Raw genomic sequence first — 57,671 nt, 5'->3', positions numbered from 1 at the left:
CTGCGCGTCCCGTGCAAGACTCGCCGCGCCTCCCGCTGCCCGGCCTGTGCCGAGACCTACCGCGCCGACACCTACCACCTCATCCGCGCGGGCCTCGTCGGCGGCAAAGGCGTCCCGGAGACCGTCACCAGCCACCCGACGTTGTTCGTTACCCTCACCGCCCCGTCCTTCGGCGCCGTCCACACCCGCCGCGAACACAACGGGAAGGTCCAGCCCTGCCACGCCCGCCGCAACGCCACCACCTGCCCGCACGGCCGCGTCATGTCCTGCACCGCCCGCCACGGCAAAGACGACCCACGCCTCGGCGAACCACTCTGCCCGGACTGCTACGACTACACCGGCTCCGTCCTGTTCAACGCCCTGGCCCCACTCCTCTGGAAGCGCTTCGCCGACGCCGTACGCCGCCACCTGGCAAAGGCCGGCGGCCTACTCCTCAAAGAACTCCGCCACCACCTCACCCTCTCCTTCGCCAAGGTCGCCGAATACCAACGGCGTGGCGTCGTCCATTTCCACGCCGTCATCCGCCTCGACGGCCCCGGCGGCCCCGACGCACCACCACCGCCCTGGGCCACCGCCGACATCCTGACGCAAGCCATCCAGCACGCCGCCAAGGCCGTCTCCGCCAAAGCCCCCGCCTACGCCAACCAGCCCGAACAGGCCCTGCACTGGGGCGACCAACTCGACATCCGCCCCATCACCCTGAACGGCGACCTCACCGAACAAGCCGTCGCCGGCTACATCGCCAAGTACGCCACCAAAGCCGCCGAATGCGTCGGCACCCTCGACCACCGCCTCAACCCCCTCGACAACCTCGACGCCTACAACCTGCGCGACCACGCCCGCCGCCTCATCACCACCTGCATGCGCCTCGGCACCGAACCCGGCCTGGCCGAACTCCGCCTCACCGACTGGGCCCACATGCTCGGCTTCCGCGGCCACTTCTCCACCCGCTCCCGCCACTACTCCACCACCCTCGGCGAACTCCGAGCAGCCAGAGAACACCACGCCCGCGACAACGACATCACCACCGGCCGCCTGTCCCTCTTCGACGAAGACACCGTCCTCGTAATCAGCGAATGGCAGTACGCAGGCAAGGGCCACTCCCTCGGAGACCAACTCCTCGCCGCCGCCATCACCGGCACCCAATTCGGAGGTCCACATGACCTCTGAACTGCTCACAATCCCGCAGGCCATGGCCGCGCTGAAGGTCAGCCGCTGGACCGTCTACAACCTCATCCGCTCTGGCGAACTCGGCTCGATCGTCGTCGGCACCCGCTGCCGCCGCATCCCCGTGGCCGCCCTCAACGACTACGTCACCCGGCTCTGCGAGGAGGTCGCCTGATGCCCGTCAAGACCGCACAGGCCACGCCCGAAGAGCCCAATCGTCCTCGTAAGAGCCGCCGTAGTCGTGCCAACAACGAGGGCTCGATCTTCCCGTACAAGAACGGCTGGGCAGGCTACGTCTGGGTCACCACCCCAGAGGGCAATAGGACCCGCAAGTGGGCCTACGGCAAGACCCGCGAGGAGACCCACGAGAAGTGGCTCAAGCTCCACGAGCAAGCCCGCAAGGGGCCTGTGGCCACCAAGCACGAGACATTGGCCGTGTTCCTGACCCGCTGGCTCGCCGACGTGGTGCAGCCCAACCGCGAGCCCACAACTTACGCCGGATATGAGGCGCTGGTACGCCTCTACCTGATCCCTGGCCTGGGCAGGAAACGCCTCGACAAACTGACCGTCCGCGACGTCCAAGACTGGCTCAACAGGCTGCCCAAGCTCTGCACCTGCTGTGATCAGAAGAAGAAGCGCAAGCAGCCATGCTGCTCCATCGGCATGTGCTGCGAGGACTTCCCGTCACGAGGCACCATCGAGAGCATCCGGCGCGTGTTTCGCTCCGCCCTCACCCACGCCATACGAGAGGAACTGATCTCCAAGAACGTCGTCTCCTTGACCACGCTGCCCAAGATGGCCGCCAGGAAGCGGAAGCACACAGTGTGGAGCGTCGATGACGCTCGGGCCTTCTTCGAGAATCTGAGGGCCGTGAACGAGCCGCTGTACGCGGCCTTCGTCCTCATGCTCGTCCTGGGCCTGCGCCGTGGGGAAGTCCTCGGGCTGACCTGGGACAGCATCGATCTCGATAACCAAGAGCTGTGGATCTCGCACCAGCTCAACCGCGTCCACGGCAAGCTCCTCCACCGCGACACGACCAAGACCATCGACTCCGACGCCTCTCTCCCTCTTCCCGCGCTGTGCGTCACCGCGCTGAGGCACCGCCAGAGAGTCCAGAAGGACGCCTGCAAGACGGCTGGCGACAAGTGGAGGAGCTCCAACCTCGTCTTCACCACCAAGTGGGGCACGCCCATCGAGCCCCGAAACTTCAACCGCTCCTTCGAACTGCACCGCAAGAACGCCGGACTCACCCGCATCCGTGTCCACGACACCCGCCACACCTGCGCCTCGATGCTCGCGGCCCTCGGCGTCCACCCACGCGTGGCCATGCGTATCCTGCGGCACTCGCAGATCTCGGTGACCATGAACGTCTACACACAGATCGCCAGCCCCGAGACGCGCAAGGCACTCGACCAACTCAACGAGACCCTCAATACCGGTCCCAGTAGCCCTCCTTGACGCGGGACCTCTCCAGCGGCCCTCTCGCATCGTCGCGGGAGGGCCTTCGACATGAGAAGGATCAAATCAAGATCCAACTCTGATAGCCAGTAGACAACTTCTGCTGCTCTACTCTAGAGTACAGAAATCAGAGAACGATCTACCTAGGGGAGGAGCCCCATGCCCACCATCACGCTCCACATTGCGCCGGAGGTGGTTTCCCGTCTCCTGGAGGCCGACGCCGGCCCCGTTAACCTCACCGTCAACCTCGCCGAAGGGGGCTCGGCGGGGACGCTCAGTGAGCCGCCCGTCGTGCCCACTGGCCCTCTCGCGCCGCTGCTCACTAGCGGCCTTCTCAAACCCGGCACGCAGCTGCGTCTCGAGCAGAAGAGGGCCAGCCGTACCGCCAACGCCACCGTTCTCGCCAACGGCTCGATCATGGTGGAAGGGAAGAGCCGGGCGTACAGCTCCCCTTCTAAGGCCGCGAGCGCGGTGACCGGCAGCCAGGCCAACGGATGGGTTATGTGGCAGCTCCCCGACGGACGGACCCTGGACAAGCTTCGGGACGAGCTGGAGGACCGCGACGAGTAAGCCGGGTCCGTCGGTGGAAGCGCGACACCGACTGACGGCGTAGCTGTACTTCGCTGCTGTACGCCCACGCAAAAGGCCCCCCTGGATCATCCGGGAGGGCCTCTGAGCTGGGAGCCGCCTTGGGGATTCGAACCCCAGACCCCTTCATTACGAGTGAAGTGCTCTGGCCGACTGAGCTAAGGCGGCATCTGCCGTGCAGCGTGAACGAGTCTACAGGAGACCGAGGGGTTCTCGCTCCTCCCGATCACCCGATGCCCGGACAGAACGCCCCCACCCGAGGACCCGGCGCGACCCCCCTCGCTTCCCGTGCCCCTGTGGACGGAAAGGTGGCCGGAAGGCAGCAGCTAGACCTCGTCCCCGCCGCCAGACGCACCCCCCTCGTACGCCGAGTCGTACGCCTTCCTCGGCCCGCACACGCTCGCCCTGGAACAGGCGCACCGGCGCCCCCCATCGTTGAGCCGCACCACCACCGAGTCGGACGGAACGTTGTGCCCCACCACCGTCCCGGCCCCCTGGGGAGTCTCCACTGGGGCCCCGACCCGGGGTGCGGAGGCGCGGAACTCCTGGTACAGCGGATGCTCGTACTTCAGGCAGCACATCAGCCGCCCGCACGCCCCCGCGATCCGCAGCGGGTTGACCGGCAGGTCCTGGTCCTTGGCCATGCGTACGGAGACCGGTTCGAAGTCCTTCAGGAACGTGGCGCAGCACAGGTCGCGGCCGCAGGGGCCGATGCCGCCCTGGAGCCGCGCCTCGTCCCTGGGCCCGATCTGCCGCAACTCGACCCTGGCCCGGAGGTTACGGGCCAGGTCGCGCACCAGGGCGCGGAAGTCCACCCGGTGCGGCGCCGAGAAGTAGACGGTGTACACGTTGTCGTCATCGAGGTAGTCGATGCCGACGACCTTCATCGGCAGCGTGTGCCGCTTGATCAACCGTTTGGACACGCTGCGGGCCTCGGCCCGGCGACGTTTGTTCGACTCGTCGCGGGCCAGGTGCTCCTCCTCGGCCGGCCCCGCGCACACCGGCAGCCCGTCGATGTCCTCGCTCGTGTACTGCGGCGCCCACACGCACTCCGCCACCTCGGGACCCGAGTCCGTCGGTACGAGCACCTTGTCGCCGACCTTGGGGCTGTGCCCGCCGGGATCGAGGTAGTAGAGCCTCCCGTAGCGGGTGAAGCTCACGGCCATGATCATTCCCATGAGCTCGAGCTCGCCTCCTGACGCGGCCTAGGGGGATTACTTGCGGCCTCCGTTCACACATTACGTGTGTCCATGCGCCAGGAGTCAGGGGTGACCGGGCGGATGTTCGCCGGATCAGTCGCCGACGGAGCAGATCTTGCTTTCCGGCAGGACCACCCCGAACTTGGCCATCAGCGCCGCCTTGTCGGCCGAGCACGAGTGGTCAACAACCTGGGCCACCCCTGGCTGCTTCCGCAGCTTCTTGGTGATGTCCTGCGACGAGGACTGCTGCTTCAGTCTGATCCTGAAGGATTCCGGCATGTCCTCCACCTTGGTCGCGTTCAAAAGCTTCTGGTTGCTCTTGAACGCCTCACGGAAGTTCTGGTACGCCTCCGCCTCGCTCTCGAAGATGGACTGGACGACCTCGGGCGTCTTCCTGATCAGCACTTCGACGGCCTTCTTCTCGGCAGCCGTCGCCCCTTTCCCCTCCTTCGTGGCCTTGGCGTCGAGGCCCTTCCCGCCCATGCGCCCACCGCAGGCAGGCGTGGCCGATCCCTTTTTACACAGGAAGACACTGATCTCCCAATTGAGCGCGGCCGCGGTCTGTACCGGTCCCATCATGGCGTGATCCATGACTTCCCAGACCCCGGCCACCGGCACCAGGGCTCGCGACACCCCGTTCCTGTCAGCGCCCTTCTCGAACGTCACCCTGAACGACTGCGGCAGATCGGTGACCTCCACCGTGTCCAGCATCGCCTGATTGTGCGCGAAGGTCTTCTTGAAGTCTTCGTAGGCGTTCGCCTGATCCACCAGGTAAACGCCCCTGACCTGAGGGAACGCCTTCAGCTTGCGCTCGATCACTTCGACCTCATCAGGAGTGACGCTCCCCTTGCACCTCTGGGGAGGCGCTTCCTTCGGGTCCACTCCCTCCGTCGCCACGTCCTCCGGGTCCGCCTTCGAACAGAGGAAGACGGTCATTTCGGCGTCCTCGTCCTGCACCGAGGGCGGGCTCATCGCCACCGCGCCATCCACGTCACCGCCCTCGGCAGCCACCACGGCGAAGGTGGTGGCGCCCGCGAGCACCACCGCCGTCGCCGCGGTCACCAGCCGCAGGTTCATCCGGACCCACCGCCGGTCCTGCGCCCGCAGCGGACGCAGCGTGCCGGAGTCCACCGTCGCCCCCGCGCCTCCGAGGGCCTCTCTGAGCCTGTCTTCCACAGGGCTGTTCATGAATCCTCCCCAAGCATCCGGCCGAGGGCCGCCAGCCCTCGGGTGATCGTGGACCTGACCGTGCTCGCGCCGACCCGCATCGCCTCGGCGATCTCCTGGTCGCTGAGGTCGAAGTAGTAGCGCAGCGTCAGCGCCTCCCGCTGTCTGCGCGGCAGCCGGTGCAGCGCGAGCAGGACCTCCCGCCGCTCCTCGCCCAGCAGCGCGGCGCTCTCCGCCGACCAGACAGGCGGCTCGTACGGCACCGCCCGCCGGAACACCATGGCCCGCCTGCGCAGCACCGACCGGCACCCGTTGAGCACCGCGGAACGCACATAGGCGAGGGCCTTGTCGGCATCGCGGATCTTGCCCCAACCGGCATGCGCACGCGCGAACGCCTCCTGGACGACATCCTCGGCACTCGCCTGATCGCCGACCATGATGAGGGCCAGCCTGACGAGCCCCACATGATGCTCGGCGAAGATCGACGCCACGTCGACACGCTGGCGCGCGAGACCTTCCCGCTGGGTGAGTAGTTCGACTTCCACGTAACAGAGACGCCCGACAGTCTCGTCTGCTGCTCGGATCACCCGATTACTTGCGCCGCCCGCGCAGGGCCCCTGCCCAACGCCCCTATCGAGGGCCGCGCCGTCTCAGGGCCGCAGCGCCAGCATCATCGCCTCGACGGCGATCTGCGGATTGACGCTCGCCGCCAGCCGCTCCCTGCACAGCATGATCGCGTCGATCCTGCGCAACGTCTCCTCGGGCGTGGACGACTTGGCCAACTGGTCCAGATCGAAGCGGAGGTCGTCGTTGGCCAACTCGACCCCGGCCGCCCCGAACTGCATCGCCAGCACGTCCCGATAGAACGACACCAGCTCCAGCAACGCCGCGTCCAGCGAGTCGCGCTTGATCCGGGTGGCCCGCGACTTCTGCCGGTCCTCCAGCTCCTTCAGCGCCCCGGCCCCGCCGCGTACCAGCCCGCGGTTGAGCCCCTTGCCGGTGGACCCCTCGCCGTACAGCTTGCGCAGCTCCGACGTCTCGCTCTCGTTGAGCGTGGCCGTGGCGGCGGCGGCCTCCTCCTCGGCCGTCTTCACCAGCCGTTCGGCCGCCGAGACGCACTCCCCGACCCCGGTCAGCGAACGCGGGATGCTCAGCACCGCCTCCCGCCGCTGCCTGACTCCCTCGTCGAGAGCCAGGGCGCGGGCCCGGCTGATGTGCCCCTGGGCGGCTCGGGCCGCGAACCTGGCGGTCTCCACCGGGACGCTGTCACGCGTGGCCAGCACGTGGGCGACGGCGTCGGTGGCGGGCGTGGTCAGGTTGACCAGGCGGCAGCGGGACCTGATGGTGATCATCAGGTCGTCGGGGGCGGGCGCGCACAACAGCCACACCGTACGCGGCGGCGGCTCCTCGATGGCCTTGAGCAGGGCGTTGGCGGCGGATTCCGTGGCCCGGTCGGCGTCCTCGAACAGGATGACCCGCCACCGCCCCTGCGTCGGCGCCCCGGCCGCGCGCAGGATCAGCTCACGCGTCTGCTTGACGCTGTAGGACAGCCCCTGGGGGCGTACGGCCTCCAGGTCGGGGTGCGAGCCGATGAGCACCTGGTGGCACTGGTCGCAGTGGCCGCAGCCACCGTCGGGGCACAGCAGCGCGGCGGCGAAGGCGCGGGCGGCTTCTTCCCGCCCGGAGCCGGGCGGGCCGGTGAACAGCCAGGCGTGCGTCATGCCGGCGCCGCGCCCGCCCGCGACGACCTCCCCGGCCGCCGCCGCGGCCCGCGACAGCACGGCTGTCGCCTGGTCCTGCCCCACGAGGTCATCGAAAACCGTCACGGTGCAAGGCTAGCCGCGTTTCACCGCGTTCCGGCGGGGACTCTGAGACAGGAGGCGCCGGTGGTGCGGCTAGTCGCGGATCGCGGGCATCGTACCCGTGATGTCTTCTGACTCGCGCGGCACCGGGTCGGGCAGGATCTCCCGGATCCGGTCCTGGATCTGCCGGGTGATCACGTCTTGCGGCTGCGTGCCGTCGACCACCAGGTAGCGCTCGGGGGCCGCCGCCGCCAGCGCGCGGAACTCCTTGCGTACCCGCTCGTGGAACTCCAGCGGCTCCGACTCGATCCGGTCGGCCGCCCCGCCCAGCCGGGCCAGGCCCACCTCGGGCGGCGTGTCGATGAGCACGGTCAGATGCGGCACCAGCCCGCCGGTGGCCCAGGCGTTGATCTTGGACACGTCTCCCGGGTCGAGCGCCCGCCCCGCCCCCTGGTAGGCCAGCGAGGAGTCGACGTAGCGGTCGGTGACCACGATCGAGCCCCGGTAGAGGGCCGGCCTGATCACTTTCTCCACGTGCTCGGCCCGGTCGGCGGCGTACAGCAGCGCCTCAGAACGCGCCGACAGCCCGCGCTCGGCCGCGTCGAGCAGAATGGCCCGCAGCCGCATGCCGACCTTGGTCGAGCCCGGCTCGCGCGTCTGCACCACGTCGTAGCCCTGGTCGCGCAGCCAGATGGAGGCCATGCGCGACTGGGTGGTCTTGCCCGACCCTTCGCCGCCCTCGAACGCCACGAACAGCCCCGGCACGTGCTCGGCCGCCGCGGCGGGGAACCGCTCGCCGCGCACCGCCGCGATCAGGTCGGCCGCCAGGGAGACGCCCGTCCTGTCATCCATGTGCCGCAGCGCCAGCCCGCCGACGGCTGTCGCGAGCACCCCGCCGATGATCAGCACCAGGTTGGTGCCGTCGAAGCGGTAGCTGAACTCGCCCCACTGCAGCACGTGGACGCCGAACAGCGCGGCCAGCGGGTTGGCCACCGCGACCACGAGCAGCAACGTCACCCGCGCGGTGGACTGCAGGAACGAGAACGTACGGCCCCGCAGCCCGTCTTCGACCTCCAGCCCGATCAGCGTGTAGCCGATGATCCAGGCGATGCCCGCGCAGGCTCCCAGCGCCACGGTCAGCATGACCACGATCACCAGGTTGTGCACCAGCGCGATGGCGATCAGCACCAGGCCCGCGACCGTGATGGCCAGCCCGAACAGCCGCCGCCGCGACAGCTCGCGCAGCAGCCTGAGCCCGAAGAACATGCCCAGCGCCATGCCGACGAAGACGGCGCCGAACACCACGCCGTACGCCGCGTCGCCGCCGCCCAGCGCCTCCACGTAGATCCTGGCCACGCCCACCACGGCCCCGCCCGCCGCGAACGCCCCGAGCATGCCGATGATCAGCCCGCGCACCAGCCGGTTGCCGCCCACGAACCGCCAGCCCTCGACGACCTGCTTGAGCACGGACGGCGTGGAGATGTGCCCGTTGCGCTTGGGGATGTCACGCAGGGTGAAGATGAGGACGGCCGACACCAGGTAGGCGCAGGCGTTGACGATCAGCGCCAGGCCCGTCACGTCACGGCCCGACAGGAACGGCACCAGGCCGGTGACCAGGTCGCCCGCCACGGACAGCGCGGCGAACAGCATGGCGGCGACGGGCGCGGTGCCGTACGTGACCAGCAGGTTGAGCTGGTTGGCCGACTCGAGCTGCGCCTTGGGCACCAGGTTGGGCACCGTGGCGTCCTTGGCCGGGACCCAGAACAGGTTGACACACTCGACCAGGACGGTCGCGATGATCACCCACTGGTAGCTGTTGACGAACGGGATCGACAGCACCACCGCGAACCTGGCCAGATCGGCCGAGAACATGGTCAGGCGCCGGTCGAACCGGTCGGCGAACACGCCCGCGAGCGGCCCGAGCAGCACGGCCGGCAACATCTTGGCGATGAACACACCGCCGACGGCCAGCGACTGCACCCGGTAGTCGCCCTGGGTGAGGTTGCCCGCGAGGGCGGTCAGCGCCAGCAGGTTGAGCCAGTCGCCGAGACTACAGACCGACATGGCCATCCAAAGCCGTCGGAACGGCGCATTGGCCAGCACGTGGGCCGGGCGGCTTCGGCCAAGGACAGTCATGATTTCAGCGTATCCAGGTGTTGACCAGAAGTGGGTGGACATCAGACGAGCCGGATATTCCCGGCTGCCCGTGGCTGAGGGTATTACGGGAACGGGCCCGGGCGCAGGTTACACCCCTGGAATAGGCCCACAAAAACATCATCAATTCATAACTCCGGCCTCTTGTCGCGCCTCTTCCACCAATGGCCGCCACTGGGCGCGGATCTCGTCGGGCAGCACGAGCTCGTCCCACAGGTCGATCAGCAACACCCCGTCGACGTGATCGAGCAGCTCATCGGGGTCGCCCTCGCACAGCAGCGCGGTGTAGGCGGCCCGCCGCCCGTCGCGGTCGGCCAGGTCGTGGACCCGGTCGCCGACCCGCACGAGGCCCAGCGCGCCGGCCACCGGCAGCCGTGGCAGCCTGCTGGGCACGTGGAACGCGCGCCCGTCGCGGGCCACGTGCGCCACGCACTCGATCTTGGCCTCCAGCACCAACCGGAACCCGGCCGCGTCGAGGATGCGCCCCGCGGTCTCGAGCGTCGGCGACTTCCTGCCGTGCTCGTAGGCCGACAAGGTCGTGCGCGACGTGCCGCTCACGCTGGCCAGTGCCTTCTGGTTGAGGCTGGCGGCATGCCTGGCCTGCCGGAACAGCAGCCCGCCACGCCTGGCCCAAACGGCGACCTCTTGCCCGAGCATGTCCTCCATCGGCGAGGAGACCAATGCCCACCTCCGTAATGTATCCGGTCGGATACTCTACGCCAAGATGGCATGCCGTGACTATCGCATTACGAAAAGTCAGCTACCCAATTCAAGCATCGTTATCTCGGGTGGCGCACCCACGCGTACCGGCGGGCCCCAGAAGCCCGCGCCCCTGGTCACGTAAACCTGCACGCCGTTCACCCGCGCCAGCCCCGCCACCACCGGCTGCTGCAGCCCCACCACCAGGTTGAACGGCGCGATCTGGCCACCGTGCGTGTGCCCGGAGAGCTGCAGGTCGACGCCGTGCCGCGCGGCCTCGTCGATCTGGATCGGCTGGTGGGCGAGCAGCACCGTCGAGCGGCCGGCCGCGACTTCGGCGGAGCGCCCGCCGAGCGCCTTGCCGAAGTCGGGGCCGTCGCCGGTGGGGGCGCCGCCGACGTCGTTCACGCCGGCCAGGTCGAGCACGGCGCCCTGGTGCCGGATCTCCACGCGCTCGTTTCGCAGCGAGCGTACGCCCAGCTCGCCCAGCTCCTCGATCCACTCTCCGGGGCCCTCGGGCGCGAAGTACTCGTGGTTGCCGGTCACGAAATAGGCCCCGTAGCGGGACTCGAGGTGCCGCAGCGGGCGGGCCAGCGCCCCGAGCTGGGCCACCGACCCGTCCACCAGGTCACCCACGATCGCCACCACGTCGGCCTGGAGCCCGTTGATCATCCGGACGATGCGCTCGGTGTGCCCGATGCCCGTGAGCGGCCCCAGGTGGATGTCGCTCACCACGGCGAACCGCAGGCCGCCGAGGCGCGGGTCGAGCTTCGGCAGCGTGACCTTGACCGGCTCGATCACGGGGTCGCCCAGCGCGCTCCTCATGCCGTAGCCGACCGTTCCCAGAGCGCCCACCCCCGCGACGGCCGCGGTGGTACGCCCGAGGAACAGCCGCCTGCTCATGGGCGCGGCCCGCTCGACGGCCCCGGGCTCAGGCGCGGCCGGACCACCGTCAGGCCCCACCGCCCCCGCCGACACCCCGACCGGCTCGGGGACCAGTACCGGCTCGGAACCGCGCTCACCCCTGCGCAGGAACGCCGCCACCACGGCCCTTGGGATCTCCAGCACCGCCAGAATGATCACGAGGTAGAACATCAGCGCCAGCCAGACGTAACCCGGCCAGGCCAGCCAGCTCTCCAGCCCCATCCTCGTGCCCACGAACGTCGTCACGAGCACCAGGAGCAACACGAGCAGACCCCAGGTCATGGCCCTGCGCGCGCGTCCGGGCGCCGTCGTGTGACGCACCAGCCGGCTCCACAGGTACCAGTGCGCCAGCAGGACCCCGGCCACGAAGATCAAGACGAACACACAACCGATGGTACGTCCGGCGACCGCACCGCGGCGGCCGCCGGACTGTGACCTGAAACGCCCCCGTGGAGCGACCAGAAACGCCCCCGCGGAGCGCTACGACTTCGCGGCCGGCTTCTTCGCCGCGGCCTTCTTCGCGGGCGCCTTCCTGGTGGTGGTGGCGGTCTTCTTGGGCGCCGGCGCCCGCTCGCGCCGCTCGGCCAGCAGCTCGGCGGCCCGCTCGATCGTGATCTCCTCGACCGTGTCGCCCTTGCGCAGCGAGGCGTTCGTCTCCCCGTCGGTCACGTACGGCCCGAACCGCCCCTCCTTCACCACCACCGGCTTCTTGGAGTTGGGGTCGTTGCCCAGCTCACGCAGCGGCGCCGCGGCCGCGGCCCGCCCCCGCCCGCGCTGCTTCGGCTGCGCGAACAGCTCCTTGGCCTTCTCGATCGTGACCGTCAGCAGGTCGCCCTCGGAGGCGAGGGAGCGCGAGTCGGTGCCCTTCTTCAGGTATGGCCCGAACTTCCCGTTGTGCGCCACGACCTCCTCGCCCTCCAGGTCGCCCACGACCCGCGGGATCGACAGCAGCTTGAGCGCGTCGTCCAGCGTGATCGTGTCCAGCGACATGGACTTGAACAGCGAGCTCGTACGCGGCTTCGGCGCATCGGCCTTCTTCGTACGCCGCTTCGGCGCCTCCTCCTCGGCGGCCGGCTCGGGCAGGACCTCCGTCACGTAGGGCCCGTAGCGCCCGTCCTTGGCCACGATCATGTGCCCGGTCGCCGGGTCCTTCCCGAGCTGCCGGTCGCCCGTCGGCCGCGAGAGCAGCTCCTCGGCCTTCTCGGCCGTCAGCTCGTCGGGCGTCATGTCCTCGGGCACGTTGACGCGGATGCCCTCCCTGTCCAGGTACGGGCCGTAGCGCCCGACCCGCAGCACGATGTCGGAGTCCTTCACCGGGAACGAGCTGATCTCCTTGGCGTCGATGTCGCCCAGGTCGGTGACCATCTCTTTCAGGCCCTCGTCGCCGTCGGCCCCGTAGTAGAAGCGCTGCAGCTCGGGCACGCGTTCGGCCCGGTCGTTGGCGATGTCGTCGAGCACCTTCTCCATCTCGGCCGTGAAGTCGTAGTCGACCAGGTTCCCGAAATGCTGCTCAAGCAGGTTGACCACAGCGAAGGCCAGGAACGACGGCACCAGCGCCGTGCCCTTCTTGAACACGTAGCCGCGGTCGAGGATGGTCCCGATGATCGAGGCGTACGTCGAAGGCCGCCCGATCTCCCGATCTTCCAGCTCCTTGACCAGCGACGCCTCGGTGTAACGCGCGGGCGGCTTGGTCGAGTGACCGGCCACCTCGAGCCGCGTCGCGGTGAGCGGGTCGCCCTCCGCCAGGTTCGGCAGCCGCTTCTCGGCGTCGTCGCGGTCGCTCGACGGGTCGTCGGCCCCCTCCACGTACGCCTTCAGGAACCCGTGGAACGTGATCGTCCGCCCGGACGCGCTGAACTCGACGTCTTCGCCGGTCGACGACCTGCCCGCCACCTTCACGGTGATCGATTCGCCGACCGCGTCCTTCATCTGGGACGACACCGTACGCTGCCAGATCAGCTCGTACAGCCGGAACATGTCGCCCGACAGCCCGGTCTCGCCCGGCGTGCGGAACTCCTCGCCCGACGGCCGGATGGCCTCGTGCGCCTCCTGGGCGCTCTTGACCTTGCTGGAGTAGACGCGGGGCTTGTCGGGGACGTACGCGGCGCCGTACAGCTTGATCGCCTGCGACCGGGCGGCCGCCACCGCCGTCTCCGACAGCGTGATGCTGTCGGTACGCATGTAGGTGATGAAGCCGTTCTCGTAGAGCCGCTGCGCCACCTGCATCGTGTACTTCGCCGAGAACCCCAGCTTCCTGCTGGCCTCCTGCTGCAGGGTCGTCGTACGGAACGGCGCGTACGGCTTACGCGTGTACGGCTTACGCTCGACGGACCTGACCGCGAACGACACCCCTCGCAGCCGCCCGGCCAGCTCCCCGGCATCGGCCTCGGACAGGTGCAGCACGTTGGCGTTCTTGAGCCGCCCCGTGCTGGCGAAGTCGCGCCCCTGCGCCACCCGCTTGCCGTCGACCCCGGTGAGCGTGGCGGTGAAGTCGCGCGGCCGCTCCTCGGGCTTGTCGGTGTCGAACAGCGCCTGCAGGTCCCAGTAGTGGGCGGGCGTGAACGCCATGCGCTCCCGCTCGCGCTCCACCACCAGCCGCGTGGCCACGGACTGCACCCGGCCGGCCGACAGCCGCGGCTTGACCTTCTTCCACAGCACGGGGCTGACCTCGTAGCCGTAGAGGCGGTCGAGGATGCGCCGGGTCTCCTGGGCGTCCACGAGGCGCAGGTTGAGGTCGCGGGGGTTGGCCACGGCGTCGCGGATCGCCTGCGGGGTGATCTCGTGGAACACCATCCGGTGCACGGGCACCTTCGGCTTGAGCACCTCGCGCAGGTGCCAGGCGATGGCCTCGCCCTCGCGGTCTTCGTCGGTGGCCAGGTAGAGCTCGTCGGCGTCCTTCAGCAACTGGCGCAGCTTGGCGACCTGCGACCGTTTGTCGGGGTTGACGACGTACAGCGGCTCGAACTCGTGCTCGACATTGACCCCCAGCCGCGCCCACGGCGCGCCTTTGTACTTCTCGGGGATGTCATCGGCCTTCTCCGGCAGGTCGCGGATGTGTCCGATGCTGGACTCGACCATGTAGCCAGCACCGAGGTAATCCCTGATCGTCTTCGCCTTGGCGGGCGACTCGACGATCACCAGGCGTGTTCCGCCGGTGCTGCCGTTCTGGGCTGGCACGCTGCTTCCTACCTCACTGTTCGCTTGCAAATCCCCCTGCCGGGAGTCGGCACAGACTGAAAGGTAACCCGACTCGCGGAAATTTCCTTCCCCCGGGCTACCCACTAGCTTCCGGGTCCATCCACAAGCACGCAGAATAAGGCCCATCGAGCGGCATGGCGCCCTGACTCACCCTGGAGACTAATCGTTGTGCTCGACTACTCCTACATGGATATCTTCATTCCGCGCGACCTCACTCGCGAAGCAGCACGTCAGCTGCTGACCGAACACGCAGAGTACGGTCAGTGGGAGCTCGCGCGCGTCCGCGTCCACCCCGACGGCAGCCGGCACGTACGCCTGCGCCGCAAGATCATGCGAGTACGCAGGACACTTTGACGCGGACATGACTTTGCCCGTCCCGGGCCGCGCCCCCGGAACGGGCAAAGCGTCTAGTGCTGACTACTCACAGGCTGTGAGCAGAAGTCGTGCCGTGTTACATACTTTCCGATTCCCTTACTTACGGCCGAACCGGAACCGGCGGGCCGTCGCGAACATCGTCGCCGAGGCGGCCAGCATCGCGCCGAGCGCGAGCGCGAGCAGGGACCCGGAGTTCATCCCGGTGACGCCGGCGGGCTGCTCGGCGCTCATGAGGCCGATGTCGCCGACCGGCAGGCTGCGAGCGGCCGAGGAGACCGCGCCGCCGGCCGGGGTGGAGGCGAGCAGGTCGGTGGCCGGGTCGAGCGCGGACACCGGGCCGGCCGAGGTGGTCCGGCGCCGGTTGTCGGCCGCGGCGAGCGCGGTGCGCTTCGGCTGGGCCGGGGTCAGCGCCTGTCCGGGCAGTCCGGGCAGCTCGGGGAGCTGCGGCAGGCCGAGCGTCTGGGAGACGTCCTGGACGACGGGGAGCTGGTGCTGCCCGACGCCGCTGACACCACTGACACCACTGACACCGCTGACACCGCTGACACCGCTGACGCCCTCCAGCGGGTGGGTGACGTTGCCCACCCCGGCGCCGTCGAGCTGCCTGGAGACCTCGCCGAGGTTGCCCACGCCGGGGAGCTGGCTGGTCAGGTCACCTGTGCTGCCGAGGCCCTGCACCTGCTGGGCGACCTCGCCGACCTTGCCGCCGACCCCCTCGGCCCCGCCGAGCAGCGGCAGCGCGGGCGTGATGGGCAGCATCCCGCCCTTGGCCGCCGCGACCTTGGTGTTGGCGCGGGCGAAGCGCTCGAACCCGCTGGGCCGCTCGTGCCCCGGCTTGCCGACGTGGGAACCGCCCAGGCACCCGGCGGCGGCGTCACCCAGCACGGCCGCGGCGTTGCCGCAGATGTTGATCGGGGCGGTGATCGGCGCGACCACCTGGTTGCCGCTCAGGACGCCACCGGTGCCCGACGTACGGTTGCCGCCCCCGCCGACGCCCTGGTGCGGCCAGACGCCCGCGCCGCCCTTGCAGTGGGCCTGCGAGCGGCCCAGGACGGCCGCGGCGTTGCCGCAGACGTTGATGGGCGCCGTGATGGGCGCGACCACCTGGTTGCCGGCCAGCACGCCGCCGGCGCCCGACGTACGGTTGCCGCCCGCGTTCCTCCCGGGGTTCTTCGCGGTGGCGCCGCCCTTGCACCCGGCGAACGCGTGCCCCAGCACCGCCGCGGCGTTGCCGCAGACGTTGATGGGAGCGGTGATCGGCGCCACCGCCTGGTTGCCGCTCAGCACGCCGCCCGCACCCGACGTACGGTTGCCGCCCGAACCGTGCTGCGAGACCTTGGAGCCGCCCTGGCACCCGGCGGTCGCGTTGCCGACGGCGTTGCCGCAGGCGTCGATCGGCAGGCTGATCGGCGCGACGACCTGGTTGCCGCTGCCGACGCCGAAGCGCCCGTCGGTGTCGTTGCCCGTCGAGCCCGCGGTCACGTGCCGCGCGTGGTAGCGGGGGCCGGAGCCGCCGTCGTTCGTGACGGACGAGCCGCCCTGGCAGCCGGAGAACGCCCGTCCCAGCACGGCCACCGAGTTGCCGCAGATGTTGATCGGCGCGCTGATCGGGGCTATGACCTGGTTGCCGCCCAGCACGGCCCCGTTGCCGGACGTACGGTTGCCGCCCGCCCCCACACCGGTGTTGTGGACGGTCGCCCCGCCCTTGCAGCCCGCCGTCGCGTCACCGAAGATCGCCACCGCGTTGCCGCAGGCGTTGATCGGGGCGCTGATCGGCGCGGTGATCTGGTTGCCGCCGAGCACGCTGCCGTTGCCCGACGTGTGGTTGCCTCCTGCGCCGCCCTTGCCCTGGGTACGGACGGTCGCCCCGCCCTTGCAGCCCGCGTCCGACTTCCCGAACAGGGAGACGGCGTTGCCACAGGCGTTGATCGGGGCACTGATCGGCGCGTTCACCTGGTTGCCGCCGAGCACGCTGCCGTTGCCCGAGGTCCTGTTGGGGATGCCGGGACGGCCCGAGTTCACGACCTCGGCACCGCCCTGGGAGGTCGCCTCCGACTTGCCCGCGCCTGCGATGGCGTTGCCGCTGATGTCGATCGGCAGGGAGATCGGCAGGTCGACCTGGTTGCCGCCGCCGACGGACCCGTCGCCGGAGGTGTCGGCCAGCGCGGTACCGGTGCCGCCGAACGACATGACCGCCACGGCGAGCAGGGCCGCGGGGCTCGTTGCCTTCGCCCACGTACGCATGATGAATGCTCCTACTGGTTCTTGGGGGGATTACCTGAACGGTTCGCGGACAGCCCGAGGCCGTGGGAGACGTCACGCGATCTCACGTGATGTCGTGAGATTTCACACGATCTCGCCGCGCACAACGCCACTCCGCGTGATGTCGCTCGCGTGATGTCGTACGTGCGCTGCCGCTCGCGCGATGTCATTCGCTTGATGACATTCGCGTGATGTCTTGAGGTCTCACCAACAGCGGAGACCTCGAGGGGCGCGAACCAACCGAACTGACGTGTTCACCCGCGGGCGGAGGCGCTCAGACCACACTCCGCCGCTCTGGCTTGAAAATGCACCGCCGACCTGGCTTGGAACTCAGAGCTGACCAGACTCAGAGTTGTTGGCTAGGGCTCCGAGCTCAGGATGAGTGAGCCGACGTCGTACTTCGTACTTCGGTGTACTTCGGTCGGCCCCGGCCGGCGTGCGCGCGGGGATCAGTCAGGTGAGAACGATGGGTCGTCCGCCGCTGTGCGGACGACCGGGGGAAGCAGACGCGCCAGAGGGGCGCGCCCGGCCTGGAGCCGCGGGTCGAACACGGACCTCGCGGCGTCCCCTGCCGCGGACCCGAACGGCCCGTTGCCACCGCCGTTGGGCACCAGTCCATTGGTGTCCAGGATCTTTCCGGCGCTGGAAGGTGTTGGCAGGCCAGGATCCCGCTGGCTGTTGAGTCCGTCGACCGTACGCCCGGCCATGGCCTCAGCGTTGTCGACCGCCACGCCCCGACCGGCACCGCCGGACACCACGGGACGACCGGTTACAGCCTGGGCGCCATCAGACATCATGGCGTGATCGGGTGGTGATGTGGAGGACTCGTGTGCGACAACCCCGGACTCGGACGACCCGGCCGCCTCCGCCGTCATGCCGTCAACCGCCGCGCCTGTCGCCGCGGTGGAATCCGCGGCCGCCGGAGCGGCAGTGAGCATGCCGAACAGAACCGCGAGCAACCACCCGGCGGCCATCAGGGCGCCGATCGTGACAGCTCGCACAACGACCCGTCGGGCACCGGCCGCGAACCGCGCCATCCGGACGGCCCGATCGGTGGTCACGCCCTGCGCCGGGAAGGTCACGCGCGGGCGGCAGACAGCACGGGCCGTAGCCCTCAGCCGTCGTACCGCCTCGCACGCCATGCGCCCTCCTCAAGAATCCAGAACCGGCCCCACATCATGAGGCCGGTCCGTGGACTCACCCCTCAACGGTCCGTAACCGTAGCACCACCCAAGGTTGCCGCAAGAGCTTTTCACCCGAGACCCAGAAATTCACCAACTCCCCACCCACCAAACCACCCCCAACCATCGCATCCACCACCCCCCGCCTCACGAAACCCCCATCAGAAGCCCCCGCCACCCCCATCCCCCGGACGCCAGAACAGCTCGCCGACCGAGCGCGGATTTCTTGGTATGACGCACTCCTCAGAGTTTGCTAACCTTACTGAGCCGACGCGGGATGACGGTCCCACGTGCAGGCACCAAGTCCGGGTGGCGGAATAGGCAGACGCGCTAGCTTGAGGTGCTAGTGCCCAGTGATGGGCATGGGGGTTCAAGTCCCCCCTCGGACACGTACCGGTCGCCTATGGGGTCCTGGTCACGAATAGACGTGACCAGGACTTTTTGTTTTGACGGGTGGTAGACCAGCCGCAGCCCGATCTCCGCGTAGATCTTGGCCTTCCGCAGCGGATCGGCGTTCGAGAGCACTCGCACCATGTCTCCCAGCCTGTGTGTGATCTCTGCCAGCTCATCACGTCCCAGCCGCTTCTGGGGCAGTACGTGCGCGCTGCCGAGACGTTGCTCGGCCGCGTTCCTACGGACGAGCTCTTCCTGGATCCACCCGGCGACGAGCGCCGGGTCGGCACCCGCCTCAAGGGCGGCCCGATGCTGGGCGAGCTTGCGATCGCACTCGGCGATCTGACGGCGTGCTACGGCGAAGGCTTGGGCCTCCGGCGGGACCAGATCCTGCGCTGCCGCCAGAACGTCGAGAGTCTGATCGACATTGTGCGGCGCGAACAGCCGGCCGAGCCAGCGGTCCAGCCGCGGGACGACGCGGTCTTCTCGCAGATAGACGTTGCGGGGATGCATGACGTGGTTGGCCAGGGCGTACTCCTCGGGGAAGCGGCAGCGGTAGTAGGGCGCGTCGTTGACCCATTGGCCCTGCATTCTGCGATCGCAGAGGCCGCAGTACAGCAGCCCTCGAAGCTGGTACGGCTTCGGGGTGCGCTTGCGCGTCTTGTCCGTGTGGCGGTTGCCCCGCCCTGTCAGGGTCGTTTGGACGGCGTCAAAGTCCTTTTTGGACACGATGGGCGGGTGAACGACCATGTCCGACCAGACCCATTCCTCCTTGGCGTTCCACCGAAGTCTCGTGATGTGACCCAGTGCGACGTCATCCACGTCGAGGAGGACTTCGTCCTTGCGTTGGCGATTCCACACCTGATGGCCTATGTAGCGAGGGTTGGTCAAGATAGCGCGCACCGCGCTCTTGGACCAGGCAATACCGCAGCGGTGACGGTTCCGATCTGGATCATGAGCGGATGGGCAGGGGATCCCGTTGCGGGTCAGTCTCTCGGCGATGGCGAACAGGCCGTAGCCGTCAAGGAATGCGGCGAAGATCTCTTCCACCACGGGCGCGGCAACGGGATCGAGTTCCAGACGGTGAGCGCGCTTGCCGTCTGCCGCCTTGGCGGGGTTGGGGTGTGGGCCGGCGTCGGCCAACTGGTAACCGTAGGGAGGTCGGCCGCCCAGGAAGCGGCCCTCCGTTTGAGCTTGGGCTGACATGGCGGTACGCACGCGAATCTTGATGCGGTTGCGCTCGCCCTTGCTCATACCGCCGAACACCTTCATGACCAGGTCATGAGCCTCATTGGTCGGATCGATGGGGCCGCCCACCTCGGGAACCCAGAGCGGAACCCCAAAATGCTTGAAGACGGGGAAGGTCTGGCCGTACTGGTCGTCGTAGAAGGCCCGGTGCGGTTCACCGATCACAACGGCGTCGAAGCCTCGATCAGGGTTACGCAGTTCGGCGAGCAGTGCCGCCGCCTGCGGGCGGCGCTGCCAGGGGATCGAGCGGGATTTGTCGATATCGAAGAACTCGGTGACGATCACGCCTCCGTGCGACTCGATGAGCGCACGGGAGCGGGTGACCTGCCAGGCCCGCGAGGACCGAGGGTCTTGGTTGTCCTCAGTGGAGACCCGGCCGTAGAAGGCGAAGGGGATGGTGTTCATGTCTTCCTCAGGCCGCGTCCGGATGGCTGGTTTGCAGGTGGTGGTGGGCCTCTAACAGGATGGCGAGCAGTTCCGATGCGGCGCCAGGCGTGAGGCGAGGCGGTCCGCTTGGCAAGACGACGTGCGGACGCGGTTGGTTACGGATGGTGGAAGCCGTCATGATGAGGGTGCTCCTATGCGTCGTTTGCTGGCGGTAGGGGTGCGGCCCCGGCGGCATGCTTGGCGGTATGGGCGCCGGGGTCGCTAGAACTCGTGCTTCGGCGTAGATGCGCAGGTGGCGGGTGATGCCTCGGCCGAGCGGGAGGCCGGTGAGTGGCGTCGACCACAGGCATGCCACAGCGGCATAGGGCACACGCGCCGGGGCGGGTGTCGCCGTGAACGCACTCCTCGGTCGTGGCCTCGACCACGGTGCGCTGATGCACGTTGGCCTGCCGGGATTCACGCGGTGGACCAGGAAGGTCGGCCAGGCGGGACACCAGCACGGCGTACGGGTTGCGCACTCCAGTGGTGTTGGCTCCCACGTACTCGGCGAGAACCCCCGGCTCCCACCCTGCGGTGAGCGCCTCGACGATAGCCGGGCTGAGGCGGCGAATCTGGCTGCGGGACAACGGCCAATCGGGACCGAGCTTGGCTACGAACCGATGGATCGATGCGGTGCGGACTTGCTCAGGGCATTCGAGATCCCCGCCAGCCGGCCGTCGACTGTCCACAGGCGTGCTGGTGCCGACGCTCGCATGGGAGGCCGGAGGTGATTCATTGTTCGGTTCAGAGAAGGGTTCGGGTGCAACCGTTACACCCCGCGACTGTGCTGCTTGCACCTCGTCACTACCCCAACTGCACCCCGCAGGGACAACGAGGTGTGCATGCTGCACCCCGCCTGCACGGTTATCCACAGGCTGTGCGCGGGAGTTATCCACAGGCGCTTCTCCGGCGGCGGCCTTCGCCGCGTTCACGCGAGCGGTGACACCGGGGAACATGACCTCCAGGGCTTTGAGTTCCCCGGGCTCCAGATCGGTACGTACACGCTCCATCGCCAGATTCCAGACCTGTGGGCGTCGGTCGCCGCGCTTGATGTGCGCGGCCACGATTGCCGGGTCGCCGGGGCGGATGACGTCGTGGGCGTGCAAACGGTCGAGCGCCGTACGAACGGTGCGTTCCGCCAATCGGGTGTAGCGCACCAGCGTCCTGGTGCTGGGAAAGGCTCCAGTTCCGTCCGGACCGGCATGAGTGGCCAGTCCGACCAGAACCGCAGCGCATGAAGCGCTGGACGTACCGTTGGAGTCCATCGGGACGGGCGCGAGGTTCTGCGCCCAGTTGAGTGCTTCGAAGCTCATCTCTCGTCTCTCGTGGTTATCGGGCAACGTTCTGATGGCGAGCGAGACGCGGACGCTCACGGGGATGTCTCTGATGTCGCGAGACTCGCCAGAGCGACGCGCCTGTTCGATGCCAGATTGAGCAGCGGGCCGCTGTCGCGGTTGTGAGGCGTCCGTGCCAGCGATCGATGCCGGGGCGTGGACGGGCTTGAGCGCTCGCCTCGCCATACCGACCGCATCCGGAAACGGTGAAAGTGTGCTCAGCCTTCACCTCCATCTGACAGATGCAGGGTGGCGGTGGTATTGAACACACGATTGATCTGGACGGCGAGGTCACGTGCCGTCTCTCGTGCTGCGCCCAGTTCTGACAACGCCTTGTCAAGACGCTCGGCGGGGTTGCCGAGGTCGTCACCCAGCCGACCTGATGCCTGCATGCGCCGCAGTGCCTCACCGAGTTGCTTCAGCAGTTGGTCGAGCCCCTCAACAGCGAGACCGACGCTGCCGAGCACCTCATAGACAGTGGATGGATGAGTGATGCCTACGCGGGATCGCGTCGCATGGTTGAGGACGCGAACCGCCCCGGATAGAGCGGTAGCCACCTCGCTGGTGTAGTCGTCGTCGTGAGGGCCGTCCGACGACAGTCGAATAATCTCGGTCACCATCCTTGACTCCAGTCTCCAAAACTTGTCAATATGCGCTCTGGCCGTCAAAGTGGTGACCAGAGTCAGCAGCCGACATCCGAGCAACAGAGGGCGCCGTGGAGGTGTCCGTGCTCGCGTTGGAGGCACGCTGAACACGACCGGCTCCTCTGGAGCGGGTATGGCGGGAGGCCCGGCGCCCAGCGCCGGCAAGCATTGCGGCGTCGGGCTCTCCCCAGTCAGCGGACTAGATCACGGTCTTTGACCCGAGTGTTGATCTGTCCGAGATCGCGCCGGTCCATGTTCCGGCGACTGGTGGGTCCTGACGTCTCACCCCCCTCGCTACTACGGTCACGCCCATAACAGGTGCACCAACTATATGCAAACAAAGTCTCTTGACGGAATGTTAAATAGCTTGTCAGATCACAGCGGGCCCTGTTTTTGACGTTTCACGTTCCGTCCACCAGCCTCCGGCGAACTCGCCCCAACCCAGCCTTTCAGCACGTCAACCAGGTTGATCCCAGATTCATACCGCCCGTTTCGTCCGAACCCCATGCCGTCAGACCAGACGGCCACTCTTGACTCTCAGCAAGAGTCACGCCCGCCGCCTCCTCTCACGATCGAAGACTAGGTAAGCATGATTGTACTAGTTCAGTCTAGATGTAGCTCAACATCTCTTTCCTAGTTCAGGCCGAGGGCCTAGCCTGGACATCGTGTCGGTGCCTGACTTCAGCAATCCTCGGCCTGCTTACCTCCAGATTGCGGACGATCTGCGACAAGAGGTGACAGCAGGCCGCATCCAGGTGGGCGAACGGCTCCCGGCCCGACGGCAGTTGGCCCAGCGCTACGGTGTGGCCGTCGAGACGATCCGTCGCGCTTTGGACGAACTCGCACGCGATGGGCTGATCAGCGCCCAATCGACGCGCGGCACATTCGTGGTCAAGACCTCTGACCAGCCCTATCTCCCCTCCGAGCTACACCAGATCATGAGTGAGATGCGACGACTGTCCGAGCGCCTGGAGAATCTGGAGGCCCGCGTGACAGACCTCGAAGACCGCTGAGCATTTAAGCTCGCTACGGCATCAACACGCTTCTGGGGTCAAACTTGCATGGTCGATACCACGCTCCTCCTCGGTATTCGTCCCGCGGTCCTTCCTCGCCAGTTGCCGAACGGCCGTTGGGAAGCCGCAGGTCCAGGTGGAGCGGACCGAGCGTAGCGAGGGCCGTCTACCTGGAGGTGCGGCGAGCGACGGCCATGATCGGCCTGCGAGGAAGGTCGGGCAGCGTCGATGCTCGCCTCTCTAGCCAGGCCACTCAGGCTCATTGCTGGTCGTCCGAAGCGATACCGCCTGACTCTCTGACTCGCCGGCGAGTGAGATGCCGGTGAGGTTCGCTGGGCCGAGTCTGCCCGTTCTCGTGCCTATCTGCTGAGACCTTGTCCGCGATGGGGTTCGCTGCTGGAGCGAGGGTGGGGTGGCTGGTACTCCTGCGACGGGCCGCGCCGTTCGACGCTTCCGGGGGTTTGTCGGCCCGTCTTCTGGCTGGTGTTCGCGCTTGGTGCGGTGGCTTGTTCGGTCCGGATGGGTTGTTCGAGGTTGCGCTGGTCAGGGGGCAGGTCCATGCGGCGTACGGTTTCGCGTTGGATGGCGGTGAGTTCGCGCTGGGCGGCGGCTTGGGCGCGGCGGTGCTCATGAGCGCGCGTCCGCGCGAGGCCGACGTCGCGTTCTCGCGCTGCTCGGAGGGCGGTGTCAAAGGTGCTGGTCAGTTCGGTGTGGCGTCGTCGGATCTGTGGCCAGGTTGCTGGGGGTGGGGCCTGGGCGGCGGTTTGGCGGGCGGTCTCGTCCAGTGCCGGTGCCTGGGCCTGGATCGGCGCTAGTTGCTGGGTGAGGTGGTTCTGACGCTCGTGGAGGTCGGTAAGGGTGGCTGTCAGGTCTCGGCGGCGGGCACGGTGCCAGGGGCGTAGGCTGCCCAGTTCGCGTTCGATGGTGCGTTGTTGTCGGTGAAGTTGGGTCAGGCGTTGGCGGCCCTCGGCGATGGTCTGGCGGGCTTGCTGGAGGTGGTGGGCGGCGGCTTCGGCCGTCTCGATCCGGTGTATCTCTTCCTGGAGGGTGGCGTGCTCGGTCAGCAGGCGATGTTCGTGGTGCCCGCCGCCCTCGGTGGCCAGGCGGTGCATGCTCTGTTCGGCGGCCTCGGCGTTGGCTGCTGCGGTGGTGATCCGGTTGGCGAGTTGGCTTATGCGTTGGTTCAGCTTCGCGTTGGCCTGTTGGATGCGGGCACGCTGTACGGCGAGGTGAGCCTCGCGTTCGGCGGCCTGGAGTTCGGCGCGAGCACGCTCCAGCTCGGCATCTTGGCTCTGGGGCGCGTGGGCGGGCGGGATGGGGTGTCGTTGGTGGGCGATGGGGTCGGGTTCAGGGGTCAGGAGGCGGTCGGCGTGGTCGCCGTTGAGAGTGGTGGCGTAGGCGGCCAGGGCGCGCTGTAGTTCGTCGGCCGGGCTGCGGATGGGGCCGTGGCGGAGTTGGGTGGCTTCGCTTTCCAGGAGTTCGCGAGGGAGGTACAGGCGGGCGTTGTGCCGGTCGCGGCTCATGGCCGTGTATAAGGTGTGCGGGTCCAGGCCGAGGCCGTAGATGAGGCTGTACTGGCTGGTCAGGCCCTGGGCGGAGGCCACGGTCATCGCGGTCCCGTAGGACAGGCCGCCGGCCGCGATGTAGGAGGGGGTAACCCATTCGCGGGCCAGGGCGGCTCCGTCCGGGCCGGTCCGGCGCCATTCGACCTGGACGCCGCGCCGGGCGTCGATCGCGGTGATCTGGCCGCGGTAGCCGTTGAGCACGTCCACAGGGCCTTCGCCGCGGCGGGCTCGGTAGTCGTTCCTGCGCACCCGCACGTGGTCCCCGACGGCCAGGGCGATAGTGGCCCCACCGGCCAGACGGTAGACGCGCTCAGGGCCGGACAGCTCGCCCAGCTCGCGGCGGATCGCTCGGGCGGCCAGGTTGAGCCGACCGGCGGCTTCGTTGGTTCCCGCCAGCACCAGCACATCGGCCAGTTCGTCATGCACGACCGGTCCCCGGGCGGTCAGGTAGGGCTGCCGGGCGGTCGCCCAGTCGGCGATCAGCCGCGCCATCGTGTCGTCCGCGCCAGCCTCGGCGCGGACTCGGCCGCCCGCCGCCCAGGTGTGCAACGCCTGACGGCGTTGACCGGCCCGGAACAGCTCCAGCGCACGGCGTTCGAGGGGGTCGTGCTGGCGGCGGTTGTGCCGCAGTACCAGCCCGTCCACCTGGCGGTGGGTGGCGGCGAACCCGCCACCCACGCCGATCGCGCGCAGTTGCCGGGGATCGCCCAGCAGCACCACCTTGGTGCCGTGCCGTTCGGCGTCGTCCAGCAGCGTGGCGAGCTGACGGTCATCGGCCATGGCCGCTTCGTCGACCACCAGTACGTCCACTCCGGCCAAACCGGGACCGTTGCGGATGCGCAGCAGCCAGGTGGCGATGGTGTCAGAGCCGATGCCGGATTCGGCGCGCAGAGTGGCGGCGGCCACCGCCGCGGTGGCCGCACCCCGCACCACCAGTCCGCGGCTCTCGTACGCGGTGCGCGCGGCGGCCATCAACGTCGTCTTGCCCGCGCCGGGGACGCCGATGACCGCCTCCACCCCGTGACCCGCGCACAGGATGCGTTCCAGCACCGTTCTCTGCTCGCCGGTGAACGTCAGGTGGTGGCTGACTTGGAAGGTGTCCAGGGCCAGGCGGACGGCGTCGGCGTCGAGCACGGCCACACCGACCTTGTAGCGGCGGCGCACCGTGGCCAGCAGAGCCCGTTCAGCCTCCAAGATGTCGGTGCTGGTGTAGCGGGCGGAGTTGGACATGTGCCGGGCTCCGGCGTCGCCCAGGCGTACCGCCGGACTCAACGCCAGCACCTCATCAGTGAGCGTCTCCGCGTCGGCCAGGTCCGCCACACCATCGGGGAGAGCGTCGAGAACCGCGGCCAGCACATCGGCCCGGGTGACCTCCTTACGATGCGAGGTCAGTCCGCCTTCCGGCCGCCAGATCCACGCCGCGATCTCCGATGGAGAAGGCCGCCGGGGCAGCCGTGCGCCGCTGCGGCAGGCGTCGACCAGCGCGGAGCCGTCCAGCCCGGCCGCCGCGAGCTGGCGGTGCCAGTCGGCGCGCAGGTCGGCTTCGCCGGCGTCGGGCTTGCGCTGGCGGCTCTGGGCCGAGGCCACCTTGCGCGTCTCGCGCGAGGCCTCACCCACGGAGATGCCGAGCTTAGCCAGCACCTGCTTGACCTGGCCGTCGCGCTTGGAGAACAACATCCGCACCTCGGCCGGGACAGCCGCGATCTCCCACGCGCCCGTCTCCAGGTCTCGCGTCCAGGCGATCCCATGCTCCTCGATCAGCACCCGGCGTATCCGCGCCTTCAAGAAGGCGTCGGCGGCATGCGCGTGCCGGTACAGATCCCGTCCCCCAGACGCGACCGCCGACCACTTCCCGTCCAGCCCGCGCACCATGTTGGCGATAGTGAAATGCGCATGCAGGTGGGGATCCGGCGCCGCCGACCCCACTGGACGCGCGGTACGGTGCAGCATCACCCAGCCCAGCAACCCTGACGTCGCCATCTGACCGGCCAACCGGCCGTCGCCCTGGTGGCCCCGCTGCCCATAGGCGACCCACTGCTCCACCGCGGCGGCGGTCTCGAACACCGCCTTGCCGAAGACGGCCTCCAATTCGGCCGCGAAACGCGGGTCGGCCAGCCCGTGCAACACCGACACGCTCTTGGTCACGTCCAGAGTCAGGTCATAACCGCGATTGCCGACCCGGACCCGTGCGTCACGCCACTTACGCGCGTACGCCAACTCCTCCGGCTCATACACCTCGGCCAGATCGATCCCCACAGCGAAGGCCAGCCGGTCCAGATCCTCTATGCGCACCAGATGCGCCTCACCCTCCCGAACGACCCCGCGCGTCATCTGAGCCGCGCGCTTGACCATCGCCGGGCGGGCCGCCAGCAGATCCTCAACAGTAGTGCCGCGCACGGTGGCGATCGCCTCCAGCGCCTCCACGAACGGCGCTCCGGGCAGCTTGCCGCGCGGGTCCACCACGTGCCTGGCCGCCATCAACACCTTGCCGGTGTTCGGATCCCGGCCGTCCATCAACGCCCGCGCCTTGCCGTGCTGATCGGCCGTCAACCGGGTACCCGGCACGATCCCGACCTCACGCAGCCCTTCACCGACCCACACCAGAGCGCAGCCGCCGTCCAGCCGGTAGCCCACCTGCCCGTCAGGCTCCTCCCGCCCTTCCCTACCGTGCTCGCCAAGCTGCGGCACGCCACAGCCGGCACCCTCCTGCAACCGGTATTCCACCTGCTCCATGCAGGGGCCTAACACGTTGACCCACGCCACGCGAACCCCGTTCCGGACTACGGCAGCAGCGGTGAACGGCCTGGGGGCGCGTGACGGCAGGTGAGCCCCGATGTATCGCCGATACCTTCGTCCTTTACGACTGGACTTGTAAAATCTGGTAAATATACTTTGTTAGATGCTAATGGAAGACTTGAAGTATTTGAAGTAGCTTGTCGATGCAGTTGAAGCTGACGGTGCTCAACTGGAGTTATCGGATTCCGCCTTGGGCTCTGATCTCGGTGGTGCCGTCCATCTGTGCACCACCGACTTGGCTGGGGTACCGGGTGAGGCGACTGCGGCACCTCAGGTCTGCTGCGGTGCCGCAGTCAGTACCGCAACGCCCCCGATATCAGAGCGGTCGGCGATGGTGGGTGCCATGATCAGCGCTCGCGGCGCTCGCGGCCGCGAGCGTGGTCGCGAGCGCTCCCACCGCGGCCGCGCCGGCGAAGACGAAATCGATCCGGTGGGCTGACGTCGGCCGTCTTGTCCTGAAGGGCGGCGGTGGGCTCGCTCGCCAACAGCGGTAAGGCCACCTGCACTCACTGCATCTGCTAAGGCAGGCGTTGCGTCGCCACGGGAAGAGAGACAGAGTCGCAGTTCGGGCGCGACCGCCGGATGGATGCGTGCTTCAGTGCGGGGCCATGAGGATCTAGGGCGCTGGGTGGTCGCCTGTCGCAGGTTATGTCGTGGCGGCGAAGGATGCCCGCCGGACGAGCGTCCACCGATACATGCCGTTGTCGCGGTTGATGTCGATCAGTGACGCGCGGGTTAGAACGGCCGGAATGGTGATTGCGTGGCGGGCGAGGATCTCTCGGATAGGGGTTAGGGAGGCGCCGCTGGTGTGGGAGTAGGCGAGGCTCACGTGCGGGACGAACCCGTCTTCGGACTCTGGCACGCGGTCGGCTCCCCATATGTCGGCGATGCCGGCGCGCACGGCGCGCCGTATCGTGTCCACCACTTCGGTCGGCCGGACGGGCAAGTTGACGCCTTCGGGATCCACGACCGGCGGCCCCAGCGTGACGGTCACCGGCCCTATGGATGCGACGCGCTCGGTTACTGCGGCGGCGATCGCGTTCAGCGTGTCATCGCTCACTTCGTTGGTGAAGCCGATGCCTTGCATTGTCATGTGGAGCCATTCCAGCGGAATGGGGCCCAGCGCGCCTGTGGCTTCCAACTCGGGTTGGAGCTGCTGGGCGAACTCGTGGATCGCTGGTTGGTCCTCCACAAGGATGTGCCAGGTGTAGAAGGACCGGCCAGTGTGCCAACCTGGCCGCCACCACCAGTGGTTACGTGTCTCGTCCATGTCCAAGCGCTCGCCTTTCGACTTGCGAGGTGGTCGCCGCCCGGAAGGCGCCGATCGCGTCACTGATCCTTCTGCCATCCCTACTGCTACGCAAGGCCGGACGCAGCCGAGTGGTGATCTCGGCGAGTTGCAGGAGAAGCGGTGCCGGTCTCGCGTCGTCGGGAGTCTCCAGAACCGGTGACAGTTCCTCGCCTGCGGCGTCGAGTTGGTTGAGGTCGATGTGGGCGCGGACGACGTGCAGTTGAGTCATGCGCTCGGTGCCGATGTTGCGATCCGGCGCTGGTCGCGACTTTGAGATCTCCACAGCGCGTTCGGCCATCTTCAGCGCCATCGTGGGATCGGCGAGGACAAGATAGGCATCCGCCCAATAGCTCAGGGCTCTCTCTGGGGGGCAGCTCAGCACTCCCCCCGGGCACTGAAGTTCTTGCCCGGCCGGGATGTCTTGTGCACGGGCCAGCGTTTCACGCGCTTCGCGAAGCTTTCCTGCACGCGCGTAGTCGAGCGCCAGGGTGCTTGCGAGCATCACCTCGGTTTGCCCTCCGGCGCGGGTAGCGAAGAAGAGGCCGCGCTCCGCGTGGTGGGTTGCAGCTTCCAGATCGTCAGCCCAGTAGGCAGCTACCTGCCGCGTCTTACACACCCACGCGCGCAGGGCATCGTTCCCGGCCTCTTGCGCGAAATACCATGCGGTTCGCGTGTGGGCCGCAGTCGCATCAACCCGTCCCAGATCTGTGCTCGCCCAGCCGAGCATGGTCATGGCCCAACCGGCGATCATGTGCAGCTCTGTTCGGTAGCGCAATGGCTGGTGTCCCTCAAGAAGGAGGAGGGCCTCGTCTCGGATGCGCCGCATGTCCGCCAGTAGCTGTCCCATCGGCGTCTTCAGGTAGTTGTGCGCTGTTTGCTGGAGTTCGGTGTTCAGGCGGGCGATGGTGTCATCTCCGACGTTGCTCCGCTCGGCCTGGTTCAAAATCTTCGACGATTCTCTTGCGTAGAGGGACAACTGCTGGGCGGGGTCGAGGACGCGACGGTCTCTCAGGTCGGTCAGCGATGGACGAGATACCTCGGGGGTGCCTGGATACGGAGTTCTTGCTGTAGCTATGGGCTGGTATTTCGGGTAATTGTTGTCCAGTGATCGATAGTCGATCCGGTCGATTTCTTCTCTTTCGTCGCCTCTGTAGAGCGCATACTCGGCGCTAGTCAGCAGGCTCCGGGAGTGCGTCTGGTAGATACGGGCTAGGGCGTGCAATGCGGTCACGCTTGGGCGGCGTCCTCGGACGGGCCAGTTCTCGAACTGATAGATCCGAGATTTGACCATGGTGGCTTCGCCGGCGTCGAGTTCGTTCCATCGATCGGCCACGTCTTGGAGGCTGAGGTCGTGGGCCCACCTGAAAGCCTGCCGGGGCGTGATTTCTGGATGGTCCGTTTCCCACACGGCTGCGATGTGTTCCCATGTCAGCCCGCGTATCCGTAGCTGATGCGAGCGGAGCGTCCGCTGCTGCCGCTTGGGAGTGGTAGCCATGGCACATCCTTTGTTGATGGAACGCCTTGACCTTAAAGGTAGCGCTCACCAGCAGGCCCACAAGTAGGTAACTTTCGCGCTTCGCTGATGACATCAGTGCAGGTCAGCCCCCATGCATTGCGTTAACTTTTTCGGCTCTCTCCACAGTCCGCATCTGAGCGTTTACTGGCTCTAGCTAGCTCTTTCCGCACATGAACGAGGCGATCGATCTCGTTCGTATTCCTGCCTGCTCTCAGTCCAACCGAGGACGCTGATGACTGCTGACCCCACCACATCGCCTCCGTCTGGGGTGGACCCGAACACACCCAGCATCGCCCGCGTGTACGACTACTACTTGGGCGGCAAGGACAACTTCGCCGCCGATCGGGAGTTGGCCGAGCAGGTGTTGCTGGTGGCTCCGAACGCTCGCGCCACCGCACGGGCGAACCGCAACTTCCTGGTACGCGCGACGGAAGCCGTCGCCATGGCGGGCATCCGGCAGTTCGTCGATCTGGGCACCGGTATCCCCACGTCGCCGAACGTGCACGAGGTGGCGCAGCAGATCAAGCCGTGCGCGCACGTGGCCTATATCGATAACGATCCGATCGTGCTGTGCCACGCTCGCGCCCTGCTGGCCGGAACCCGGCCAGGTGTAATCGCGATGGAGGGTGACGTGCGTGCTCCGGAGCAGGTCCTTGACCACCCCCGGCTGCGTGCTCACATCGACTTCGCCCAGCCGGTGGCGATCTTCCTGGTGGCCATGCTGCACCTGCTGACCGACGAGGACCGCCCGGAACAGTTGGTGAAGACCATCAGTGAACGGATGGCGCCGGGCAGCTACCTGGTCTTGTCGCATCTGTGGGACGACCCAGACGGTGTCGGACGGGCTGGGGCTGACGCGTACGCGCGCCGGAAGGCCAGTTCTCCTGTCGTGCCGCGGACGACGGAGCAGATCCAGCGGTTCTTCGACGGTTTCGAGTTGGTCGAGCCTGGCCTGGTGTTTTTGGATCAGTGGCGACCGATCGAAGACATGATCAACGCGGGTGCCGACGACCGGCTCTGCCTGTGCGCTGTGGGACGGAAGCCGTGAGCGCCCGTCGGCACGACAGGCGCCGTCCAAGAACCTGGGCGGCGGGCCGTGTCCCACATCTTGTCTCGCGCCCCGGGGACGAGCCCCGTTCCTCTCCCCGGGGTGCGAGACAGCCAACACCTTCTTCCCCGAAACCTCTTGGAGGCACCGTGAGCGACTTCGCCGCGTTGCAGGAGCTGCCCGGCTCTGTGCGTGACCTCATCGTGCAAGGGCACACCGGCCCGATCAACCGGGTCCAGCCGGTCGGCACCTGTCGGTCCGGCCTCGCTCTGCATGTGCACGGCGCGTATCAGGAGGTGTTCCTGCGGGCCACCGCGCTGAGCAGTCCGGACCTGCCGCTTTTCAGGCGGGAGCGGTCGGCGAGCCTGAGCCTGCCCCTGGACACCCCGGCGCCGCGCCTGCTGTGGAACACGGAGGTGGACGGCTGGCTGCTGCTGGCCTACGAACTCATCAACGACAACGCCGACCACGTGTACCTGTCGCCCGACCCGGAATCGATGGACGTGCCGCTCGTCCTGGACGCCGTCCAGCGGCTGGGCAAGATGCTCACCCCGTGCCCGGACGAGCGCGCCCGGCCGCTGGCCGATCTCATCGTCAGCATGTGGACGATGGCTAGCCACATGCTCAACAAGACGCCCACCCTCCTTCGCGGGCGGGACCTGTTCGAGACCGCGCTCCAGGACTTCGACCCGGAGTCGTTGCACGGCGACACGCTGCTGCACGGCAACCTGGGCACGCGGCATCTGCGCATCAAGGAGGGCCTGGTCTACGCGGTGGACTGGTCGCAGGCGTGCAAGGGTGCCGCCGGGGCCGATCTGGCGTTTCTCGCCCCTCATCTCGTCGAGGCGGGGCACAGCGTCGAGCACACCGCAGCGCTGCTGGCGAGCGTTCCCGGGTGGAACGAGTTGCCGGCCGTCCAGGTGGCCGGGCTGACCGCGTTGTGGACGCTGGCCCGGCTGTACGAAGCCGAGCACGGACACCAGGCCCGTCGCCCCGAACAGACCCGTCTCGCTCACGCTGGCCGTACCTGGCTGGCCCACCTGCTGACCAGGCTCTGACCCGGAGCCTGGTCACGACCGGCGCGGCAACCCGCATCGGCGCGGCCCCACCCCCGCGGGAGCCGCGTTGTGCCGCGCCCTCGTGCGGGGTGTGCCCGGTGTTGTCTTCCCCGCCGCCCCGCACCTTTGGCGCAGGCCGGAACTTTCGCAGCCGTTCCGGCCTGCGCCATCGACCTTCTCACTCGTCCAGGAGACACCGATGTTGACGCGCGATCTCCAAGCCGCCGCTGACGAGATAGCGCGCGGGCACGCAGCCGACCTTCAGCGCCGCGCCCGCGGCTGGTTCGTGGTCATGTACTCGCTCTACTGGCGGCGCCTGGTCGCCATCTACACGGGCCACAGCGATCACGGCGTCCTCTTGCACGCGGCATCCCCCGACGAGCTGTGGCAGCAGATGAACCGCGTGGCACCGCCCGACTGGCAGGCAGCCGACCTCCCTGCGCTGTCCTCGGCGGGGCTCGCCACTGTCGCAGGTAGCGGTTCCAAGCTCCCGTTGTCCACAACTGCCCCGGATATCCGGCTGGGGTGATCGCCAATGAACCCGACAACTGTCGCCCACCTGCGGCTCTCCACCCTCCGCAGGCTGAACCCGGCCTGGGAGATCATGCGCGGCACTGATCCATCGGGTCGCGAGTGCTGGCAGGCAACGCTTCGTGTGGAGATCACTCAGCCTATGAGGGATGCCGGGATCGTCGAGGTCGTACGGCAGCCGGACTTCCTCTCGTTCTACGGCGCGCTGCACCGCCAAGCGGCGATCTTTGTCCCCTTCAGCGCCGGCTACCTGATTGCCCGGCCCCGCACGCGTGCAAGGTGAGAGGAGCCTGGATGGATCTCGTCATCCTCGTCCATGGCAACCCGTGGAGCCCTGACCTGCCCGACGACGCGGCCCTCCGCCCAGGACTTGTTCGAGGGTTCGCTCTCGCGCGCCGAGCCGCGCGACGACTGACCGGTCGCTGCGATGTCAGCGCCTGCACTGCCAGCGTGGCCACCGCCGACTGCCTCGACGCTGCTCGCCACGCCAGCAGATCAGCCCGGGTCGGCGCGGTACCGGTAGCGCAGCTTCCATTGGAAGGTTGGCAAGACGTAGAGGTTGACCTTCACCGGCTGGTCGTCGCGGGTCAGTCCCAGGTGGAAGATCTCGTAAACCCGCTGGTCGGGTGTCATGCGCAGGAAGCGTGCCTCTTCGTTCGTGGGCGGGCGGACGTCGACGTCTTCTTGGATGTCGACCTGGGCGTGGCCGAGTTCGGCCAGGCGGCTGCTGATCCCGCCCACGCCCGGGTCGCGCTCGGCCATCGGGGTGCCTTCCGCGATCGTACGGGGGAGGTAGGTGGTGACGATCTGGATGGGCACGTCCTCGGCGTACATGTGCCGGGCGCGGATGATGACGCTGTCGCTGTCGGGGTCGACGCCCAGGACCTCGGCGACTTCGGCGGGCGGGCGGCCGGGGCCGATGGTGGTCTGGTTGTCCAGGGCGTAGCCGAGCTGTTCGAGTTCGCTGGCGAGCGAACCGCGGGCGCCGCCGCGTTCTCGGTGGGCGCGGCTGTGCCGTGTGGCTGCGTTGCGCAAGATGGGCGGCAGCTTGTGGACGTAGGTGCCGACGCCCATGTGCACATAGACGAGCCCCTCGGCCTTGAGGATCTTCAATGCCTTGTTGACCGTGGCCCGGTGGACGCCGAGTTCGTCGGCCAGGGTGTCTTCGTTGGGCAGCAGCGAGCCGCGCGGGTAGATGCCGTCGTGGATGGATCGGCGGATGGTGTCGGCCACCTGGCGGTAGCTTGCCGTGCTCGTCACGCTCTCACCTTACCGATAGTACGTACTACTTACTCGTTGACCCCTCAAGCCTCAAAGACTATGCAGTATGTAGTACATGCTCTGCGGTGGGCGCTTCCGCCCTCAAACCGTTGCTCGCACGGCCACGCCCGCCGATGTGAAACCCCACGTCAGGAACCCCCAACACACGACAAGGACCAGAGGACATGAGTATTCCAACCATCCATCAGACCCTCACAGGGCAGGCCACCACGGTCGGCACGGAAGCAACGTTCGACCCGTTCGACCTCGACATCACCTTCATCGAGAACACCCCGGCCGCCGAGACGGTGTTGCTGTGCAGCACCGGCGACAACTGCGGAACCTCGTGCCCGAGCGCCTGCCCCACCTCGTAGAGAAAGCCTGACCCGCGGGCCGGAGGAGAGCCAGCCCTCCGGCCCGCATGCCCCTTTTCCTGCCGAGACGGAGGTGCGGCGATGACGCGCTTGCGGCGCAGCCTGTACCGAGATGCTGGCGGCACGATGCTGCGCGCCGCGGTGAACCTCGCCGGGCCGCACCTGCCGCCCTGGCCGGGGCCCGCTGCTCCGCTCGAACGCTGGCGTTCGTGGCTGGCCGCGGTGTGGGCTGATGACATCTTCCAGCAGGCTGTGTCCGGCGCCAGCCCGGACCTGGCCCGCCAGGTCCGGGCGATCCTCGACGGGCGCTCGTCGAAGGTACGCCGGGTACGCCGGGCGGCACTGGCCACCGCCCGGTACGCGATCAGGTACACCCGCCGGTCCACCCCGTTCGGTCTGTTCGCTGGTGTCACGCTGATCGAGCTGGGCGGCGGGGCCGAGGTGCGGTTCGGGGACCAGCACCAGGCCGTCACCCGGCCCGACCCGGTGGCGCTGGACGCGGCGATCACGGATTGGGAAGCGGACGGCCAACGGATGGCCGACGTCGAAGTCTGTGTCAACACCCTGGCACGCCGGCAGGGTGGCCGCGTCTACGTCCCGTTCGAGGGGGTCTCGGAGTTCTCCCTCGCGCTGACGCCCGCGATCACGCTGGTGCTCGACGCGGCCCGATCGCCGATCCGGTGTTCGGAGCTGGGCGACAAGCTCGCCGCCGAGTTCCCCAGCACGCCCGGCCGCCAGCGGACCGGGCTCCTGGCCGAGCTTCTGCGGGTGCGGCTGCTGCGGTCATCGCTACGCGCTCCCGCCACCGTCATCGATCCTGCCGGCGCGCTGCCGCCCGCCTTGCGGACAGCCGTCCGCGCAAGTTCGGCGGTGGATCTGCGGCTGGACGCCACAGTGCGGCTGTCAGAAGCGGTGCTCACGGAGGCGGAGACTGCCGCCACGGTCTTGACCCGGCTCGCCATGCATCCGGCGGGAACGCCGGCATGGCGCCGCTACGCCGAGCGGTTCACTGACCGCTACGGCGACGGCGCCGAGGTGCCGCTGGAACTCGTCATCGACCCCGACAAAGGGTTGGGTCTGCCTGAAGGATTCGGTCAGTTGGCCGAGTCTCCCCGCCCGATGACCCTGCGGGACCGGCTCCTGCTGGAGATGGCTGGCACCGCATCTGTCGAGCGCAGCCGGTCCGTGGCCCTGCCCGAGGAGACGATCGAACGCCTGGAAGCGGCGGGGGAGCCTGCGGTCACTCCGCCCCATATCGAACTGTGCGCGCAGCTCCATGCGGCCTCGATTCGGGCTCTGGACCGCGGAGACTTCCGGCTCCGGGTGATCACCGTCTCCCGCGCCGCCGGTTCGATGACGGGCCGGTTCTGGCATCTGTTTCCCCACACCAGCACCGCGTACGCCAGCTTGGCCACGGTCGTACCCGGCGCCGAGCTGGCGCAGTTGTCCTTCCACGCCGGTCGCGTCCACGCCGACCTGCTCACCCGCGCCCCGCAGGTGCTGCCGAGGCTGGTCAGCGTCGGCGAGTTCCGGAGCCCAGACAAGGGCGTGCTGGGCCTGTCTGATCTGGCTGTCGGAGTCCGCGACGGCCGTCTCTATCTGGCCGAGGCAGCCACGGGGGAGCGGCTGGAGCTGCTCGCGCCGACCGCGCTCAACTTCGTGTGGAACAACTACACGCCGCCCCTGGCCCGGTTTCTGGCCGAGATCAGCCGCGCCCACACCGCCCAGGTGACCTGGTTCGACTGGGGCGCCGCCTGGATCCTCCCGTTCCTCCCCACGCTGACCTATCGGCGGTCGATCCTGACCGCTGCACGCTGGAAGGTGCGCGGCCGGGACCTGCCCGGCCGCGCTGCCACGTTGGACGAGTGGGCCGTCCGGCTGCACGCCTGGATGGGCCGGTTCAGGGTGCCGGACCGTGTGCTCCTGGCCGAGGACGACCAGCACCTGCCGCTCGATCTACGCCAGGACATGCACCTGGATCTCCTGCGTGTCCACCTCGACGCCAGCCGTACCGGTGTCGCGGTCCTGTATGACGCGCCACCACCGGACGCCGACGGCTGGATCGGCGGACGGGCCCACAGCCTCGTCATCCCGCTCAAGGCACGCTCATGAACGCGCCAGTTCCCAGGACGCAGGACCTGTCCGAGGGCATGCTCGGAGTGGCGCTGCTGCACATCGAACGCGGAGATCTCACCTCTGCCCGCGACACCTTGAGGCAGGCGGTCGCGAGTGGCGTCAGTGCCGGTGGCAACGCATCGCTGTTCCATGGCGCCCCAGCGCTCGAGTTCGTGCTCGGCCGCGCCGGACACGCCGACAACGCGGTGCGGGACGTCGTCGACAGCGTCGTGGCCGCCCGACTGGAGGCGGCACGCAGGCGGCAGGCGTCCGGGGCGCTGCCGCGACTGGCGGAGTTCGACCTCATCCGCGGGCTCACCGGGCTGGCCGCGCTGCTCCTGACCCGCGCAGACCCGCCGCCGCTGCTCGACCAGGTCCTGGCTCACCTCGTATCGCTGACACAGCCGGTCGACGTTGGTGGCAGGGCCTTGCCCGGGTGGTGGTCGATGGACGGCCCCGGGCATGAGGAGATACCCGGAGGCCACGGGAACAACGGTGTCGCGCACGGCATCGCCGGCCCTCTGGCGCTCCTGTCCCTCGCCGCCCGCCACGGTGTCCAGGTGCCGGGGCAACGCGACGCGATCGAGGTGTTCGCGCGCTGGCTGGACAGGTACGGCTGCCGCAACTGGATCACCCTCGGCGAGCTGACCACGGCCGACCCTCCCGAGCCGATGCCCGCACGACCGTCCTGGTGCTACGGCCAGCTCGGCATCGCCCGCGCCCAGCAGCTAGCCGCGCTCGCCCTCAACGACCCCGCCCGCCAGCACAGCGCGGAGAACACCGTCATGAGCGTGCTGACCGACCCGGCATGTCTCAGCCGGATCACCGACGCCACGCTGTGCCACGGCTGGGCCGGTCTGCTGGCCATCGCCCGCGCCATGGCCGGCGACAGCCCCGCACCGAAACGGTTCTCACCGCTCATCGACGACCTCACCGAACGCCTGGCCGCCGACCTGGACCGGCTGCCAAAGCCTGGATTCATGGAAGGCCGCGTCGGCGCCCATCTGGCGTTAGGCGGCACGAACACGACCGGCTGGACCAGAGCCCTCCTGATCACCTGACCCCGCGATAAGGAGCCCTACAGGTGGACGACGAGCACCTTCCGATCACCACCCACACGAGGTGGTGGCACGCCACCGTCTCCCTCCCCGACGTCGGCATCACGCCGGAAGCCGCCCGTGTGCTGTCGGCTGCGCTGTCCGGCCACCGCTTCCATTTCCTCCGCAAGGACAGCGGCCTCCGCCTGCGCACCGAGCAGCCCGCGGCGGGCCTGCTCGACCAGCTCGCCGCCGACCACATCGTGGCCAACTGGGTCGGCGGAATCTACGAGCCCGAGGTTCACGCCTTCGGCGGCCCCGAGGGGACGGTGGTCGCCCATGACGTGTTCTGCGCCGACAGCCCCGCGGCTCTGGCCGAAACCGGCAGCCCGAACGCCCGGGAACGCTGCGTCCTCCTGCTGTCGGCGATGCACCGCGCGGCAGGCATGGACCCGTTCGAGATCGGCGACGTCTGGGCGAAACTCGGCGACCTGCGGCCACCCGTCACCCCGCCCATCGGCCCGTCCATCGACCGGGCGATCAGCGCGATGCGGCGTCTGATGAACGCCGACGCCGCCCAAAGGCCGGACGCCGAGCCCGGCTGGGCCGAGCGCATCGCCGCGTTCGAGGAGGCCGGACGACGGCTCAGGCTGCTGGCCGCCGAAGGACGGCTGACGCGGGGCCTGCGCGCCGTACTCACCCACCACGCGATCTTTGCCTTCAACCGCGCCGGAATCCCCGCCGGCCAGCAGGCCGCAACCGCATGGCTCGGCAGTCAAGCCGCCTTCACCGAATGGGCCGACGTGTCCACCCGCCGTACCACCCCGCCGAACCGTAACCTCACCCGAATGGAGACCACTATGACCGCCACCGACCCCACCGAGCCCACCGAGCTGCGGGAGGCGTACGTGACCCGCCTCATCGAAGGCGGCCACCTGCACGCCCCCGACGTCATCGCCGCGTTCCGGGCCGTCGAACGGCACCGTTTCCTCCCAGGCGTCGACCCCCAGGCGGCATATGCCGAAGACGCCGTGCCCATCAAGCACGACAAATCCGGCGAAATGATCTCCTGCATTTCCGCGCCCTCCATCGTCGCCCTCCAGCTACAGCAACTGGACGCCAGGCCCGGCCACAAGGTCCTGGAAGCCGGAGCCGCCACCGGCTACAACGCCGCGCTCCTCTCCCGGCTCGTCGCCCCCCAGGGCCACGTCTGGACGGTCGACGTCGACCAGGACCTCGTGGACCGAGCCCAGAAGAACCTCGCGAACGCCGGCGCCTCGAACGTCACCTGCATCCTCGGCGACGGCGCGGCCGGCCTTCCGGAACACGCCCCGTTCGACCGCATCCAGTTCACCGTAGGCGCCGGCGACGTTCCCCTGCCGATCCTCGACCAGCTCGCCCCCGGCGGACGACTGGTCCTCCCGATGCGGATCCGCGGCAGCATCTCCCGCAGCTTCGCCTTCGAACGCGACGGCGACACTTGGAGAACCGTCTCGTGTGAGATGGCCACGTTCGTCCCCCTCCGCAAGGGCGTCTGCGACGACATCTACACCCGCGTCCCCATGGCCGGAGAAGGGAACGTCCACGTGGAGACCTTCAGCGAACAGGACGTCGACCGAGACGCGATCCGCACCGTCCTCGACCAGCCCCCCACCAAGATCTACACCGGGGTGAACTTCCGCCAGGGCAACCCCTTCGAATGGGTGTACCTCTACCTCGCCGCGGTCCTGCCCAACGGCCTGTCCCGCATGCCCGGCTCCCGCCCCGGCTTCCACCCCCACTTCGCATGGGGATCGATGGCCGCGCTCGACGGCGACAGCCTGGCGTACCTGACCATCCGCGAAGGCGAAGACGAGCAGAGCAGGTTCTGGGAACTCGGCGTCATCGGCCACGGCCCACGCGGCGCCTCCCTCGCCGACCAGGTCACCGCCGGGATCACCGACTGGCACCAGGGCTGGGGCCACAACGCGCCCGAACCGCGCTTCCGCATGGCCGTCGGCAACGCCCGCGACCACCTGACGGCCCACGACGACCCACGCTTCATCATCGACAAACCCAACAGCCGACTCGTCATCGACTGGCCGTAGAAGGGGAGCAGCGTGATGAACCCCGCGATCGCCCGCCGCATCCCGCTGGTCTGCCGCCCCAAGCCCCCCGGCCTCCCGCTGGACAAGCGCATCGCGGAACTCACCGCGCTGACCGTCGAACCGCCCGGCGCGGACCACCCCCAGCAGGTGGCCCGCGCCAGCGGAGTCCTCAACTTCGCCGCGCTCATCGCCTCCGACAGCGGAATGCCCGACCTGGCCGCCGAACTGTGCTGGCGGCAGCACAAGGTCTTCGTCGAAGCTGGCGCCCTCAGCCAGGACATCGCCGTGATGTCGCTGATGCCGCTGGTGAACATCGCCAGGCTCCTGATCCGCGAAGGTGACGGCAGCGGCGCCTTCGCGGTGCTGCAGCAGTTGTACCGGGCCGCCCAGCAGCGCGGCACCACCGTCATCCGTGACCACGCCGTCGACCTTGCACCATTGATCCAGACCGGGCCAGACCACCGCAAGATCTGCACAGAGCTGTGGGTCACCCTCCTGGTCGACGGCGCCAGAGCCCTCGCCAGCGCCGGCCGTTGGACAGAGGCAGCCAACTCCATGGCCGCGCACCGCGGCGTCGGTCAACGGCTCCTCGACGGCCGCCAGATCACGATCATGTCGCTGGTAGAGCAGGACCTCCACCAGCAGGCCGCCGACATGATCGACTCCAGCGTGCCTGCGGAGCCCTGGGAAAACGCCGTCGCCGCCATCTTGCGCATCCACTGCCGACCGACCACCTCGACGACGCCACCGACCGAGCTGGACCACGCCGTGAGAGCAGCACTCACGCTGATCGCCGAACCCGAACCGACGACAGCAGCTTTCCGGGTCCGGCTCGGCCTGACCGTGCTCGACCTGGCCGCCGACCAGCCCACAGCACACGACTCAGACCTACGATCCGCCGTCATCAGCGTGGCCAACTCGGACGGCTACGCGGCCCGAGACGTCTTGAGGCACCACGGGATGCTCTCCCACATGACTCTACAAGAGGAACAGGAACTCGCCCGTGTACTCGCCGCTGCGGGGTTCGGCGCCGGAAGCCTCCCGGCAGCCCACTCGGAAGCCCTCACGGCCGCTGTCCGTCAAGGCGAGCAGAGCCTGCGCGCCCTGCTTGGTACGAAGGGCGCCTCAGACGCCGAGCAGTAATGCCGAGAGCTGCGGGCGGCTAAATGCGAGAAGCGGCCAGCAACGAACCCGCCGACACTTGAAGCTGGAAAGGCTCACCGCCCTGGAAAGCGCCCGCCCCTCCGCCACGGCCGACTCGGTCAGGGTCTCAAATACGACTGGCTCGACCAAGACCATCGCAGGCCCCTCGCCATACCCAGGATCGACGGACGTGCGCACCTCTAGTTCCCTCTAGTTCCGCCCGCAGTTGCGGCACCCGCATGAAGCGTGGTGTGTGGTATCTCAGCGCGGCCTACCCGCTCCGCGTCGGCAGGCGCTGCCGGTCAGCCCTGCTCGCACACGGCGGTTGTGCGGGTCATAGGGCGTAGGCGCTCAGGACTCCTCCGGCGTAGGCGGCGATGGGTGCGGCGACGTGTTCGGCGTCGTGGTGGACGCCGCGCAGGGTGTTGGAGGCGAAGGAGCGTTGGAATTCCAGGCCGACGTAGCCGAGCCCGAGGTGGGTGGTGGAGATGCCTCCGGTGTGGCGGGGCAGTCCTGTCTCGTCCAGGGCGCCGAGCGGTGCCAGGTAGTCGAGATGCGGCCGGTAGCCGGTGGCGTAGATGACCGCGTCGACGCGTTCGCGTTCGCCGTCTGTCCAGAGGAGGTGGTCGCCGTCGAGGGCGGTGAACATGGGGCGGCGCTGCAGGCGGCCGTCGGTGAGGGCGGCGGCGTAGTCGCCGGTGTCCATGACGAGGGTGCCGCTGGCGATGCGTGCCAGCCAGGCGGGCGGGAACTGGTCGAAGCCGGTGGTGGTGTGCCAGTGATGCACGTCCTTGCCTCCGATGATTTGTGGCATGAGCTGGAGCGGCTGGCGTGAGGCGATCGTGACGGTGGCCACCTCGGCGAGTTCGTAGGCGACTTGGACGGCGGAGTTGCCGCCGCCGACCACCACGACGCGTTGTCCGGTGTGGTGCTTGGGGTTGCGGTAGTCGGCCACGTGCAGGGTTTGTCCGGTGTAGCCGTCCTGGCCTGGCAGGGCGGGGGCGTAGGGGTTGCCGAAGGAGCCGCTGGCCGCGATCACGCCCATGGCGGGCAGGGTGTCCCCGGCGGCGGTGTGGATGAGGTAGCCGCCCGCGCCGTCGGCCTCTACCGTGGTGACGCGGGTGCCGGTGCGGATCTCCACGTCGAGGCTGTCGGCGTAGTGCTGGAGGTAGGCGACGACCTCGTCGCGGGTGGGGTAGTGGTCGCCGTCGCCGGGGAAGTCCTGGCCGGGCATGGCGCTGTAGCGGGCGGGTGAGAACAGGGTGAGGCTGTCGTAGTAGCTGTTCCAGGAGCCGGTGGGCTGGTGGCCTGCTTCGAGGATGACGGGGGTGCGGCCTGCGGTGCGCAGGGCGCGGGCGGCGGCCAGGCCGGACTGGCCGGCGCCGATGACGATGGTGTCCATGCCGCCGGATCATATCCTCATATCCAGAAATGACAATACGGTAGAGTCGTGCCATGCAGACGGCAGGCAGCGGCATCCAGCTCACCGACGCGGCGCGCGGCTTCCTCAAAGCCCTGGCCAGTGACACCCGCCAGCAGATCCTCTTCCTGTTCGAAGGTGGGGTGGAATTGACCGTGAGCGAGGTGGCCGAGCGGCTTTCATTGGCCCAGTCGGCCACCTCCACACACCTGGCGACGCTGCGCGAGGGTGGCGTGCTCACCTCTCGGCGCGAATGGAAGACCGTCTACTACCGCGCCAACCCCGACGGTGCGCGGCGGGCGCTGACCGACCTGCAGGCCGCGCTGGCCGCGTGCTGCCCTCCCGAAGACTCTCCCTCCGTCGGCGGCTGCGGCTAACCGGCAAGGGGCGCCACCATGCCGCACAGCTTAGGCGCGCATCTAATTTGACAAAGCTCTAAGCAGTGGGCCATGCTTCCTCCTGCTTCGAAAAATATCTAAATAACAGGTGGCGATGCGCTCTGCTGCGGCGGTTCCGCCGGGCGGCACTGTCACCTTCGTCGCGATGCGCGGCGGGATGGGCCACCCCGTCTGGCGAGCGAGCGCGAGCATCGACCGCGCCGACGCCACGGGCCTGAGGTTCCGCTGCCCACTACAACCCGAAAGCAAGCGAGGTAATCATGAGTGACGGATGCTGCAGCACCACCACCTCCCTTGAGACCACCTCTCTTCAGGTGGAGCACTCCACGATCGAAGCCAGCGGCCTGCCGGTCGTGGTGATCGGCGCGGGCCCGGTTGGGCTGGCCGCCGCCGCGCAGTTGGCCGAGCGCGGCCTGGACTTCCTGATCCTTGAGGCCGGTGGGCAGGCCGGTGCGTCGGTCGCGCAGTGGGGGCATGTACGGGTGTTCAGCCCGTGGAAGTACAGCATTGACGCCGCTGCCCGCCGCCTGCTGGAGGCCGATGGCTGGAGCGCCCCTGATCCCGAGTGGCTGCCCACCGGAGCCGAACTCATCGACGGCTACCTGGCCCCGCTGGCCAAGCTCTTCGCCGACAAGGTCAGGTTCGGCTGCCGCGTCAACGCGATCAGCAGGCTCGGCTACGACCGGGTCCGCACCAACGGGCGCGAGCGGGCGCCGTTCCTGATCCGTCTCGATGACGGGACCGAACTGCAGGCGCGGGCGGTCGTCGACGCCTCCGGCACCTACACCAGCCCCAACGTGCTCGGCGCCAGTGGCCTGCCCGCGCACGGCGAGCAGAGCGTCGAGGTCGATCACGCCCTGCCCGACGTGCTCGGCGCCGACCGCAACCGCTACGAGGGTAAGCACGTGTTGGTCGTCGGCGCCGGCCACTCGGCTGCCACCACCCTGCTCGCCCTGGCCCAGTTGGAGAACACCCCGATCACCTGGGCCATCCGCGCGGGCAACGCCACCCGCACCTACGGCGGCGGCGACGCCGACGCGCTGCCGGCCCGCGGCGCGCTGGGCACCCGGCTGCGCGCCCTCGTCGACTCCGGCCGCATCCGACTGCTGACCGGCTTCTACACCCACCACGTCAACACCATCGGCCAGGGCGTCGAGGTGATCAGCCGCGACCCGTCCGGGCACGAGCAGACGGTCACGGTGGAGCGGATCGTGTCGGCCACCGGCTACCGCCCCGACCACTCCATCACCTCGGAACTGCGCCTGGACCTGGACCCGGTTCTCGGCTCCACGCGAGCCCTGGCCCCTCTGATCGACCCCAACCAGCACTCCTGCGGCACCGTCCCCGCGCACGGCGTGGACGAGCTGGCCCACCCCGAGCCCGGCTACTACGCGGTGGGCGTCAAGAGCTACGGTCGCGCGCCCACGTTCCTCATGGCCACCGGGTATGAGCAGGTCCGCTCGGTGGTGGCGGCGATCGCCGGCGACTGGGAGGCGGCTCGGGACGTGCAGCTCGACCTGCCCGAGACCGGGGTGTGCTCCTCCAACCTGGCCGAGGCCCAGGAGCAGCGGGTCGGCCTGGCCACCGGGATCAGCGGCGGCCTGCTCGCCACCCCGCTCCCGCTGGTGACCACCGGCTCCGGCGGCAGTTGCTGTGGCTGACGTGAGACTGGACATGTCCGAGCGCTGTTCCAGCGCCGCCATCGCCGAGTCCGGCAACGGCGCGTGGCCGGCCGCGGTGAACGGTCGTGAGCTGGTCGCCTGCCCGGGTGGGCCGTCGTGAGCTCCACTGCCGAGGCCGCCGCCCCAGCGACGCGGGGTGACGGCCGATCCGGGCCCTTCCATGGATGGCGGATCGTGGCCGCGCTGGCCGTCACTCAGACCATCGGCTACGGCGTGCTGTATTACGCCTTCTCCGTCTTCCTCATCCCCATGCAGCGAGACCTGAAGGCCGAGGGCACGCAGGTGGCCGCCGCGCTCACGCTGGCCGTGCTGGCTACCGCCCTGTGCGCACCCCTGGTCGGCCGCTGGCTCGATGCCCGCGGCGGTCGCACCCTGATGACGGTCGGCTCCGTACTCGGCGCCCTCGCGGTGTTTGCCTGGTCACGTGTGGAGACGCTGCCTCAGCTTTACGGCGTCTTCCTGGCCATCGGCATCGCCTCGGCCATGGTGCTGTACGAGCCCGCCTTCGCCGTCATCGTGAGCTGGTTCGACGGGCCCGCACACGGACAGCGCCGGGCCAACGCGCTGCTGGCGCTCACCATCGTCGCCGGGTTCGCCTCCTCGATCTTCCTACCGCTCACCGGCCTGCTGGTCGAGCACTGCGGCTGGCGCCACGCGCTGGTCGTCCTGGCCGTCGGCTATGGTCTGCTGGCGATCCCGCTGCACGCCCTGGTACTGCGACGCCGCCCCGACCATGCCGCCACGGTCAAAGCGGCGGCCCGCACCGACCTGGTCAAGGCCGCCGTCCGCGCCCGGCCGTTCTGGCTGCTGGCAGCGGCCTTCACCGCGCATGGCGGCGCGGTGGCCACCATCGCGATCCTGCTGGTGACCTACCTCATCCACCTCGGCCACACCCCAGTGTTCGCCGCCGCCATCGCCGGACTGCTCGGCGTGCTCTCGGTGACCGGCCGCCTGGTCACCACCGGCCTGCGCCGTCGGTGGGCGGCGGCCCCCGTCGCGGCCACGACCTTCGCCCTGCAAGGGATCGGAGCGCTGCTGCTGCCGTTCACCGGCACCACCGTGCCGGGCGCGATCTCTTGCGTGCTGCTGTTCGGGATCGGGTTCGGCGTTGGGACGATCACCTTGCCACACCTGCTCGCCGAACAGTACGGAACCGCCGCCTACGCCAGCTTGTCCGGCCGCATCGCGCTGTTCTCGGTCGTCGACCAGGCGCTGGTCCCCTTAGGAGCGGTCGCTTTGGCCCAGCTCATCGGGTACGCCTGGGTGATGGGCGCCGTCACCACAGCGTGCGGGATCGCCGCGTTCGCGCTGGTCGCCTACCATCGCCTATCATTTAGACAACCATCTAAGCAGGAGGTGTCGTCGTGACTGCCAACGCAGAAGTGTGCTGCGCTCCCATCGCCCGCGAGCCGCTCTCGGAAAGTGACGCAGCCGACCTCGCCGCCCTGCTGAAGGCCGTCGCCGACCCCGTACGGCTGCGCCTGCTGTCGATGATCGGCTCGCACCCAGGCGGAGAGGCCTGCGTGTGCGACCTGACCGATGCCTTCGACCTGACCGCCCCCACCATCTCCCACCACCTCAAGGTGCTGCGCACCGCCGGGCTGATCGACAGCGAGCGGCGCGGCACCTGGGTCTACTACTGGATCGTCACCAAGCAGGTGACCCGTCTCGGTGCGCTGTTCACCCCGCTGGCCGAACCCGCCACCGTATGACACGTCGAGTCGACGTCCTGGTCATCGGTGGGGGCCAAGCCGGGTTGGTGGCCGGCTATTACCTGCGTCGCGCAAAGGCCGACTTCGTCATCCTGGACGGCCAGGACGGTCCCGGCGGCGCCTGGCAGCACGCCTGGGATTCCCTGCGGCTGTTCTCGCCCGCCCTCTATAGCTCACTGCCCGGCAAGATGATGCCGCAGCCGCAGGGTCGTGTGATGAGAGCGAGGCCCGGTGTTGCCGGGGAAGCGGTTACAGGTTGCGTGGATTCTCGGCGCGGTCGTACCGGTCGCAGATGCAGCAGCAGTCGAAACTGAAAGGCTGCTCACAGGCTTGTTTCCAGATGCCGGCGCTGTAGGGATCTTTGGACGCCGGGTTGATCAGCCGCGCGATCACGAGCGCCACCACTGCTGCAGCTCCGGCCTCGATCAGTGCCGAGGCTGCGCTCTGTACGTGGGCACCGGAGACGAACAGGTCATCCACCAGCAGGACACGCGCGTTGTCCAACCTGTCGGAGCGGGGGATCCGGAAGGCGTCCCGGTGGGCGCGGCGGTCGGCAAGAACCGGCGCGAACATGGTGTCTGCTTCCAGCAGGAGTGGCCGCCACAGTCGAGCCAGCGCGCCCACCCTCTCCACGACCTGCCACATGATGTGGAAGGCTTTCGCGGGTGTGTCGAGGTTGTTGCTCGGGATGGTGGCCACCAGGGTGAACGGGCCGCCCGCCATTCCTTGCAGGCAGTGGGCGTGCTGGTGGTAGAAGTGGCTCACCGTCGCGGCGAGGAAGTCAGTCCGCTTGCGCCGCCCTCCGGGGCCGTAGGGGTCCCTTTTGCGGACGAGCACGTCGTACAACTGCGTGTTCGTGGTCGTCAGCGAGATCGGCACCACGTACTGCGTGTGGCCGTATAAGTTCTTCGTGGTGCGCTTGCAACTTGCGCACGTAGCCCAAGGCCCGCCGGTGTCACCGACGTTGTTCGGACCGGAGTGGCAGATTCGGCACACGCCTGGCCGCGTCGGTGGAACCGAGCGGAACAGCGGCAGGAATTCGCGGGTGAACGCCTCGGCATCACCCATGATCAATAGGTGTTCGTTCCAGTGGTCATATCTATGAGATTGACCGCCTGCTTGGGCAGCTCGTCAATGTCCTGAACGGCAGTCATGCCTCCCCGCGAGCCTGCCCGCGCGGCCCATGGCTGTTCTTGGTGGAGCCGCTGGGACACGAACACATATTTGCCGGTCTGGAGTGCCTGCTCGACGTGGCCGGCTGACGACCCGCCGGCGGCCCCGTCGACGACATACAGGCAGTCCGCTAACCCGCAGGTCACGATGCGGGAGAGCGCCACGGTCCGGTCGGTCGGAGCGGCGTCGGGCCAGAACGCGGACACGAGCGCGCCGCAGTTGGCTATCTGCTCGGCCACACTGGCGTACTCGTCGACGGTGGCTGGCTCGGCGATGCCGCCTGTCAGGACGGCCAGGGTGCGGCCGCCGGCGTCGTGCGCGGCCTGGTGGACCGCCGCGTCCAGGGCCGAGTGCAGAGGCGCGACGACGGTAATGCCGGCCTGGGCCAAGGCGCGAGCCGCGTCCGCCGCATGGCCGGTGTCGTCCTCGCCGACCACGGCGACAGAGCGGTGGTCGCAGGGGCGGATGTCTCCGCAGATCCACAGGAACGGCTGCCGGTCGTGGGCCCACATAAGGTTGCCAGGGTAGGCGTCGTCCAGCACGGTGACGAGATGGACGCCGTCACCGCGCATGGCCGTGACGAGGTCGCGCGCCCAGGCCAGGTCGCCGGGCATGACCCGGGCTGCGATGTCGGCGGCGTGCGCCCGGTCGTCGGCGTCCCGGCTCGCGCAGCGGCCGTCGAGCAGCTCCAGGGCGCTACCCGCGTCGAGGATAATGCGTGCGGTGTAGAGCCAGGGCTTGTCACGGGTGGCTTTGGTGAGGGCGAGGACAGCGGCTTGCTCGTCGATCGTGGTCATGGTCATCACCATCTCGAACGTGGTTTCGGTGTGAACGTACGCGCTAACGCCGACAAAAGCAGCGACAGGATGCGTGGTTCGCCTTGGGGCTATCGTGCCGAGCCCGGCACTACAGCGGGGCGGGTTTGCCGGGTTGGATTCACCGCCGTACCGCGCGCCGCGGAAGCATGGTCTTTGGAGCAGGTCACAAGATTCCGGCGCGTAGGCGGGGATCGGGAGAGGCTCACGACGCTTCAAAGAGCGCCGCCTGGTCAGGATTGGCAGGTGGAGACTTGGGCAAGCCCAGGGCCCGGGCCCGCTCCCCCGGGTCCGTGGTGCAACAGGCGGCCAGCCAGCAATAGTCCGCAGAGCGATCCAAGGACAGGCCAGTCCGCCCGAGCGTCGCGGCCGCGAGCGCGGTGGTCCCGGTCCCACCACCCGCGCTCGCTGAGCCCCGCCTACACCTCCTCGGTTACGGAGACTGGACCGGCGCCGCCTCCGCCACCCTGATCGGCACAGGCCGTACCGCCCGTCAGATGGTCACCGAGATCACCCACCAACTCCAAGCGTCATCCCCACACCACGCGTAGACAACGTTCAGTGCCCTGAACTGCGACGCTGACTCGTGAGGGCGTCGGGCAGGATGATGGCCGCGTGAAGCACCGGTGTTGCCCGTACTGCGGCCGGGAACGGCGTGGTTACGAGCGGACGCGACGTTTCGCAGCACATGTGGCACCCAGCGGGCCGCATCAGGGCGAGGACTTGGTCTCCGACTTGCCGAAGCTGGCGTTGCCGAAGCCGTAGCCGTACTTGCGTGCGGCTCGTTGCGCCCGCACTCGCTGGCCCTTCATCTGCATCTGCGCGAACTGCGTACTCACCCCATAGGCCGCCGCAACACGCGCGTTGTCCCAGCCGTCAAAGGCCATGCGCTCGGCCGCGGCAAGCGGGATCAGCAGTTCCCCGGCCATGAAGGCGGCCTCCTTCTCCTGCTTCTCATCGAACTGCCGCTTGTGGTCCTCGCCGAGGATCACATTGTCAAAAGGGTGCTCCAGCAGGAAATGACCGAGTTCGTGCGCAATGTTCGACCGGCGCCGGACCACGGCGTGGGACTCGTTCTCCACGATGACACGCGCCGTACCCAGCGGAAGCAAGGCTGCCGACCACACAGCCGAGTCGCCCATGGTGAAGTGGCTGAATGCCTCCGGGCTCGCACCGTGGGCGAGCAGATCCTCGAGCCCGTAGATGGGGATCCCGTGGGCGTCGGCCAGCGCGTAAGGGTCGAGCGGGTCCGTCGGGCTCAGCCCGAGTCCTTCCCGCTCCTCGATCACGACCTCACGCATCCGCACCTGCGTCCACCCACCACGAGGCATTTAACCCTCCTGGCCTTCTCGTTCGGACCGGAACCGCCGGGCTGCGGCGGCGATGACCTCTTCCAGGTAGGCCACATCGTTCTCGGTGAGATCACGACGCGCCCGTAGCAACGGGACGAGAGAAGCCACGAGTTCCGGCTCCTCCGCGTCCGACCGCATCGGGTCCACGTAGAAGGACTCTGCTGGCATCCGCAGCCAGGTCGTCATCGCCGCGAATGCTGTGACGTCCGGTTTCAACCCGTTGGCCATGCGGGAGATCGTCGACGCCGACACGCCGATCTCCTTGGCCAACTGCCGCCACGACAAGCCTTCCTTCGCACGTGCGGCATCCATGGCCGCGTGCAGCGCCTTGACGTCCACACCAGGGCTCTCACTCATCCTTGGCGTCCCTGACTTCTTCCACTGCTCCACATATCGCTCACCCCTGCTACAGTACCAGTGCTCGAAACTTCGAGCACTGGTCCACATTAGGCGCAGATGTGGACTGTCTCGCTATGCGCCACAGGAGATACCGATGCCTCAAGGCGACCACGGGCGCCCGCCCGTCACCATCATCGTCAACACCCGTTCGCACCCCTGGCGCGAGAAGGCCATCACCTTCGAGCAGGTCGTCGAGCTCGCTTACCCGGGCCAGCCGCCGACCGATCAGGACACCTTCACCGTCCGATACAGCCGCGGTCACGGCGGGCACGGGGCGGGCAGCCTGACCGCCGGACGCAGCGTTAACGTCAAGAACGGAATGGTCTTCGATGTCATCCGCACCTCTCGCTCGTGACCCGGACCTGTCCCGCCTGCTCGACGACGGCTTCGACGTCGCACTGCAGGCGGGACACCTGATCGTCCGACACATCCCCTACGTCACCAGGGCTCGGACCGTCCAGTACGGATTCCTCGCCTACCCGGTCACTGTCAGCGGCGACCGGGTCGTCTGCGACACCGACCACCGCATCTGGTTCGGAGGATCGGCGCCATGCGATGAGCAGGGCCGAGAGCTGCCGATGGTCAATTCCGAGGTCCGGGTGATCGCCGACGGCGTCCAGGCGGATTTCATGCTGTCCTCCAAACCGGGACCGTCCGGCTACCCCGACCAGTACACGAAGGTCACCGCCTACACCCGGATGATCGCCGACCAGGCTCAGGCGCTCGACGGAGCGGTCACGGCCACCCCGGGCGCGGCCTGGCAGGAGGTCGAAGACGACTCGCCATTCGTCTACCGCGACACCGCCACCTCGCGGGCCGGCCTCGCGGCGGTCCACCGCCGCTTCCGTGGTCACCGCATCGTGATCATCGGGCTCGGCGGCACCGGTGGCTACATCCTGGATCAGGTCGCCAAGACCGAGGTCGAGTCGATCCTGCTCATCGACGGAGACCATTTCGACAATCACAACGCCTTCCGAGCCCCGGGCGCGGCGTCGCTGGAGACGCTTCGCGAACGCCCGAACAAGGCCGCCTACTTCGCGTCCGTCTACTCCAGGATGCACCGCGGCGTCGCTGCCTACGAGCACTACCTCGACGCGGAAAACCTCGAGGTCCTATCCGGGGCGACCTTCGTGTTCCTGGCCTCCGACGATGCGCTGAGCAAACCGGCGATCATGGACTGGCTGGAGGCTCACGACGTGCCGTTCATCGACGTCGGTATGGGCGTCGAGGAGATCGACGGCCATCTCACGGGCCTGCTGCGGGTCTCCACCAGCCTGCCGGGACGTCGCGCCCAGGCTCGCCACCGGATTCCGGCCCCGGCTCCAGAACGCGACGACTACGGTCGCAACATCCAGACCGCCGACCTGAATGCGCTCAACGCGCTTCTCGCGGTAGGCCGCTGGAAACGCCATCTGGACGTCTACTGCGACGTGACCGACGAGGCCTTCACGACCTACTCGCTGATCACCAACGAGATCGCCAACGAGGACCTCCCGTGACCGCCGTCGCGTTCCTGCGCCCAGAGTTCGTCGAGAGCTTCCCGCCGGCTATGGAGCGCGGAGTGCTCTACGTCTCCATCCCCTACGCCACCTGCGGGCACCTGTGTGCCTGCGATTGCGGGCAGGAGGTCGTCACTCCCTTGTCCCCAGCACAGTGGGCGCTCACCTACAACGGCCAGGACGTCTCCTTGTATCCCTCGATAGGCAACTGGGCGCTGCCCTGCCGCTCCCACTATTGGATCAGGGAAGGCAGGGTGCGGTGGAGCCGCCGCTACACCGCCCGCGAGATTGCCGACAACCGGGCGCGCGACCAGAGAGACCTGCAGGAGCACCTCGGCGAACGCGTTCCCGGCCCGATCGCCAGGCTTTGTCGGCGTCTCAGACCCTGATTCCCAGGCGGTAGCGACGTCAGCCGGTCCCTGGTGTGAGTTCGGGGCGAGGTGCGGGCACGTCGACTTCGATCTGCCCGCCGCTGCCAGGCTTTAGCTCCGGTACGTACTTGTAGATGGTGGAGCGACTGACTGTCAGCGGCCTCCAATTGAGCCGGGCAACGGTCACGGAATTGAGCCACCTTGAAGACACTGACCCGCTTGGAGCCGATGCCAATATCTGCCGTTGTGACGGTATTCCTGATGGTTCGGCGCTGCGCTTGGGGCTTCGGTTGCCTTGGCTTGATCAGGAGGGATGAGAAGGTAAGCCGTTGCCGTGCGGCCGACGAAGGAGGTCGTGCGGCGCCGATTGCAACTTTCGCCGGTGAATGGCCGGGATTTTCGGCGCTATTTGGCCGGAGGGTGAGCAAGCTTCTGCCCGCCTGGCTTAGGGCTGGGCGGGCAGGGTTCGGGTTTGGTGTGGGCTGTGGTGGGGATCGTTCTCATCGATAACGGCTGTCCGCCGGTTCCTCAACCCCGTTAATCGGCATTGGAGCTATGGGCGCAGCCGCTCAGGCTCGTCGAGCACGGCGTCTGCTAGGTCGCGCGGGAACAGGCGTTTGACGCTTTCTGTGTAGCCCGCACCGTCGGCAGGCTTCCTAACCTGATCGCCGTCCACCTGCACCGGCATCGAGACTCCTCCCGATGGATGTTCGGCAGTCGGCGTGATATCGCAGTCTGCCCAGGCGAACGACAAGGAGTTCTCCCTACCGAGTAGTCGGACCTTGCAGGTGCCAGAGCCCCAAAGCAGCCTGTCGGGCAGGAGTGCGGCGAGGCGTCTCTCTTCAGCCTGCACGCCTGGCGTGTTGCGGTCAGGAAGCTGGTACGGCGGACCGGAGCACCCGGATATCAGTCCGACCACCAACGTGAAGCCGACAACGCATCGACGGGACATGCTCCCAATGATGTCATTCCCGCGCAGTCGTGAAGGGTCGACCATCGCCATGATCGCCCCCCTTCGGCGAGTCCTTGATGGACTACCAAAATGATCATGCACTGGACTGACCAAGTCCAGACGACACGCACACGTCGTGACCTGGCTCAATTAGGCGATTGAGGCTTCCCGGTCCGGCTCAAATCGGCGAAGTTGATCATGCTCTTCTGGCTCAATAGCGTAATCGCCGACAACTGACGTTCAGGAGGTCCTTCACCCCCTGTCGTGGCAAGGACGCGGGCCACGTCGTTACGGCTGCTCAACATGTCCGGATGGACCGCGCCCAGCAGTCGCTGACGGCCCGCGAAGGTCTCCTCGAACAAGGCGACGGCCTCGTGCGGGCGGTCTGTGGATTTCAGCGCGTGCGCGAGTTCGTTACGGCTGGCCAGAGTGTCAATCGGGAGGCGGGTTCGGCGTTGTCATGGCGGTCCACAGCAGCGCAGCGGCGCTTGCCCTCCGGTCCAGCCCATCAATGAGTGAGCCACCTGCCATCCCTCCCCTCGGGCTCAGTCCCCGGCCAGAATCTTGCCGATCAGCTTGTCGATCCGAGTACGGATCTCGTCTCGGATGGGTCGTACGGCCTCGATGCCCTGCCCGGCGGGATCGTCGAGCTTCCAGTCCTCGTACCGCTTGCCCGGGAAGATCGGACAGGCGTCGCCGCACCCCATGGTGACGACAACATCCGAAGCCTCGACCGCATCCACGGTGAGGATCTTGGGCTGCTCGACGCTGATGTCGATGCCGACCTCGCGCATCGCTTCGACCGCGACCGGGTTGACCTGATCGGCGGGCGCCGAACCGGCGGAGCGGACCTCGATCCGGCCCCCTGCCAGATGGTTGAGCCACCCGGCGGCCATCTGGGAACGGCCGGCGTTGTGGACGCAGACGAACAGGACGCTGGGCTTGTCACTCACGCGACGGGCTCCTTATCTTGCTGTTTGATCTTCAGGCTGTCGGGACTTCGAGTTCGTCGAGCAACCGGCGGACGCGGCGTTCGATCTCGTCGCGGATGGGGCGTACGTCTTCGACGCTCTTGCCCTCGGGGTCGTCCAGGTCCCAGTTCAGGTAGCGCTTGCCGGGGTAGATGGGGCAGGCGTCGCCGCAGCCCATGGTCACCACGACGTCGGCGGCGCGGACGATCTCTTCGGTCCATGGTTTGGGGTACTCGCGGGAGATGTCGATGCCACGCTCGGCCATGGAGGCCACCGCGGCGGGGTTGATCTCGCTTGCGAACCCCGAGCCGCCGGACCAGGCCACCGCGCTGTCTGCGGCCAGGTGCTGGAAGAAGCCCATGGCCATCTGGGAGCGTCCGGCGTTGTGCACGCACAGGAACAGCACCACGGGTCGCCCGTCGCTGTGGCCTTCCACTCTGGCCAGCGCGTTGAGGCGCTGGCGGGCGAAGCGCTCGGCGAGCAGCGGAAGGTAGTTGGGGATCTTCCCGTGCAGGGCGAGCTGGTCGTAGCTGGAGTGCAGGAACAGTTCGATGGTCTCGGTGCCGAACGTGCCGGCGAATTCCTCGGCGAGCTGGCGGGCGGCGGTGAGCAGGGCGTGCTGCTGGTCGATGGACAGGTCCAGGCGGCGGTACGTCTGCGGCATGGCTACTCCTCGGGAGGATGGATGGCGGATGCCAGCCGTTGCACGCGGTCGGCGATGTCGATGTAGGCGCGCTCGAACGCCTCGTCGCTCCCGGTGCGGACCGGGTCTGGGATGGACCAGTGCAGCCGGTCGAGGTCGGCGAGCTGCTCGTGGGCGGCATCGCAGACGGCCACCACCAGATCGTCGGGACGCAGCGTCTGATCGACGTGGCGGGTCGCGGCGCGGCCGAGGTCCAGCCTGTGGCGGGCGGCGAGGGCGAGGGCGCTGGGGTGGACACGAGATGCGGGGCGGGTGCCTGCTGAGGTGGCGGGCACGGCGCTGGTACGGCTCCAGAGGGCGGCGGCCAACTGGGAGCGCGCGGAGTTGTGGGTGCAGACGAACACGATGCGTGGGGCAGGACGAGCCGGCGCCGGCACCAGGCCGGACAGGGATTGCGGGACCAGGCGCAGGTAAGTGCGCCGGCGGTCGCCTTCGGAGCGCCGGCGTTCGATCACGCCGGCGTCCTGCAGCAGTTTCAGGTGGTGGGCGAGCAGGTTGGTGGGCAGGCCCAGCACCTGCCCGACTTCACCCGGGGAGGCGTCGCCCAGCAGCAGCCGGTCGACGATGGCCAGCCGGCCCGGGTCGCCGAGCGCCGCGTGCACCCGTGCCCGGGCCTCCAGCGAGGAAAGCCCGTCAATGTTCATTGAGTCAATGATTATTGAGGCATTCCTCAGTGTCAAGCGGCTGGTGGTCAGCGTGCCTCTTGATGGGGGACCACGGGCTCTGCGGCACTCGCCTCAGGGCGACCGAACAGGGCCATGCGTCAGCACGAAGCCGATGACGCTCCGTATGACGGCTGGCTCTATACCTGAGTTGCGACAGCGTTTGTTGGCCGGCCGTGACAGCGGTCGTGTAGTCCGCCGGACTGTGTTGCTGAGTTTTGACAGCACCCAAGTGGTTGCGGTGGGACTATCAGGGTGCTACGCACCGTGAGGGAGCCCACGTGCCTCGCATGTCGAAGGTTGAGCTGTACGCGGCGATCCGCCGCGATGCTCGCACTGGCATGTCCAACCGGGCACTGCAAACGAAGCACGGCGTCGGGTTCCGCACGGTGCAGAAGGCGTTGGCCTCGGCATGGCCTGAACCACGCAAGAAGCTGCCGCAGCGAACGTCCAAGATCGACCCCTACAAGAACGTGATCGATCAGATGCTGCGCGCGGACCTGGACGCGCCACGCAAGCAGCGTCACACCACCAAGCGCATCTTCGACCGGCTGGTGAGCGAGCATCACGCGGTGGGAGTGTCGTATCAGATGGTTCGCGCCTACGTCGCGCAACGCCGTTCCGAGATCTGGACCGAGTCGGGCCGGGGCCCGAGCAAGGCGTTCGTGCCCCAGTCGCACCGGCCCGGCGCCGAGGCCGAGGTCGACTTCGGGGAGGTGACCATCCGATTGGCCGACGAGATGGTCAAGTGCGTGCTGTTCTCGTTGCGGCTGTCGTATTCGGGCAAGGCCGTGCACCGCGTGTTCGCCTCCGGCGGCCAGGAAGCGTTCTTCGAGGGACACGTCCACGCCTTCAGCGTGCTGGGAGGGGTGCCATTCGGCAAGGTCCGCTACGACAACCTCAAGGCCGCCGTCGCTCAGGTTCTGGGGTTCTCCCGTGCCCGGGTGGAGACCGCACGCTGGACGGCTTTCCGCTCCCACTACGGGATCGAGCCGTTCTACTGCCAGCCTGGTAAGCAGGGCGCCCACGAGAAGGGCGGAGTGGAAGGCGACATCGGCTGGTTTCGCCGCAACCACATGGTGCCGATCCCCGATGTCGCCTCACTGGCCGAGCTCAATGTGTTGATCGACGCTTGGGACCTGGCCGACGAGACACGGCGGATTGGGAACCGCGCCCGGACCATCGGGGAGTACTTCGCCATCGAGGCCCCGTTGCTCAAGATGTTGCCCACCGAGCCGTTCGAGACGGGGCTGCTGCTGACGCCGCGGGTGGACCGCTACAGCCAGATCACCGTGCGCACCAACCGGTATTCGGTGCCCGCCCGCCTGATCGGCCGCAGGGTGCGGGTCATGCTGCACGCCTCAGAGCTGGTCATCTACGACGGACGGGAAGAGGTCGCACGGCACGAACGGCTCCTGGCGAAAGCCGCGAGCCAGCTGGAGTTGGACCACTACCTGGAGGTCCTCATCCGCAAGCCTGGCGCCCTGCCGGGAGCCACCGTCTTGGAGCAGGCGCGCGCCGCGGGCAAGTTCACCCCCGTCCACGATGAATGGTGGGCGGCTGCCTGCAAAGCCCACGGCGACGCGGCCGGCACCCGCGCTTTGATCGAGGTGCTCCTGCTGACCCGTCACATGGCCCACGAGCACATCGTCACGGGGATAGCCACCGCAATCCGGGCTGGTGCGCTGACCGCTGATGCCGTCGCCTTGGAGGCTCGCAAAGCCGCCGACTCTGACTCCTCCACCAACACCAGCACCGAACCCGTCACCGCATCCGGCTCAGTACCGACCGGCGCGACGGTGACCTTCCTGACCGAGCGGCGCCTGGCACACCTGCCGCCCGATAACCGGCCGCTGCCCTCGGTGGCCGCCTACGACCAGTTGCTGCGACATCGCCGACCCGCCGCGCAGCCGTCCGCCCAGGGAGACACCTCATGACCTTTCCCCGCCACCGCGGATTGACCGAGCAAGCCGCCCAGGCCGCCGTGGACTCGGCCTGTCGGATGCTTCGGCTGCCGACCATCCGCCGTCAATTCGGCGAGTTGGCCGACACCGCGACCCGCGAGCAGATGACCTATTTGGGCTTCTTGGCCGAACTGCTGATGGCCGAATGCGACGACCGCGCGCGCCGCCGCTCCGAACGCCGGATCAAGGCCGCCGCTTTCCCTCGTGACAAGTCACTACGCGAGTACGACTTCGACGCGAACCCCCACATTGACCCCGCCGTCATCCACACCCTCGCCGCCTGCGAATGGGTGAAGAAAGGACAGCCGCTCTGCCTCATCGGCGACTCGGGCACCGGCAAGTCCCACCTGCTCATCGCGCTGGGCACCGAGGCTGCGATGAAGGGCTTCCGCGTCCGCTACACCCTGACCACCAAGCTGGTCAACGAACTGGTCGAAGCCGCCGACGACAAGCAACTGTCCAAGACCATCGCCCGCTACGGCCGAGTCGACCTGCTCTGCATCGATGAGCTGGGCTACATGGAACTCGACCGCCGCGGCGCCGAA

The 57,671-nt window shown here is 68.1% G+C and carries 50 protein-coding genes, 2 tRNA genes and 3 pseudogenes (1 of these 55 running past the window's edge); 27 read left to right on the top strand and 28 right to left on the bottom strand.

Going from position 1 to position 57,671, the window contains the following annotated elements; translation table 11 throughout:
* From ABD844_RS36060 to ABD844_RS36045, 4 genes are all read left to right on the top strand, one after another.
* Positions 1–1,170, top strand: the 3' portion of a protein-coding gene (locus tag ABD844_RS36060; RefSeq protein ID WP_425568716.1) for a replication initiator. Its footprint begins 168 nt before the window's first position; the window shows 1,170 of its 1,338 coding nt (coding positions 169–1,338); the start codon falls outside the window, past its left edge; its stop codon occupies positions 1,168–1,170.
* Positions 1,160–1,342: a helix-turn-helix domain-containing protein gene (locus ABD844_RS36055; protein ID WP_344888099.1), complete on the top strand. Its 183-nt coding sequence runs from the start codon at positions 1,160–1,162 to the stop codon at positions 1,340–1,342. Before ABD844_RS36060 ends, ABD844_RS36055 begins: the two co-directional genes overlap by 11 nt.
* The gene (locus ABD844_RS36050; protein ID WP_344888096.1) at positions 1,342–2,625 is read left to right on the top strand and encodes a tyrosine-type recombinase/integrase; all 1,284 of its coding nucleotides are present in this window, start codon (positions 1,342–1,344) and stop codon (positions 2,623–2,625) included. The genes ABD844_RS36055 and ABD844_RS36050 overlap by 1 nt, the downstream gene beginning before the upstream one ends.
* Positions 2,626–2,784: 159 nt before the next feature.
* Positions 2,785–3,195: a DUF4357 domain-containing protein gene (locus ABD844_RS36045; RefSeq protein WP_344888092.1), complete on the top strand. Its 411-nt coding sequence runs from the start codon at positions 2,785–2,787 to the stop codon at positions 3,193–3,195.
* A 112-nt stretch (positions 3,196–3,307) separates the two neighbouring features.
* On the opposite strand, the gene ABD844_RS36040 is transcribed toward ABD844_RS36045, so the two are convergent.
* The 9 genes from ABD844_RS36040 to topA form a co-directional block, all read right to left on the bottom strand.
* A tRNA-Thr gene (locus tag ABD844_RS36040) sits at positions 3,308–3,381 on the bottom strand.
* Between the two features lie 158 nt (positions 3,382–3,539).
* On the bottom strand, positions 3,540–4,385 hold the full coding sequence (locus ABD844_RS36035) for a PSP1 domain-containing protein (protein WP_344888171.1): 846 nt from the start codon (positions 4,383–4,385) through the stop codon (positions 3,540–3,542).
* Positions 4,386–4,505: 120 nt separating this feature from the next.
* Positions 4,506–5,543 carry a permease-like cell division protein FtsX gene (locus ABD844_RS36030; protein ID WP_344888089.1) on the bottom strand — a complete coding sequence of 346 codons (1,038 nt, stop codon included), beginning with the start codon at positions 5,541–5,543 and terminating at the stop codon, positions 4,506–4,508.
* A gap of 53 nt (positions 5,544–5,596) precedes the next feature.
* Complete coding sequence (locus tag ABD844_RS36025) at positions 5,597–6,070, bottom strand: SigE family RNA polymerase sigma factor (RefSeq protein ID WP_344888086.1); 474 nt, start codon at positions 6,068–6,070, stop codon at positions 5,597–5,599.
* 159 nt (positions 6,071–6,229) lie between these two features.
* The gene (locus tag ABD844_RS36020) at positions 6,230–7,405 is read right to left on the bottom strand and encodes a DNA polymerase III subunit delta' (protein ID WP_344888083.1); all 1,176 of its coding nucleotides are present in this window, start codon (positions 7,403–7,405) and stop codon (positions 6,230–6,232) included.
* A 69-nt stretch (positions 7,406–7,474) separates the two neighbouring features.
* On the bottom strand, positions 7,475–9,517 hold the full coding sequence (gene tmk, locus ABD844_RS36015; RefSeq protein ID WP_344888080.1) for a dTMP kinase: 2,043 nt from the start codon (positions 9,515–9,517) through the stop codon (positions 7,475–7,477).
* A gap of 141 nt (positions 9,518–9,658) precedes the next feature.
* Positions 9,659–10,192 (bottom strand): helix-turn-helix transcriptional regulator, encoded by a 534-nt coding sequence (locus ABD844_RS36010; RefSeq protein WP_344888077.1) that lies wholly within the window; start codon positions 10,190–10,192, stop codon positions 9,659–9,661.
* Between the two features lie 99 nt (positions 10,193–10,291).
* A complete protein-coding gene (locus tag ABD844_RS36005) occupies positions 10,292–11,542 on the bottom strand; it encodes a metallophosphoesterase (RefSeq protein ID WP_344888074.1) in 1,251 nt (416 codons plus the stop codon).
* Between the two features lie 96 nt (positions 11,543–11,638).
* Positions 11,639–14,335, bottom strand: coding sequence for a type I DNA topoisomerase (topA, locus tag ABD844_RS36000; protein ID WP_344888070.1), 2,697 nt, complete (start codon positions 14,333–14,335; stop codon positions 11,639–11,641).
* A gap of 189 nt (positions 14,336–14,524) precedes the next feature.
* On the opposite strand from topA, the gene ABD844_RS35995 reads away from it, so the two are divergent.
* Positions 14,525–14,710, top strand: coding sequence for a DUF5703 family protein (locus tag ABD844_RS35995; RefSeq protein WP_103957247.1), 186 nt, complete (start codon positions 14,525–14,527; stop codon positions 14,708–14,710).
* Between the two features lie 117 nt (positions 14,711–14,827).
* Here the strand turns inward: ABD844_RS35995 and ABD844_RS35990 are convergent, their stop codons facing one another.
* Both ABD844_RS35990 and ABD844_RS35985 read right to left on the bottom strand, forming a co-directional pair.
* Positions 14,828–16,975, bottom strand: coding sequence for a chaplin family protein (locus ABD844_RS35990; RefSeq protein WP_344888066.1), 2,148 nt, complete (start codon positions 16,973–16,975; stop codon positions 14,828–14,830).
* Between the two features lie 467 nt (positions 16,976–17,442).
* A complete protein-coding gene (locus tag ABD844_RS35985; RefSeq protein WP_344888063.1) occupies positions 17,443–18,075 on the bottom strand; it encodes a hypothetical protein in 633 nt (210 codons plus the stop codon).
* A gap of 402 nt (positions 18,076–18,477) precedes the next feature.
* Here ABD844_RS35985 and ABD844_RS35980 point away from each other — a divergent pair.
* Positions 18,478–18,563 (top strand) — tRNA-Leu (locus ABD844_RS35980).
* Positions 18,564–19,140: 577 nt separating this feature from the next.
* Here ABD844_RS35980 and ABD844_RS53395 read toward each other — a convergent pair.
* The 3 genes and pseudogenes from ABD844_RS53395 to ABD844_RS35965 all read right to left on the bottom strand — a co-directional run.
* Positions 19,141–20,220: pseudogene (locus ABD844_RS53395) on the bottom strand (recombinase family protein); the annotation flags it as partial.
* A gap of 173 nt (positions 20,221–20,393) precedes the next feature.
* Positions 20,394–21,506, bottom strand: a complete 1,113-nt coding sequence (locus tag ABD844_RS53390; RefSeq protein WP_425568715.1) for a helix-turn-helix domain-containing protein — start codon at positions 21,504–21,506, stop codon at positions 20,394–20,396.
* A 287-nt stretch (positions 21,507–21,793) separates the two neighbouring features.
* A complete protein-coding gene (locus ABD844_RS35965; protein ID WP_344888054.1) occupies positions 21,794–22,195 on the bottom strand; it encodes a hypothetical protein in 402 nt (133 codons plus the stop codon).
* A gap of 689 nt (positions 22,196–22,884) precedes the next feature.
* Here ABD844_RS35965 and ABD844_RS35960 point away from each other — a divergent pair.
* A complete protein-coding gene (locus ABD844_RS35960; RefSeq protein WP_344888051.1) occupies positions 22,885–23,232 on the top strand; it encodes a GntR family transcriptional regulator in 348 nt (115 codons plus the stop codon).
* Between the two features lie 359 nt (positions 23,233–23,591).
* Here the strand turns inward: ABD844_RS35960 and mobF are convergent, their stop codons facing one another.
* The 3 genes from mobF to ABD844_RS35945 all read right to left on the bottom strand — a co-directional run bounded on the left by mobF (position 23,592) and on the right by ABD844_RS35945 (position 30,379).
* The gene (gene mobF, locus ABD844_RS35955) at positions 23,592–27,530 is read right to left on the bottom strand and encodes a MobF family relaxase (protein WP_344888048.1); all 3,939 of its coding nucleotides are present in this window, start codon (positions 27,528–27,530) and stop codon (positions 23,592–23,594) included.
* A 709-nt stretch (positions 27,531–28,239) separates the two neighbouring features.
* Positions 28,240–28,863 (bottom strand): 2'-5' RNA ligase family protein, encoded by a 624-nt coding sequence (locus ABD844_RS35950; RefSeq protein WP_344888168.1) that lies wholly within the window; start codon positions 28,861–28,863, stop codon positions 28,240–28,242.
* Positions 28,847–30,379 (bottom strand): tetratricopeptide repeat protein, encoded by a 1,533-nt coding sequence (locus tag ABD844_RS35945; protein WP_344888046.1) that lies wholly within the window; start codon positions 30,377–30,379, stop codon positions 28,847–28,849. The genes ABD844_RS35950 and ABD844_RS35945 overlap by 17 nt, the downstream gene beginning before the upstream one ends.
* A gap of 253 nt (positions 30,380–30,632) precedes the next feature.
* Here ABD844_RS35945 and ABD844_RS35940 point away from each other — a divergent pair, with 253 nt between their 5' ends.
* From ABD844_RS35940 to ABD844_RS35925, 4 genes are all read left to right on the top strand, one after another.
* Positions 30,633–31,448 (top strand): SAM-dependent methyltransferase, encoded by an 816-nt coding sequence (locus ABD844_RS35940; RefSeq protein WP_344888043.1) that lies wholly within the window; start codon positions 30,633–30,635, stop codon positions 31,446–31,448.
* Positions 31,449–31,597: 149 nt separating this feature from the next.
* A complete protein-coding gene (locus tag ABD844_RS35935; RefSeq protein WP_344888040.1) occupies positions 31,598–32,506 on the top strand; it encodes a phosphotransferase family protein in 909 nt (302 codons plus the stop codon).
* A 199-nt stretch (positions 32,507–32,705) separates the two neighbouring features.
* The gene (locus ABD844_RS35930; RefSeq protein ID WP_344888037.1) at positions 32,706–33,035 is read left to right on the top strand and encodes a hypothetical protein; all 330 of its coding nucleotides are present in this window, start codon (positions 32,706–32,708) and stop codon (positions 33,033–33,035) included.
* Between the two features lie 6 nt (positions 33,036–33,041).
* Positions 33,042–33,320 carry a hypothetical protein gene (locus tag ABD844_RS35925; protein WP_344888034.1) on the top strand — a complete coding sequence of 93 codons (279 nt, stop codon included), beginning with the start codon at positions 33,042–33,044 and terminating at the stop codon, positions 33,318–33,320.
* Positions 33,321–33,532: 212 nt separating this feature from the next.
* On the opposite strand, the gene ABD844_RS35920 is transcribed toward ABD844_RS35925, so the two are convergent.
* A complete protein-coding gene (locus ABD844_RS35920; RefSeq protein WP_344888031.1) occupies positions 33,533–34,297 on the bottom strand; it encodes a GntR family transcriptional regulator in 765 nt (254 codons plus the stop codon).
* Positions 34,298–34,482: 185 nt separating this feature from the next.
* On the opposite strand from ABD844_RS35920, the gene ABD844_RS35915 reads away from it, so the two are divergent.
* From ABD844_RS35915 to ABD844_RS35895, 5 genes are all read left to right on the top strand, one after another.
* Entirely contained in the window at positions 34,483–34,671 is a 189-nt protein-coding gene (locus tag ABD844_RS35915) for an FxLD family lanthipeptide (RefSeq protein ID WP_344888028.1), read from the top strand.
* A gap of 81 nt (positions 34,672–34,752) precedes the next feature.
* A complete protein-coding gene (locus tag ABD844_RS35910; RefSeq protein ID WP_344888025.1) occupies positions 34,753–36,783 on the top strand; it encodes a lantibiotic dehydratase family protein in 2,031 nt (676 codons plus the stop codon).
* Positions 36,780–37,847, top strand: coding sequence for a lanthionine synthetase C family protein (locus ABD844_RS35905; RefSeq protein ID WP_344888022.1), 1,068 nt, complete (start codon positions 36,780–36,782; stop codon positions 37,845–37,847). The genes ABD844_RS35910 and ABD844_RS35905 overlap by 4 nt, the downstream gene beginning before the upstream one ends.
* A 23-nt stretch (positions 37,848–37,870) precedes the next feature.
* The gene (gene fxlM / locus ABD844_RS35900) at positions 37,871–39,910 is read left to right on the top strand and encodes a methyltransferase, FxLD system (protein ID WP_344888019.1); all 2,040 of its coding nucleotides are present in this window, start codon (positions 37,871–37,873) and stop codon (positions 39,908–39,910) included.
* 15 nt (positions 39,911–39,925) lie between these two features.
* A complete protein-coding gene (locus tag ABD844_RS35895) occupies positions 39,926–41,053 on the top strand; it encodes a hypothetical protein (protein WP_344888016.1) in 1,128 nt (375 codons plus the stop codon).
* A gap of 334 nt (positions 41,054–41,387) precedes the next feature.
* Here ABD844_RS35895 and ABD844_RS35890 read toward each other — a convergent pair whose 3' ends face one another.
* Positions 41,388–42,455 carry a flavin-containing monooxygenase gene (locus tag ABD844_RS35890; protein ID WP_344888013.1) on the bottom strand — a complete coding sequence of 356 codons (1,068 nt, stop codon included), beginning with the start codon at positions 42,453–42,455 and terminating at the stop codon, positions 41,388–41,390.
* Between the two features lie 53 nt (positions 42,456–42,508).
* Between ABD844_RS35890 and ABD844_RS35885 the strand changes: the two genes are divergently transcribed.
* The 5 genes and pseudogenes from ABD844_RS35885 to ABD844_RS35865 form a co-directional block, all read left to right on the top strand.
* Positions 42,509–42,850: an ArsR/SmtB family transcription factor gene (locus tag ABD844_RS35885; RefSeq protein ID WP_344888010.1), complete on the top strand. Its 342-nt coding sequence runs from the start codon at positions 42,509–42,511 to the stop codon at positions 42,848–42,850.
* Positions 42,851–43,131: 281 nt separating this feature from the next.
* A complete protein-coding gene (locus tag ABD844_RS35880; protein WP_344888007.1) occupies positions 43,132–44,532 on the top strand; it encodes an FAD-dependent oxidoreductase in 1,401 nt (466 codons plus the stop codon).
* 117 nt (positions 44,533–44,649) lie between these two features.
* Positions 44,650–45,921 carry an MFS transporter gene (locus tag ABD844_RS35875; protein ID WP_344888004.1) on the top strand — a complete coding sequence of 424 codons (1,272 nt, stop codon included), beginning with the start codon at positions 44,650–44,652 and terminating at the stop codon, positions 45,919–45,921.
* Positions 45,918–46,265 carry an ArsR/SmtB family transcription factor gene (locus tag ABD844_RS35870; protein ID WP_344888001.1) on the top strand — a complete coding sequence of 116 codons (348 nt, stop codon included), beginning with the start codon at positions 45,918–45,920 and terminating at the stop codon, positions 46,263–46,265. Before ABD844_RS35875 ends, ABD844_RS35870 begins: the two co-directional genes overlap by 4 nt.
* Positions 46,262–46,474 (top strand): annotated as a pseudogene (locus ABD844_RS35865) (FAD-dependent oxidoreductase); the annotation flags it as partial. The gene ABD844_RS35870 and the pseudogene ABD844_RS35865, both read left to right, overlap by 4 nt.
* 40 nt (positions 46,475–46,514) lie before the next feature.
* Here the strand turns inward: ABD844_RS35865 and ABD844_RS35860 are convergent.
* Complete coding sequence (locus ABD844_RS35860; protein ID WP_344887998.1) at positions 46,515–47,333, bottom strand: hypothetical protein; 819 nt, start codon at positions 47,331–47,333, stop codon at positions 46,515–46,517.
* 2 nt (positions 47,334–47,335) lie between these two features.
* Positions 47,336–48,235, bottom strand: a complete 900-nt coding sequence (locus ABD844_RS35855; protein WP_344887995.1) for a DNA-processing protein DprA — start codon at positions 48,233–48,235, stop codon at positions 47,336–47,338.
* Between the two features lie 419 nt (positions 48,236–48,654).
* On the opposite strand from ABD844_RS35855, the pseudogene ABD844_RS35850 reads away from it, so the two are divergent.
* Positions 48,655–48,804: pseudogene (locus ABD844_RS35850) on the top strand (pyridine nucleotide-disulfide oxidoreductase); the annotation flags it as partial.
* Between the two features lie 159 nt (positions 48,805–48,963).
* Here ABD844_RS35850 and ABD844_RS35845 read toward each other — a convergent pair.
* Together ABD844_RS35845 and ABD844_RS35840 are read right to left on the bottom strand one after the other, a co-directional pair.
* Entirely contained in the window at positions 48,964–49,554 is a 591-nt protein-coding gene (locus tag ABD844_RS35845; RefSeq protein ID WP_344887992.1) for an ImmA/IrrE family metallo-endopeptidase, read from the bottom strand.
* A gap of 30 nt (positions 49,555–49,584) precedes the next feature.
* The gene (locus ABD844_RS35840) at positions 49,585–49,944 is read right to left on the bottom strand and encodes a helix-turn-helix domain-containing protein (RefSeq protein ID WP_344887989.1); all 360 of its coding nucleotides are present in this window, start codon (positions 49,942–49,944) and stop codon (positions 49,585–49,587) included.
* Positions 49,945–50,098: 154 nt separating this feature from the next.
* Between ABD844_RS35840 and ABD844_RS35835 the strand changes: the two genes are divergently transcribed.
* From ABD844_RS35835 to ABD844_RS35825, 3 genes are read left to right on the top strand one after another with little or no spacing between them, the layout of a single operon-like run.
* Complete coding sequence (locus ABD844_RS35835) at positions 50,099–50,359, top strand: multiubiquitin domain-containing protein (protein WP_344887986.1); 261 nt, start codon at positions 50,099–50,101, stop codon at positions 50,357–50,359.
* Positions 50,334–51,503 carry a ThiF family adenylyltransferase gene (locus ABD844_RS35830; RefSeq protein WP_344887983.1) on the top strand — a complete coding sequence of 390 codons (1,170 nt, stop codon included), beginning with the start codon at positions 50,334–50,336 and terminating at the stop codon, positions 51,501–51,503. Before ABD844_RS35835 ends, ABD844_RS35830 begins: the two co-directional genes overlap by 26 nt.
* Positions 51,500–51,892, top strand: coding sequence for a ubiquitination-like system serine protease family protein (locus tag ABD844_RS35825; protein ID WP_344887980.1), 393 nt, complete (start codon positions 51,500–51,502; stop codon positions 51,890–51,892). Before ABD844_RS35830 ends, ABD844_RS35825 begins: the two co-directional genes overlap by 4 nt.
* A 535-nt stretch (positions 51,893–52,427) precedes the next feature.
* On the opposite strand, the gene ABD844_RS35820 is transcribed toward ABD844_RS35825, so the two are convergent.
* From ABD844_RS35820 to ABD844_RS35805, 5 genes are all read right to left on the bottom strand, one after another.
* Positions 52,428–52,877, bottom strand: coding sequence for a hypothetical protein (locus ABD844_RS35820; protein ID WP_344887977.1), 450 nt, complete (start codon positions 52,875–52,877; stop codon positions 52,428–52,430).
* A gap of 95 nt (positions 52,878–52,972) precedes the next feature.
* A complete protein-coding gene (locus tag ABD844_RS53385) occupies positions 52,973–53,254 on the bottom strand; it encodes a tetratricopeptide repeat protein (RefSeq protein ID WP_425568714.1) in 282 nt (93 codons plus the stop codon).
* A 117-nt stretch (positions 53,255–53,371) separates the two neighbouring features.
* On the bottom strand, positions 53,372–53,779 hold the full coding sequence (locus tag ABD844_RS35815; protein ID WP_344887974.1) for an arsenate reductase ArsC: 408 nt from the start codon (positions 53,777–53,779) through the stop codon (positions 53,372–53,374).
* Between the two features lie 31 nt (positions 53,780–53,810).
* Positions 53,811–54,461 (bottom strand): arsenate reductase ArsC, encoded by a 651-nt coding sequence (locus tag ABD844_RS35810; protein WP_344887971.1) that lies wholly within the window; start codon positions 54,459–54,461, stop codon positions 53,811–53,813.
* Between the two features lie 2 nt (positions 54,462–54,463).
* Entirely contained in the window at positions 54,464–55,144 is a 681-nt protein-coding gene (locus tag ABD844_RS35805; protein WP_344887968.1) for an arsenate reductase/protein-tyrosine-phosphatase family protein, read from the bottom strand.
* A 308-nt stretch (positions 55,145–55,452) separates the two neighbouring features.
* On the opposite strand from ABD844_RS35805, the gene istA reads away from it, so the two are divergent.
* Together istA and ABD844_RS35795 are read left to right on the top strand one after the other, a co-directional pair.
* Complete coding sequence (gene istA, locus ABD844_RS35800) at positions 55,453–57,099, top strand: IS21 family transposase (protein ID WP_344887965.1); 1,647 nt, start codon at positions 55,453–55,455, stop codon at positions 57,097–57,099.
* On the top strand, positions 57,096–57,671 hold a 576-nt coding region (locus ABD844_RS35795; protein ID WP_344887962.1), incomplete at its 3' end, for an ATP-binding protein. The genes istA and ABD844_RS35795, both read left to right, overlap by 4 nt.

The organism is Nonomuraea antimicrobica, assembly GCF_039536965.1.
GTDB classification, from domain to species: Bacteria; Actinomycetota; Actinomycetes; order Streptosporangiales; family Streptosporangiaceae; genus Nonomuraea; species Nonomuraea antimicrobica.
The sequence above is the reverse complement of the archived record's forward strand: the minus strand, read 5'-3'. Positions and strand labels throughout refer to the sequence as shown.

Coding starts and splice junctions, on each gene's coding strand:
- ABD844_RS35925 (WP_344888034.1), top strand. CDS start 33,042: ATGAACCCGACAACTGTCGCCCACCTGCGGCTCTCCACCCTCCGCAGG.
- ABD844_RS35905 (WP_344888022.1), top strand. CDS start 36,780: ATGAACGCGCCAGTTCCCAGGACGCAGGACCTGTCCGAGGGCATGCTC.
- ABD844_RS35950 (WP_344888168.1), bottom strand. CDS start 28,863: ATGGACGAGACACGTAACCACTGGTGGTGGCGGCCAGGTTGGCACACT.
- ABD844_RS35965 (WP_344888054.1), bottom strand. CDS start 22,195: ATGGTGACCGAGATTATTCGACTGTCGTCGGACGGCCCTCACGACGAC.
- ABD844_RS36010 (WP_344888077.1), bottom strand. CDS start 10,192: ATGCTCGGGCAAGAGGTCGCCGTTTGGGCCAGGCGTGGCGGGCTGCTG.
- ABD844_RS35945 (WP_344888046.1), bottom strand. CDS start 30,379: ATGGCTACCACTCCCAAGCGGCAGCAGCGGACGCTCCGCTCGCATCAG.
- ABD844_RS53390 (WP_425568715.1), bottom strand. CDS start 21,506: ATGGACTCCAACGGTACGTCCAGCGCTTCATGCGCTGCGGTTCTGGTC.
- ABD844_RS35890 (WP_344888013.1), bottom strand. CDS start 42,455: ATGGACACCATCGTCATCGGCGCCGGCCAGTCCGGCCTGGCCGCCGCC.
- ABD844_RS35880 (WP_344888007.1), top strand. CDS start 43,132: ATGAGTGACGGATGCTGCAGCACCACCACCTCCCTTGAGACCACCTCT.
- ABD844_RS35820 (WP_344887977.1), bottom strand. CDS start 52,877: ATGGCGATGGTCGACCCTTCACGACTGCGCGGGAATGACATCATTGGG.
- ABD844_RS36050 (WP_344888096.1), top strand. CDS start 1,342: ATGCCCGTCAAGACCGCACAGGCCACGCCCGAAGAGCCCAATCGTCCT.
- ABD844_RS35845 (WP_344887992.1), bottom strand. CDS start 49,554: ATGCGTGAGGTCGTGATCGAGGAGCGGGAAGGACTCGGGCTGAGCCCG.
- ABD844_RS35810 (WP_344887971.1), bottom strand. CDS start 54,461: ATGCCGCAGACGTACCGCCGCCTGGACCTGTCCATCGACCAGCAGCAC.
- ABD844_RS35830 (WP_344887983.1), top strand. CDS start 50,334: ATGTCATCCGCACCTCTCGCTCGTGACCCGGACCTGTCCCGCCTGCTC.
- ABD844_RS35930 (WP_344888037.1), top strand. CDS start 32,706: ATGTTGACGCGCGATCTCCAAGCCGCCGCTGACGAGATAGCGCGCGGG.
- ABD844_RS35885 (WP_344888010.1), top strand. CDS start 42,509: ATGCAGACGGCAGGCAGCGGCATCCAGCTCACCGACGCGGCGCGCGGC.
- ABD844_RS35910 (WP_344888025.1), top strand. CDS start 34,753: ATGACGCGCTTGCGGCGCAGCCTGTACCGAGATGCTGGCGGCACGATG.
- ABD844_RS35860 (WP_344887998.1), bottom strand. CDS start 47,333: ATGGGTGATGCCGAGGCGTTCACCCGCGAATTCCTGCCGCTGTTCCGC.
- ABD844_RS35940 (WP_344888043.1), top strand. CDS start 30,633: ATGACTGCTGACCCCACCACATCGCCTCCGTCTGGGGTGGACCCGAAC.
- ABD844_RS35835 (WP_344887986.1), top strand. CDS start 50,099: ATGCCTCAAGGCGACCACGGGCGCCCGCCCGTCACCATCATCGTCAAC.
- ABD844_RS35915 (WP_344888028.1), top strand. CDS start 34,483: ATGAGTATTCCAACCATCCATCAGACCCTCACAGGGCAGGCCACCACG.
- tmk (WP_344888080.1), bottom strand. CDS start 9,517: ATGACTGTCCTTGGCCGAAGCCGCCCGGCCCACGTGCTGGCCAATGCG.
- ABD844_RS35805 (WP_344887968.1), bottom strand. CDS start 55,144: ATGAACATTGACGGGCTTTCCTCGCTGGAGGCCCGGGCACGGGTGCAC.
- ABD844_RS36035 (WP_344888171.1), bottom strand. CDS start 4,385: ATGATCATGGCCGTGAGCTTCACCCGCTACGGGAGGCTCTACTACCTC.
- ABD844_RS35990 (WP_344888066.1), bottom strand. CDS start 16,975: ATGCGTACGTGGGCGAAGGCAACGAGCCCCGCGGCCCTGCTCGCCGTG.
- ABD844_RS35855 (WP_344887995.1), bottom strand. CDS start 48,235: ATGACCACGATCGACGAGCAAGCCGCTGTCCTCGCCCTCACCAAAGCC.
- ABD844_RS35895 (WP_344888016.1), top strand. CDS start 39,926: ATGAACCCCGCGATCGCCCGCCGCATCCCGCTGGTCTGCCGCCCCAAG.
- ABD844_RS36055 (WP_344888099.1), top strand. CDS start 1,160: ATGACCTCTGAACTGCTCACAATCCCGCAGGCCATGGCCGCGCTGAAG.
- ABD844_RS36045 (WP_344888092.1), top strand. CDS start 2,785: ATGCCCACCATCACGCTCCACATTGCGCCGGAGGTGGTTTCCCGTCTC.
- mobF (WP_344888048.1), bottom strand. CDS start 27,530: ATGGAGCAGGTGGAATACCGGTTGCAGGAGGGTGCCGGCTGTGGCGTG.
- istA (WP_344887965.1), top strand. CDS start 55,453: ATGTCGAAGGTTGAGCTGTACGCGGCGATCCGCCGCGATGCTCGCACT.